General features: G+C 64.2%; 44 protein-coding genes, 1 rRNA gene and 2 pseudogenes. 17 read left to right on the top strand and 30 right to left on the bottom strand.

Annotated features, from left to right (window positions below):
* Positions 1-735: ribosomal RNA gene (locus IH615_RS00235) — 16S ribosomal RNA — on the bottom strand; the annotation flags it as partial.
* 727 nt (positions 736-1462) lie between these two features.
* Positions 1463-2062, bottom strand: a complete 600-nt coding sequence (locus IH615_RS00230; RefSeq protein WP_291358892.1) for a TetR/AcrR family transcriptional regulator — start codon at positions 2060-2062, stop codon at positions 1463-1465.
* An 85-nt stretch (positions 2063-2147) separates the two neighbouring features.
* Between IH615_RS00230 and IH615_RS00225 the strand changes: the two genes are divergently transcribed.
* Entirely contained in the window at positions 2148-2774 is a 627-nt protein-coding gene (locus IH615_RS00225; RefSeq protein WP_291358891.1) for a DUF2306 domain-containing protein, read from the top strand.
* Between the two features lie 182 nt (positions 2775-2956).
* Positions 2957-4930, top strand: coding sequence for a M23 family metallopeptidase (locus tag IH615_RS00220; protein WP_291358890.1), 1974 nt, complete (start codon positions 2957-2959; stop codon positions 4928-4930).
* On the opposite strand, the gene IH615_RS00215 is transcribed toward IH615_RS00220, so the two are convergent.
* The 8 genes from IH615_RS00215 to IH615_RS00180 form a co-directional block, all read right to left on the bottom strand.
* A complete protein-coding gene (locus IH615_RS00215; protein WP_291358889.1) occupies positions 4927-6399 on the bottom strand; it encodes an MFS transporter in 1473 nt (490 codons plus the stop codon). The two genes, IH615_RS00220 and IH615_RS00215, sit on opposite strands and share 4 nt — an antisense overlap.
* Positions 6400-6429: 30 nt before the next feature.
* Positions 6430-6768 carry a VOC family protein gene (locus IH615_RS00210; RefSeq protein WP_291358887.1) on the bottom strand — a complete coding sequence of 113 codons (339 nt, stop codon included), beginning with the start codon at positions 6766-6768 and terminating at the stop codon, positions 6430-6432.
* A 111-nt stretch (positions 6769-6879) separates the two neighbouring features.
* Positions 6880-9495 carry an ATP-dependent chaperone ClpB gene (gene clpB / locus IH615_RS00205; protein ID WP_291358886.1) on the bottom strand — a complete coding sequence of 872 codons (2616 nt, stop codon included), beginning with the start codon at positions 9493-9495 and terminating at the stop codon, positions 6880-6882.
* Between the two features lie 370 nt (positions 9496-9865).
* Complete coding sequence (locus IH615_RS00200; RefSeq protein ID WP_291358884.1) at positions 9866-10624, bottom strand: DUF4167 domain-containing protein; 759 nt, start codon at positions 10622-10624, stop codon at positions 9866-9868.
* Positions 10625-10963: 339 nt separating this feature from the next.
* A complete protein-coding gene (gene prmC / locus IH615_RS00195) occupies positions 10964-11812 on the bottom strand; it encodes a peptide chain release factor N(5)-glutamine methyltransferase (RefSeq protein WP_366484650.1) in 849 nt (282 codons plus the stop codon).
* Between the two features lie 23 nt (positions 11813-11835).
* A complete protein-coding gene (gene prfA, locus IH615_RS00190) occupies positions 11836-12912 on the bottom strand; it encodes a peptide chain release factor 1 (protein WP_291358881.1) in 1077 nt (358 codons plus the stop codon).
* Positions 12913-13112: 200 nt separating this feature from the next.
* The gene (gene ptsP, locus IH615_RS00185) at positions 13113-15380 is read right to left on the bottom strand and encodes a phosphoenolpyruvate--protein phosphotransferase (protein ID WP_291358880.1); all 2268 of its coding nucleotides are present in this window, start codon (positions 15378-15380) and stop codon (positions 13113-13115) included.
* Positions 15381-15450: 70 nt separating this feature from the next.
* Positions 15451-16716, bottom strand: coding sequence for an aspartate kinase (locus tag IH615_RS00180; RefSeq protein ID WP_291358878.1), 1266 nt, complete (start codon positions 16714-16716; stop codon positions 15451-15453).
* Between the two features lie 180 nt (positions 16717-16896).
* On the opposite strand from IH615_RS00180, the gene IH615_RS00175 reads away from it, so the two are divergent.
* The 4 genes from IH615_RS00175 (at position 16897) to ilvD (ending at position 20526) form a co-directional block, all read left to right on the top strand.
* Positions 16897-17232 (top strand): GYD domain-containing protein, encoded by a 336-nt coding sequence (locus IH615_RS00175; protein WP_291358876.1) that lies wholly within the window; start codon positions 16897-16899, stop codon positions 17230-17232.
* Between the two features lie 83 nt (positions 17233-17315).
* Positions 17316-18056, top strand: coding sequence for a bifunctional 2-polyprenyl-6-hydroxyphenol methylase/3-demethylubiquinol 3-O-methyltransferase UbiG (gene ubiG / locus IH615_RS00170; protein WP_291358875.1), 741 nt, complete (start codon positions 17316-17318; stop codon positions 18054-18056).
* 60 nt (positions 18057-18116) lie between these two features.
* On the top strand, positions 18117-18557 hold the full coding sequence (locus IH615_RS00165) for a hypothetical protein (RefSeq protein WP_291358873.1): 441 nt from the start codon (positions 18117-18119) through the stop codon (positions 18555-18557).
* A 115-nt stretch (positions 18558-18672) separates the two neighbouring features.
* Positions 18673-20526 (top strand): dihydroxy-acid dehydratase, encoded by a 1854-nt coding sequence (ilvD, locus tag IH615_RS00160; RefSeq protein WP_291358872.1) that lies wholly within the window; start codon positions 18673-18675, stop codon positions 20524-20526.
* A 223-nt stretch (positions 20527-20749) separates the two neighbouring features.
* On the opposite strand, the gene IH615_RS00155 is transcribed toward ilvD, so the two are convergent.
* The 6 genes from IH615_RS00155 to IH615_RS00130 form a co-directional block, all read right to left on the bottom strand.
* Positions 20750-21619 (bottom strand): aldo/keto reductase, encoded by an 870-nt coding sequence (locus tag IH615_RS00155; RefSeq protein WP_291358871.1) that lies wholly within the window; start codon positions 21617-21619, stop codon positions 20750-20752.
* A 108-nt stretch (positions 21620-21727) separates the two neighbouring features.
* On the bottom strand, positions 21728-22081 hold the full coding sequence (locus IH615_RS00150; protein ID WP_291358869.1) for an MmcQ/YjbR family DNA-binding protein: 354 nt from the start codon (positions 22079-22081) through the stop codon (positions 21728-21730).
* 8 nt (positions 22082-22089) lie between these two features.
* Positions 22090-22515, bottom strand: coding sequence for a DUF1178 family protein (locus IH615_RS00145; RefSeq protein ID WP_291358867.1), 426 nt, complete (start codon positions 22513-22515; stop codon positions 22090-22092).
* 62 nt (positions 22516-22577) lie between these two features.
* On the bottom strand, positions 22578-23408 hold the full coding sequence (locus IH615_RS00140) for a carbon-nitrogen hydrolase family protein (protein ID WP_291358865.1): 831 nt from the start codon (positions 23406-23408) through the stop codon (positions 22578-22580).
* Positions 23409-23522: 114 nt separating this feature from the next.
* A complete protein-coding gene (gene grxC, locus IH615_RS00135; protein ID WP_291358863.1) occupies positions 23523-23777 on the bottom strand; it encodes a glutaredoxin 3 in 255 nt (84 codons plus the stop codon).
* 35 nt (positions 23778-23812) lie between these two features.
* Entirely contained in the window at positions 23813-24559 is a 747-nt protein-coding gene (locus IH615_RS00130) for a ComF family protein (RefSeq protein ID WP_291358861.1), read from the bottom strand.
* Positions 24560-24651: 92 nt separating this feature from the next.
* Here IH615_RS00130 and IH615_RS00125 point away from each other — a divergent pair, with 92 nt between their 5' ends.
* Positions 24652-25482 (top strand): methyltransferase domain-containing protein, encoded by an 831-nt coding sequence (locus IH615_RS00125; protein ID WP_291358859.1) that lies wholly within the window; start codon positions 24652-24654, stop codon positions 25480-25482.
* Position 25483: 1 nt separating this feature from the next.
* A complete protein-coding gene (locus IH615_RS00120; RefSeq protein ID WP_291358858.1) occupies positions 25484-26023 on the top strand; it encodes an AAA family ATPase in 540 nt (179 codons plus the stop codon).
* 95 nt (positions 26024-26118) lie between these two features.
* Here IH615_RS00120 and IH615_RS00115 read toward each other — a convergent pair whose 3' ends face one another.
* The 6 genes from IH615_RS00115 to IH615_RS00090 all read right to left on the bottom strand — a co-directional run bounded on the left by IH615_RS00115 (position 26119) and on the right by IH615_RS00090 (position 32208).
* Positions 26119-26694 carry a CarD family transcriptional regulator gene (locus IH615_RS00115; RefSeq protein WP_291358856.1) on the bottom strand — a complete coding sequence of 192 codons (576 nt, stop codon included), beginning with the start codon at positions 26692-26694 and terminating at the stop codon, positions 26119-26121.
* Positions 26695-27089: 395 nt separating this feature from the next.
* Positions 27090-27428, bottom strand: coding sequence for a ferredoxin FdxA (fdxA, locus tag IH615_RS00110; protein ID WP_291358854.1), 339 nt, complete (start codon positions 27426-27428; stop codon positions 27090-27092).
* A 126-nt stretch (positions 27429-27554) separates the two neighbouring features.
* Complete coding sequence (locus IH615_RS00105) at positions 27555-28049, bottom strand: GNAT family N-acetyltransferase (protein ID WP_291358853.1); 495 nt, start codon at positions 28047-28049, stop codon at positions 27555-27557.
* 12 nt (positions 28050-28061) lie between these two features.
* Entirely contained in the window at positions 28062-28763 is a 702-nt protein-coding gene (locus IH615_RS00100; RefSeq protein ID WP_291358852.1) for a DUF2270 domain-containing protein, read from the bottom strand.
* Between the two features lie 10 nt (positions 28764-28773).
* Entirely contained in the window at positions 28774-29181 is a 408-nt protein-coding gene (locus IH615_RS00095) for an RNA-binding S4 domain-containing protein (protein WP_291358850.1), read from the bottom strand.
* Positions 29182-29184: 3 nt separating this feature from the next.
* Entirely contained in the window at positions 29185-32208 is a 3024-nt protein-coding gene (locus tag IH615_RS00090) for a helicase-related protein (RefSeq protein ID WP_291358849.1), read from the bottom strand.
* Between the two features lie 494 nt (positions 32209-32702).
* Between IH615_RS00090 and IH615_RS00085 the strand changes: the two genes are divergently transcribed.
* A complete protein-coding gene (locus IH615_RS00085; protein ID WP_291358848.1) occupies positions 32703-33032 on the top strand; it encodes a nuclear transport factor 2 family protein in 330 nt (109 codons plus the stop codon).
* 378 nt (positions 33033-33410) lie between these two features.
* Here IH615_RS00085 and IH615_RS00080 read toward each other — a convergent pair whose 3' ends face one another.
* Positions 33411-34193: a DUF3108 domain-containing protein gene (locus IH615_RS00080; protein WP_291358847.1), complete on the bottom strand. Its 783-nt coding sequence runs from the start codon at positions 34191-34193 to the stop codon at positions 33411-33413.
* Positions 34194-34413: 220 nt separating this feature from the next.
* On the opposite strand from IH615_RS00080, the gene rpmB reads away from it, so the two are divergent.
* The gene (rpmB, locus tag IH615_RS00075) at positions 34414-34698 is read left to right on the top strand and encodes a 50S ribosomal protein L28 (RefSeq protein WP_291358845.1); all 285 of its coding nucleotides are present in this window, start codon (positions 34414-34416) and stop codon (positions 34696-34698) included.
* 269 nt (positions 34699-34967) lie between these two features.
* Positions 34968-35654 carry a queuosine precursor transporter gene (locus IH615_RS00070; RefSeq protein ID WP_291358844.1) on the top strand — a complete coding sequence of 229 codons (687 nt, stop codon included), beginning with the start codon at positions 34968-34970 and terminating at the stop codon, positions 35652-35654.
* A 60-nt stretch (positions 35655-35714) separates the two neighbouring features.
* Here IH615_RS00070 and IH615_RS00065 read toward each other — a convergent pair whose 3' ends face one another.
* From IH615_RS00065 to IH615_RS00045, 5 genes are all read right to left on the bottom strand, one after another.
* Positions 35715-36104: a VOC family protein gene (locus IH615_RS00065; RefSeq protein WP_291358843.1), complete on the bottom strand. Its 390-nt coding sequence runs from the start codon at positions 36102-36104 to the stop codon at positions 35715-35717.
* A gap of 70 nt (positions 36105-36174) precedes the next feature.
* Positions 36175-37167, bottom strand: a complete 993-nt coding sequence (locus IH615_RS00060; RefSeq protein ID WP_291358842.1) for an esterase-like activity of phytase family protein — start codon at positions 37165-37167, stop codon at positions 36175-36177.
* A complete protein-coding gene (cobT, locus tag IH615_RS00055; RefSeq protein WP_291358840.1) occupies positions 37164-39053 on the bottom strand; it encodes a cobaltochelatase subunit CobT in 1890 nt (629 codons plus the stop codon). Before cobT ends, IH615_RS00060 begins: the two co-directional genes overlap by 4 nt.
* A 134-nt stretch (positions 39054-39187) precedes the next feature.
* Positions 39188-40171: a cobaltochelatase subunit CobS gene (gene cobS / locus IH615_RS00050; protein WP_291358839.1), complete on the bottom strand. Its 984-nt coding sequence runs from the start codon at positions 40169-40171 to the stop codon at positions 39188-39190.
* A gap of 110 nt (positions 40172-40281) precedes the next feature.
* Positions 40282-40908 carry a DnaJ domain-containing protein gene (locus tag IH615_RS00045; RefSeq protein ID WP_291358838.1) on the bottom strand — a complete coding sequence of 209 codons (627 nt, stop codon included), beginning with the start codon at positions 40906-40908 and terminating at the stop codon, positions 40282-40284.
* Between the two features lie 39 nt (positions 40909-40947).
* Between IH615_RS00045 and IH615_RS00040 the strand changes: the two genes are divergently transcribed.
* Positions 40948-41238: a BolA family protein gene (locus IH615_RS00040; RefSeq protein WP_291358836.1), complete on the top strand. Its 291-nt coding sequence runs from the start codon at positions 40948-40950 to the stop codon at positions 41236-41238.
* Here the strand turns inward: IH615_RS00040 and aroB are convergent.
* Together aroB and IH615_RS00030 are read right to left on the bottom strand one after the other, a co-directional pair.
* The gene (aroB, locus tag IH615_RS00035) at positions 41235-42347 is read right to left on the bottom strand and encodes a 3-dehydroquinate synthase (protein WP_291358834.1); all 1113 of its coding nucleotides are present in this window, start codon (positions 42345-42347) and stop codon (positions 41235-41237) included. The genes IH615_RS00040 and aroB overlap by 4 nt on opposite strands.
* Before the next feature lie 6 nt (positions 42348-42353).
* Positions 42354-42938, bottom strand: a complete 585-nt coding sequence (locus IH615_RS00030) for a shikimate kinase (protein ID WP_291358832.1) — start codon at positions 42936-42938, stop codon at positions 42354-42356.
* A 212-nt stretch (positions 42939-43150) separates the two neighbouring features.
* Here IH615_RS00030 and IH615_RS00025 point away from each other — a divergent pair.
* From IH615_RS00025 to IH615_RS00005, 5 genes and pseudogenes are all read left to right on the top strand, one after another.
* Positions 43151-43273: pseudogene (locus tag IH615_RS00025) on the top strand (histidine kinase); the annotation flags it as partial.
* 119 nt (positions 43274-43392) lie between these two features.
* The gene (xerD, locus tag IH615_RS00020; protein WP_291358830.1) at positions 43393-44301 is read left to right on the top strand and encodes a site-specific tyrosine recombinase XerD; all 909 of its coding nucleotides are present in this window, start codon (positions 43393-43395) and stop codon (positions 44299-44301) included.
* 236 nt (positions 44302-44537) lie between these two features.
* On the top strand, positions 44538-45491 hold the full coding sequence (locus IH615_RS00015) for an acetyl-CoA carboxylase carboxyltransferase subunit alpha (RefSeq protein WP_291358829.1): 954 nt from the start codon (positions 44538-44540) through the stop codon (positions 45489-45491).
* A gap of 460 nt (positions 45492-45951) precedes the next feature.
* Positions 45952-46500, top strand: a pseudogene (locus IH615_RS00010) (murein L,D-transpeptidase family protein); the annotation flags it as partial.
* A gap of 367 nt (positions 46501-46867) precedes the next feature.
* The coding region (locus IH615_RS00005; RefSeq protein WP_291358827.1) for a hypothetical protein at positions 46868-47174 on the top strand (307 nt) is incomplete at its 3' end.

Genomic DNA, 47174 nt, shown 5'->3' with positions numbered 1-47174 from the left:
TATCTAATCCTGTTTGCTCCCCACGCTTTCGCACCTCAGCGTCAGTATCGAGCCAGTGAGCCGCCTTCGCCACTGGTGTTCCTCCGAATATCTACGAATTTCACCTCTACACTCGGAATTCCACTCACCTCTCTCGACCTCTAGACTGCCAGTATCGAGGGCAGTTCCGGGGTTGAGCCCCGGGATTTCACTCCCGACTTAACAATCCGCCTACGCGCGCTTTACGCCCAGTAATTCCGAACAACGCTAGCCCCCTTCGTATTACCGCGGCTGCTGGCACGAAGTTAGCCGGGGCTTTTTCTGCGGGTACCGTCATTATCTTCCCCGCTAAAAGAGCTTTACAACCCTAAGGCCTTCATCACTCACGCGGCATGGCTGGATCAGGCTTGCGCCCATTGTCCAATATTCCCCACTGCTGCCTCCCGTAGGAGTCTGGGCCGTGTCTCAGTCCCAGTGTGGCTGATCATCCTCTCAGACCAGCTAAAGATCGTCGCCTTGGTAGGCCATTACCCCACCAACTAGCTAATCTTACGCGGGCTCATCTAATTCCGATAAATCTTTCCCCCGTAGGGCGTATACGGTATTAGCACAAGTTTCCCTGTGTTGTTCCGTAGAACTAGGTAGATTCCCACGCGTTACTCACCCGTCTGCCACTCTCCTTGCGGAGCGTTCGACTTGCATGTGTTAAGCCTGCCGCCAGCGTTCGTTCTGAGCCAGGATCAAACTCTCAAGTTTGAAATCTGACATGGTCGCTGAATGCACGTTTGCATGATTGACGAGAACTCACACTGCTCTCAGCTAACCTAAGTCAGCGAGAACAATCTGTTTTCTCTTAGAAAACGTGCACCCATCGAAAGTCTTTTTAACTTCCACCGGAATTGCTTCCAGCTTCAGTTCGCAAGAACCTCGCCGTCCACGTTTCTCTTTCTTCTATCTTCACAATTTCAAAGAGCTGACCTCACTGCCCTCGCGGGCTAGGACGTCATTGGAAGCATCGGCTTCCACATTCTTTCAGGGAACAGGAGTTTCTGTCCGGTTGCCCGGCAGATCGTCTGCCCTTTCAGAAAACGCTGAACAGTGGGAGCGAAGTTCGCTCGACGTCGTCAACGTGGCGGGTTGTAGTCGAGACCGTCTGGCCTGTCAACACCCAATTTTCAACTTTCGGTTGGTACCGAATTTCGAAAACTTGAAGGTTTCAATTGCTTGAAGCCTTCAATCTGAACTCGCTAATTTCTTAGTGATTTCAGAGGCTTGCTGCTCGTTCGGGCCGTTTCCGGCGCCGCGGTCTGCAGCGATGAGCCGGGTTATAGGGGCGGCTCATTTTCCTGTAAACCCCCCAAAACGACAAAAACGTCATTTTCTGATTTTGGTGGATTTGACCGTGTGGAAAACTCGACTGAACCACCAGTGATTTCGGGGGTTTGCGGCCGCTGGAGCCAATATGGGATCTTTCGCAGTCTTTTCAATGGCTGGGCTGATTGTGCTCTCCAGGCGGCAGAGCATCCTCCACCAGTTGCTCCAGTTTGATCGGAGCGAGGCGATCCTGCAGCATTCCCTGGTTCGCCAGCATCACTATGCCATGCAGTGACGCCCACACTCCGAGCGCCATTCGTTGTGCGCTCTCCGGGTCCGGGGCCTCGATCGCCGCCACCAGCAACCCGAAGCTGGCGCTCGCCGTGGCCTGTAGCGCCACGCCATCGCGCGCCTGCGGCAACAGGTGAGATGCGAACATCGCTTTGTAGAGACCGGGATGGTCGAGCCCGAAGCGCAGATAGGCCTGCGCCATCCGCGATAACGCCTCCCGCCCCTTGGCCCGCCTGGGCGCCGCCTTGAGTGCGGCGGCGAACATGGTGAAGCCCTCCGTCACCACTTCGGTCAGCAGCGCATCCCGATCAGCGAAATGACGGTAGGGCGCCGGCTGGGAAACCCCCAATGCCTTGGCGATCGCCGAAAGGCTCAGCGTCTCGATGCCGCCGCGCTCGACCTCGAGCATCGCCGCATCGACCAGCGCCCGGCGCAGATCCCCGTGATGATAGGTATTGCCGGGTCTGGTTGCGGACATGATCGACTCTCTTGGAAGGCTGGCGGCTTGACTCGATGTTATACCCAATGACAATGTGATAGATAATAACATAGGAGATCGGGTGATGTCGTCCTTGTGGTCGCTGCTCCGGCGCGTGCCGTGGAGCCTGTGGGCAGTGTTAAGCGTGGGCGTCGCGCTCTTCTCCTATCGCTACGTCGTCGGGATCGGACCTTTCCCTGAGGAGATCACCGGCAACCTGTTCGCCTTCCCCTGGCTGTCGATCCACGCTGCGGCGGCCTCGACCGCTTTGCTGGTCGCGCCGCTCCAGTTCATCGCCCGCCTGCGCAAACGCTTCCCGCGCATCCACCGCATCACTGGTCGTCTCTATGTCGTGGCCTGCGTGATTGGCGGCCTGACCGGCCTGCCACTCGCCTGGGGCGCCACCGCCGGCCCGATCGCTACCGCCGGTTTCGGCATTCTTGCCATCCTCTGGCTTTGGACCACCATGGTCGCCTGGCGGCTAGCCGTTGACGGTCGCTTTGCCGAACATCGCCGCTGGATGATCCGGTCGATCGCCCTCACGGCCGCCGGCGTCATGCTCCGCGTCTATCTGGGCATCATGCTGACGCTGCCTGTCGAGTTCTACGAAGGCTACCGCGTCATAGCTTTCCTCTGCTGGGTGCCCAACATCCTGCTCGCCGAACTCTACCTGCGCCGTGGCCAGCGAGTATCGGCGCCTGCTGCCGCCTGATCCGGCGTCGCGGCCTGCTGGCCGCGCGGCGGCCACTCGCAGTTTCGCCGCATTTATTTTGGATCAGCAGGGGTGATTGATATAGACTCCGCGCACGCATGTGAGCGCGCTCGCGTATCGTGCGGGTGAAACCGGCTTCAGACCGGAATGGGGACCGCCGTGACACATCAAAGGATGGGGCGTTGAACGCAGCGCAAAGAAACCGTCATGCCGCGCTGCTCAAGGCCACCGGCTTCGAGGACGGCCCGGCCCTGACGGTGCAGTCGACCGACGGCGAAATACCCCATGGGCGCGAGCTGAGCTTTGCCTGGCTGACCGGCACTGTCATGACCGGTCTCACCAGCGTGCTGCTGATGGGCGCGGCGCTCTATGTATCCTTCCAGGGGCAGGACACCTTCTCCACTGCCTATGAAGCGCTGCAGTTGTCTCGCCCTGAAACCGAGGCGCTGACCCCGACCGATCTTTCGGCCAAGTCGTCCCGCCTGCGTCCCGTTACCGCCACCCGCTCAGATCTCCAGATCATCGAAGCCTCGATCCGCGAAACGGTCGACGGCCGCGACATGATCCGCAACCAGCCCTTCATGCGCATCAGCGCTACTCTCGCCACCGCGCCGACCTCGCTGTCCGAAGGAATCCCCGATTATGATCCGGTGGCCATTCTCAATGCCACCCAGCCCATCGCGGCCACCGCCAATCTGGACGTCAACACCGATGTCTATGGCGCCGAGGTCGAGGGCGAAGTAGCGGTCAAGCTCGCTGCCATGCCGATGACCTTCGTGCCGCCGCGGGCCATTTCCGACCAGTCGGCGGCCGAGTATGTGCGCAGCGTCGTCGAGGCCACCTTCTTCAGTGACGATGCCGCCCCACCCACCCTGGCCTATGCGGCGCTTGCGCCATCGGTGACCGAACTCGGCCTGCTGCCGGGCGCCGGCCCGCTCGGCGGCATTGTCGAGAATGTCACCGTCGTGCCGCAGACCACCCAGGCCGCCGATGCAGCGCTTGGGCGCGCCGAGCGCATTCTCACAATCAAGGAGCGGACCTCCCTCGACGAGGCCCTGCGCCGCAACGGCTTTACCGATGCGATGACCGCAGCCATCGAGGGCACGCTGGAAAACGTCTTTCCATCGACCGAACTGCCGGCGGGGGCGCGCCTGCGCATCCTGTTCGGCCCTTCGCGCACATCCAACACGCTCATCCCCTACCGGTTGAGCATTTACCTGCATGACGATGGCAGCGACCTCGATGTCCACCGTGCCACCGTGGCGCTGACCGACAAGGGGCAATATGTGCTCGGCCTCGCCCCGGCCGAGATCGAGTTCCCCGAGGAAGACACCGAAGAAGTCAACGTCGCCAACCTGCCCAGCGTCTATCGCTCCATCTGGGAAACCGGTCGCAAGCACGACCTGGATGACGCCACCATCGAACGCATCATCGGCATGTTTGCCTATGACGTGGACATGACCAAGAAGATCCAGGCCGGCGATTCCATCGAGATCCTCGAGACCGCGCCCGACGCCGAGGGCCGTGCCGAACTGCTCTATGTGGCGCTCACCCTGGGCTCGACCACGCGCCAGCTCTACCGCTTCGGCACCGAGGACGGCGTCGTCGATTTCTATGATCCTGATGGCGAAACCGGCAAGCGCTTCCTGACGCGGCGGCCGCTCGAGGGCGGCGGCACGCTGCGCTCGCGCTTCGGCTATCGCATCCATCCCATCTTCAAGACGCGGCGCCTGCATACTGGCGTCGACCTCGCCGCCCGTTCGGGCACACCGATCTATGCGGCCGGCGACGGCGTCATCAAATATTACAAGTGGGCCTCCGGCTACGGCAACAAGGTCGAGATCGAGCACGTCAACGGCTACGAGACCGCCTATGGCCACATGTCGCGCTATGTCGATGGCCTCGAACCGGGCAGCCGTGTCCGCCAGGGCCAGATCATCGGCTATGTCGGCTCCACCGGCCAGTCGACCGGCCCTCACCTGCATTTCGAGATCAAGATCAACGGCAACCTGGTCGATCCGCTGAGCGTCAAGCTGCCCAAGGACAATGTCCTGCCCCAGCAATATGAAGCCCAGTTCCAACAGACCATGGCCCAGATCAATGACCTGATGACGCGCGAACCCGCGCCTGTGACGGTCGCCCAGGCCAACCCCTAGAAGCCCTTGCGCTCGAGGGTCAGCCAGGCGACCACCGCCGACACCACGCTCAGCGCCGCCGTGACATAGGCGACGGTCGCGAAGGCGGCATTGGTGGCGGCCAGCCGCAGGGCCTCTTCCTCGGCACTCAACCCTTCGCTGGCCATGCCGAAAAAGACCGGCAGTTCCGCCGCCGACCCCAATGCCGCCTCGAAGACCGGGGCGATGATGGCGCCGAGCAAAGCCACCGCCATCAACCCCGCCACGCGGGCCACCGCATTGTTAACGCCCGATGCCACGCCCGTATCGCCATCCTCGACCGAAGTCATCACCGCCGTCGACAGCGGCGACACCACCAGGCCCATGCCCAGCCCCAGCAGCACCATGCAGGGCAGCACCGCCAGCCACACCGCGTGCATCGGCGCTGTCAGGCCCAGCCCGGCAAAGGCGCCCGCCACGATGAGCGATCCCAGCGTGATCAGCGGCCCGGGCCCGAACCGGTCGGCCCATTGGCCACTGAACGAGGACAGGACCGTCAGCGCTATGCCCAGCGGCAGCAGGGCAAGCGACACGGTCGCCGGAGATTCTCCCCAGCCACCGATCATGGTCATGGGCAGGAAGAACATGATGCCACCCAGCGCAAAATAGAGCGCGAAGGTCAGCCCGTTCGCGCCCGAAAAGCCGACATTGCCAAACAGGCGCAGCGGCAGCATTGGCGCCGCGCTGCGCGCCTCCCACAACAGGAATGCCGCTGCCAGCACCAGGCCAGCGCCGCACCAGACAATAGTATGCGACAGGGGCGGCGCGCTTTCGCTGCCATCGCCCGTCAAGCCATAGGCAATCAGCATCAGCGCGAGCGTTGCCAAGACAGCGCCCGCGACGTCGAGCCGGCGCCCCGCCTCCGGCCGGTCCGGCGCCACGCGGAACCACAGCAGCGCCAGCGCCAGCAGGCCCAGCGGCAGGTTGATGGCGAAGACCAGCCGCCAGCTCCACTCGCCCAGGGCCGTCAGCATGAAGCCGCCGATAACCGGCCCCGCGATCGTGGTGAGCGAGGACGCTGCCGCCCAGATGCCGATGGCCCGTCCCCGCTCCTCGCGCGGATAGGCCTTGGCGATGATGGCGAGGCTCCCCGGCACCATGAAGGCGGCCCCAGTCCCCTGCACTGCCCGCGCAATAACAAGCACCAGCGGCGTCGGCGCCAGGGCGCAGATGATCGAGGCGGCAACGAACAGGGCAATGCCCAGGCCAAAGGTATTGCGCAGCCCGAACCGGTCGCCGGCCGCTCCACCCAACAGGATCAGCGACGACATCAGCAGCAGGTAGCCATTGCTCACCCATTGCGCATCGGCCAGCGTCGCGCCCAGATCGGCCCGAATGGCCGGGACGGCGATCGAGATCACCGAACCATCGATGAAGCCCATGCTGGAGGCCAGGATGGCGGCCACCAGGACAAAGCGGCGGCTCTGCGGCGCGGTGATATCCTGGGTCATGTTTCGTCCGGTGCTGATTCCCGCCCCAGCCTATTCCGTCGCCACATACACCGCCATCTCATTGCCGCCCGGCTCGCGGAAATGGAACCGCCGCCCGCCCGGAAAGTCGAACTGCGCCCGGGTGACAATGCCGCCGGCCGCGGTCACGCGGCGTTCCGCATCGTCGAGATTGTCCGTCCGCACCACGGCCATGGTTGCCGCGACGCGCCCCTCGGCCTGGTCCACGCCACCATCGATGCCGGCACCAGTAATGCCGTCATAGTCCGGGCCATAGCTGACAATACCCCAGCCGAAGGCCGCCTGGAAAAAGGCGCTGCTCACCGCCCGGTTGCTGGACGGAAACTCGATATAGTCGATCCTGTCGGTCATGCTCACCGCTCCAAATGTTCTGCTTTTGTTCTAAAACAGCCCAACGCTGGAGGCAATAGAGCCGACAAAAAAGGCCGGTCCAAGGACCGGCCTCTAGCTTTGGCAAGCGGACTAGGCTGCCGCGTCGGTCTCCGCCGCGCCATCGGGCAGCAGCACGATGCCATCGTCATTGGCATCGACCACTACGCGGGAGCCGTCGCTGACCCGGCCGGCGAGGATCTCCTCGGCAAGGCCATCCTGCACCGACCGCTGGATCACCCGCTTGAGCGGCCGCGCTCCATAGGCCGGGTCATAGCCCTCATTGGCCAGCCACTCGCGCGCCCGTGGCGTCAGCTCAAGGCTGATGTCGCGATCCCGCAGCAGCTGCGTCAGCCGCCCGAACTGGATATCGACGATATTGCCCATATGCTCGCGGCCCAGCCGGTGGAACAGCAGGATCTCGTCGATCCGGTTGAGGAATTCCGGCCGGAACGCCGCCTTGACCATGTCGAGCACCTTGCCCCGCACCAGCTCCACCGATTCCCCGTCCTTGAGGTCGACGAGATATTCGGCGCCCAGGTTGGAGGTGAGGATGATCACCGTATTGCGGAAGTCGACCGTGCGACCCTGCCCGTCCGTCAGCCGCCCGTCATCGAGCACCTGCAGCAGGACATTGAAGACATCGGGATGGGCCTTCTCGATCTCGTCGAACAGCACCACCTGATAGGGCCGGCGCCGCACCGCCTCGGTCAGCACGCCACCTTCGTCATAGCCGACATAGCCGGGAGGCGCGCCGATCAGGCGGGCCACCGAGTGCTTCTCCATGAACTCGCTCATGTCGAGCCGGACCATGGCGGTCTCGTCATCGAACAGGAACTGCGCCAGGCTCTTGGTCAGCTCGGTCTTGCCGACGCCAGTGGGTCCGAGGAACATGAACGAGCCGATGGGCCGGTTCGGATCCTGCAGGCCCGCCCGCGAACGGCGCACCGCCTTGGCCACGGCCGCCACCGCCTCGGCCTGCCCAATCACGCGGGCACCCAGCGAGGTCTCCATATGCAGCAGCTTCTCGCGCTCGCCTTCCAGCATGCGATCGACAGGAATCCCGGTCCAGCGGCTGACGACGCCGGCAATGTCGCTGGCATCGACGGTTTCCTTGGCCATCACAGGATCGGGCTTGCCGTCGCCATTGGCATCGTCGGCCGCCTTTAGGCGCTTTTCGAGTTCGGGAATGACGCCATAGGCCAGCTCGCCCGCCTTGGCCAGGTCACCCTGGCGCTGCGCGATCTCGAGCTGCGAACGGGCCGCATCGAGTTCTTCCTTGACCTTCTGGCTGCCCTGCAGCCGTTCCTTTTCGGCCAGCCACTTGGACGACAGGGCCTGCGCCTGCTCTTCGAGGTCGGCCAGCTCGGTCTCGAGCCGGCCCAGGCGGGTCTTTGACCCTTCGTCTTCCTCCTTGCGCAGCGCCTCGCGCTCGATCTTGAGCTGCATGATGCGGCGATCGAGTTCGTCGAGGGCCTCGGGCTTGCTGTCGACCGCCATGCGCAACCGCGCCGCCGCCTCGTCCATCAGGTCGATTGCCTTATCAGGCAGGAAGCGGTCGGTAATGTAGCGGTTGGAAAGCGTTGCCGCGCTCACCAGCGCCGAATCGGAAATCCGGATGCCGTGATGCAGCTCGTACTTTTCCTTCAAACCCCGCAGGATCGAAATCGTGTCTTCCACGGTCGGCTCATCGACAAAGACCGGCTGGAAGCGACGGGCCAGGGCCGCGTCCTTCTCGACATGCTTGCGGTATTCGTCGAGCGTCGTCGCGCCAACGCAATGGAGTTCGCCCCGCGCCAGCGCCGGCTTGAGCAGGTTGGACGCATCCATGGCGCCATCCGCCTTGCCGGCCCCGACCAGCGTATGCATCTCGTCGATGAACAGGATGATCTTGCCCTCGGCCGCAGTGACCTCCGACAGCACGGACTTGAGCCGCTCCTCGAACTCGCCGCGATATTTGGCGCCGGCAATCAGCGAGCCCATGTCGAGCGACAGGAGGCTCTTGTTCTTGAGCGATTCGGGCACGTCGCCATTGACGATACGGATGGCGAGACCCTCGGCGATGGCCGTCTTGCCCACGCCGGGCTCGCCGATCAGCACCGGATTGTTCTTGGTGCGGCGGCTCAGCACCTGGATGGTGCGGCGGATTTCCTCGTCCCGGCCGATCACCGGATCGAGCTTGCCCTCGCGCACATCGGCCGTCAGGTCGCGCGCATATTTCTTGAGCGCGTCATAGCTGTTCTCGGCCGTCGCCGTATCGGCGCTGCGACCCTTGCGGATCGCCTCGATGGCCTGGTTCAGCGCCTGCGGCGTCACCCCGGCCGACGACAGGATCTTGCCCGCGTCCGTATCCTTTTCGACCACCAGCGCAAGCAGCAGCCGCTCCACCGTGACATAGGAATCGCCCGCCTTCTGCGCGGCGCTTTCGGCCGTGTCGAAGACCCGCGCCAATTCGCGGCTGAGATAGAGTTGAGAGCCATCGCCCGATACCGAGGGGATCTTTGCCAGGCCGGCCTCGACCGCAGCCCGCGCGCCCTTGGGGTCGCCTCCGGCGCGTTCGATCAGCCCATTGGCCATGCCCTGGTCGTCGTCAAGCAGCACCTTGAGCAGATGGATGGGCGCGAACTGCTGGTGGCCCTTGCCCAAAGCGGTGGTCTGGGCGCTCTGGATGAAACCGCGGGCCCGCTCGGTATATTTCTCGATGTTCATTCAACTCTCCTTGTCTCGCCCGCATGCCGGCCCCGAAGGCACCTGACACACGTCGGAAGCGTCGCTGATGAAACGCCCGCACCGGCAGTTTGACAGCATCGGGTCTTGCCCCGCTTGCTTCTCGTCAAATGACCGGCTTGATTTCGGCACTGCTCCATCACGAGGAGATATATGGGGAGGGTTTCGGCGCAGAAAAGAGGCCCCCGCCACGACATGCGAGAGCCGGGTCGGCTCCTCGGGGGCACGATCGCCTTCCGGCCACAAGGCGGCACCTCCCCTTTATGGAAGAGATTGGGCGGTGGTGGGGCCACTTGCGCTGAGGTGCTCTGAAACAAAAAGGCCGGACACTTCTGTCCGGCCTTTTTCGATCTCATTCGGCGGGGGTCGTTCCACCCGCCGTCAGGAATGCCGGCAATTCGCCGACATCGGGCTGCTCGGCCCCGGCAAGGTCATCGCCACCCGCCGGACGGCGGCGGCGCGGACGACGCTCGCGTGGCTTGCGGGCTTCGCCTTCGGCCTCAGCCGGCTGTTCGCTTGCCGTGCTTGCGGCAACTTCAGTGACGACAGGCTGCGCCTGCTCGCTGGCGATCACGGGCTGCTGGCCCTCGCCCTCGGGGCGGAAGCGCTCGCGGCGTGGGCGGTCCCGGCGATCGCCGCGCTGCGGACGATCACCATCCTGGCCATCTCCGCGCGGCGGGCGCTGTTCACCTTGGCTCTGGCGCGGCTGCTCGCCCTCGCCCTGCGGCTCGTCACCATCCTGCTGCACATATTGCTGCTGCGGTTGCGGCTGCGGCGACGAAAAGCGCGAGTTCATCTCGGGCATGTCGTCATCATAATCGGCATCATCCGCCCCGTCGGGCCGCTGGCCATTCTGGGCCTGCTGGGCGCTCGAGACGATACGGAAATAGTGTTCGGCATGCTGCAGGTAATTCTCTGCCATCACCGAATCGCCGGATGACTGCGCATCGCGCGCCAGCTGGAGATATTTCTCGGCGATATGGGACGCGTTACCGCGCACCTTCACATCCGGTCCATTGCTCTCGAAATTGCGGGACAACGGATTGACGTGTTTGCGTCCGCCGTTCCGGCTCCGCTGCCGGTTCTTGTTATTCTGACTATTGGGTCTCATCTGGTCGCTTTATCTAACTCTAGAAAAATAAGCGTCACACTGCTGGCGGACCGGCCTCGTGCCTGGTCTGGCCAACCCGGAAGAAGCCCACTGGCTTCAGCATCCGGCTCTATCTGGCTTCATGAAGACCGAAACCGTCGGACGGCGCTCCGAACCTATCCCGCGTCGTTCCAGCCTCTGCCGGAACCGCGCTGCGCTTCGCAGCAGCCAGGGATGTGTCGGGTGGCTAGTCGCCGTGGCGCTCATGATGCGCCGTTGACAGCACGGTCAAACTATAACGTTCGCGGCCTCTTTGCCAGCACTAATTGCGGGCTTCACCCATCCGGGCGACTGATCGCCCTAGATATGGTGCGCACCCACCACACGATCAAGCCCGTTGAGATCACGATGCACGGCAACATCCTCGAACCCTGCTTCGAGAAAGAGCGCACTGACGGCGGCCCCCTGGTCATGCCCGATCTCGACCAGCACCCACCCGCCGGGCTTCAGCCAATTGGCAGATTCGGCCGCGATCACCCGATAAGGCGCCAACCCGTCCGGCCCGCCATCCAGCGCCAGGCGCGGATCGAAATCCTTGACCTCCGGTGCGAGCGTCTCGACCACGGCAGTGGTGATGTAGGGCGGGTTGGAGACGATGAGATCGAACCTGCCTTCTTCACCTCTCCCTTCGGGGGAGGTGAAGAGCGGCCCAAACCACGATCCCTGCAAAAACGCGATCCGCCCGCTCAAGCCATGCCGGTCGGCATTCTTCCGCGCCGCCTCCAGCGCCAGCGCGCTCAAATCCACCGCCACCGCGTGGGCGTCGGGCTGGTTGGCCAAAACAGCAATTGGAATGCACCCGGTCCCCGTCCCCAGGTCGAGCATCTGCCCGCCCGCCGGCAATGCCCCCAGCGCCAGGTCCACCAGCAATTCGGTTTCGGGCCGCGGCTCGAGCGTCGCCGCATTCAGCGTGAAGGCGAGCCCGTAGAACTCCCGTTCACCGATGATTCGCGCCACCGATTCCCCGGTCATCCGCCGCTGCAGCAACCCGGCCACCCGGGTCGCCGCTTCGCTGTCCACCAGCTCATTCTCGCGCGTCGCCAGCTCCAGCGCGCCCAGGCCCAGTGCGTGTCCGGTCAGCAGCTTGGCGTCGAGCGCCGCACTCTCAAAACCCAGCCGGCCAAGCACATCGCGCCAGCCACGCCACAGCGCGCCGATCGTGGGCGCTGTGCTCAGTTGACCGTCTCCATCGCCGCCAATTGCTCGGCCTGGCTGGTGGTGATCAGCGCCTCGATCAATTCGTCCAGCGCTTCGCCCGTCATCACCTTGTCGAGCTTGTAAAGCGTCAGGTTGATCCGGTGATCGGTCACGCGCCCCTGCGGGAAATTATAGGTGCGGATGCGCTCGGACCGGTCGCCCGAACCCACCTGCCCCTTGCGCTCGGCCGAGCGGGCGCTGTCGCGCTCCTCGCGCTGCATCTCGTAGAGCCGCGAGCGCAGCACGACCATCGCCTGCGCCCGGTTCTGGTGCTGCGACTTCATCGCCGAGGTCACCACCAGGCCCGAGGGCAGGTGGGTGATGCGCACCGCCGAATCGGTGGTGTTGGCGTGCTGTCCGCCCGCGCCCGAAGCCCGCATCGTGTCGATGCGGATATCCTCGGGACGAATCTCGATGTCGATGTCTTCCACTTCCGGCAGCACGGCCACCGTGGCCGCCGAGGTATGGATGCGCCCCGACCCCTCGGTCGCCGGCACACGCTGCACGCGATGCACGCCGCTCTCGAACTTCATCCGCGCATAGACGCCTTTGCCGCTGACATTGGCGATGATTTCCTTGAAGCCCCCCATTTCGCCGGGGCTTTCCTCCATCACCGTCACTTTCCAGCCATGGCCGGCGGCATAGCGCTCATACATGCGGAACAGATCGCCCGCGAACAGGGCGGCCTCGTCGCCGCCGGTACCGCCACGGATTTCAAGGATGATCGACTTCTCATCCGCCTCATCCTTGGGCAACAGCAGGATGCGGATCGACTGGAACAGCGTCTCGATCTTCTCGTCGAGCTCGGCAATCTCCGCCTCGGCCATTTCGGCCATGTCCTTGTCGCCGCTCTTGAGCAGCGCCTCGGCCTCCGCCCGGTCGCTCAGCGCCTTGTTATAGGCGCGGATTTCGCCGACGATGGGCGCCAGCTCGGCATGTTCCTTGGAAAACTTGACGAACTCGTCCGGCCCCGCCCCACCCGAAAGCGCCGCCTCGACATACTGAAACCGCGTCTCGAGCGCGTCGAGCTTGTCCTGGGGAAGAGATGCCATGGTCGGGTCTTTCGAATGCAGAAGAGGACGCTTTAGGGACAAGGCGGACCAAGAGCAATACTCGATGTCCTCCAGTCTCCAGGCGTCACCCTCGGGCTTGACCCGAGGGCTCTATAGTTTTGGGACGATCGTCAAGTGCCGGACCCTCGGGTCAGGCCCGAGGGTGACCATCGAGTTTCGGGCCACCCAAGTGGGAATCCCTAAACCGGCAGGTTCTGCTTCTCGATCCACTCCTGCAGCAACTGGCGGATGCTGACCCCATCCGCCCCGTCGCTCAGCGCCGCCCCCACCGATAGCTGGATCGGCTTGAGATCGAGATTGAGCACCAGCTCCTTGATCGGCCCGATCGAGGCCGGGCCCATGCTGAGCCGCGTCATGCCGATGGCCATCAGCGCCAGGGCCTCAAGCGGTTTCCCGGCCAGCTCGCCGCACATGGTGATCGGAATATTGTAGCGCCGCGCCGCATCCACCACCATGCGGATGGCCCGCAGTCGCGGCATGCCGATCGGGTCGTAGTTCTTGGCCACCCGCGGATTGGCGCGGTCAGACGCGGTGAGGAACTGCACCAGGTCATTGGAGCCGATGGAGACGAAGTCCGCCTCGGGCAGCAGCTGGTCGAGCTCGAACAGCAGCGATGGCACTTCCACCATCACGCCCAGTTCCAGCCGGCTCGGAATAGGCTTGCCCTGGCGCTTGAGCCGGTCGACTTCCTTCTGCACCACCAGCTTGGTCCGGGTGAATTCGAAGGTCTCGGTGACCATCGGCACCAGGATCTTGAGCGGCCGCCCATCCGCCGCCAGCAGCAGCGCCCTGATCTGCGTGCGCAGCAGGCCCGGCCGCTCCAGCCCCAGGCGGATCGAGCGAAAACCCATGGCCGGGTTCTCCTCGGCCATCGAGCGCTGATAGGGCAGCACCTTGTCGCCGCCGATGTCGAGCAGGCGGAACACCACCGGCCGCTCGCCGGCAATGGCCATCGCCTCGGCATAAAGCTCCTGCTGCTCATGCAGGCGCGGCAGCTTGCTGGCGATCATGAACTGCAATTCGGTGCGGAACAGCCCGACGCCGGCCGCGCCGGTATCGTCGAGCATGGGCAGGTCGGCCACCAGCCCCGAATTGTGCAGCAGCGTGATCTGCGTGCCGTCCTTGGTAATGCTCGGCTTGTCCTTGAGCGCCGCATAATGCGCCCGCCGCTTGGCAGAAACCTTGACCTTGTCGATATAGGCCTGCTCGATATCGGGCGTCGGCCGCAGGTGCACGATCCCGGCCGGACCATCGAGGATGATGTCGTCACCGCTCTCGCACATCGAGACGATCGACTGCGCCTGGCCCACCGCCACCATGCCCAGCGAGCGGGCGACGATGGCCACATGCGCGGTCGCGCCGCCCTCCTCGAGCACCACGCCGCGCAGCTTCTTGCGGTCATATTCGAGCAATTCCGCCGGCCCCATATTGCGGGCCACCAGGATCGCGTTGTCGGGCAATGCCTTGCTCGCCAGGGCCTGCCCGTCTCCGGTCAACACCCGCAGCAGTCGGTTGGCCAGGTCGTCCAGGTCATGCAGCCGGTCGCGGATATAGGGATCGGTCTGGCGCAGCATGCGGGCGCGGGTGTCGTTCTGCACCCGCTCCACCGCCGCTTCGGCCGACAGGCCATTGTCGATCGCCTCGGTCAGCCGGTGCACCCAGCCCCGGTCGTTGGCGAACATGCGATAGGTTTCGAGAATCTCGCGGTGATCGCTGCCGCCAGCCATGTCGCCATGGTCGAGCATGGCGTCGATCGAGACGCGCATCTTCTCCAGCGCCGCCTCGAGCCGCACCTTTTCGGCTTCGGTATCCTCGGCGATGAAGTTGGAGACCACCACGCGCGGGTCATGCAGCACCACCGTGCCCAGCGCGATGCCGTCGGTAAAACTCACGCCGGTAAACATGCGGGGACGCCTGAGATCGATATCGGACCCCGGCTTGATCAGATTGTCGAAATCCGAGGTCGCGATCATCTCGGCCAGGATTGTGGCCGTAGTCAGCATGGCCTCGATCTCGTCGTCGCCATAATGCCGCCGCTCGGCATTCTGCACCACGAGCACGCCCAGCGTCTGGCCAGCCCGCAGCACAGGCACGCCCAGAAAGGCGTTATAGCGCTCTTCGCCGGTTTCCGGGCGATAGGCAAAGGCCGGATGGCTGGGCGCGTCGTCGAGCGACAGCGGCTCGGCTTCGGCGGCGATGAGGCCCACCAGCCCCTCGCCCAGCCGCAGCGTCGTCATATGCACCGATTCGGCCGCGAGGCCCTTGCTGGCAAACAGCTCCAGCGCGCCGTCGTCGCGCAGCACGTAAAACGAGCACACATCGGCCCGCATATTGGCGGCGATCAGGCCCACGATCTTGTCGAGCCGCGCCTGCGAAGCCAGCGGCTCCGCCATGGTCTCGCGCAATTGCCGCAGCAGCACCCGTGGGCCGCCTATGGTCATGGCCATCTACCCCAACAGACGGCCCGCAAAGCCGCCCCCCTTCACCGGACGCGGCTCACTCCTCTCCGAAAAGAGCTTATGCGTCCTTCTTGTCCAACCCGTAATAAGTATGGAGGGCGCGAACCGCAAGCTCAGCATATTGCTCATCGATCAACACCGAGGTCTTGATTTCCGAGGTGGTGATCAGCTGGATGTTGATGCCCTTGTCGGCCAGCGCCTTGAACATCGAGGATGCAACGCCCGCATGGCTGCGCATGCCCACGCCCACCACCGAGACCTTGGCCCCGCCCTTGGAGCCGGAGAGCCGGCCATATTCGATCTTGTCGCCGGCATTTTGCAGCGTCTTGATCGCCCTGTCATATTCGCTGTCCGGCACCGTGAAGGTGATGTCGGTGGTCGCCCCGTCGTCGGCGATATTCTGCACGATCATGTCCACGATGATGCCCTGGTCGGCCAGCGTGCCGAAAATGGCGGCGGCCACGCCCGGATTGTCCTTGACGTCGCGCAGGGTGATCTTGGCTTCCGCCTTGGCGAGCGTCACGCCCGAAACGATCTGCTTTTCCATGATCTCATCCTCATCGCAAACCAGCGTGCCGGGAACCCCCGGCGTCCCATCGGGCGCCACCTGCGGCGCGTCCGGATCGTCGAACGTGGACCGCACCAGCAGCCGCACCTTATAGGCCATCGCCATCTCGACCGAGCGGATCATCAGCACCTTGGCCCCAAGCGACGCCATTTCCAGCATTTCCTCGAAGGAAATCTTGGTGAGGCGCTGCGCCTTGGGCACGATGCGCGGATCGGTCGTATAGACGCCATCGACATCGGTATAGATATCGCAGCGATCGGCCTGGATCGCCGCCGCCACCGCTACCGCCGACGTATCCGAGCCGCCCCGGCCCAGCGTCGTGATCCGGCCATGCGGGGAAATGCCCTGGAAGCCGGTAATGACCGGCACCCAGCCATCCTTCATCCGCTTGTCGAGTTCGGTCGGATCGATCTCGATGATGCGCGCCGCGCCATGGGCATCATCGGTCTTGATCGGCACCTGCCAGCCGGCGAACGACCGGGACTGAATGCCCATCTCGCTGAGCACGATGGCCATCAGCCCCGCCGTCACCTGCTCGCCCGAGGCAACCACGGCGTCATATTCGCGCGCATCATGCAGCGGGCTGGCTTCATTGACCCAGCCGACCAGCTCATTGGTCTTGCCGCTCATGGCCGAAACGACGACCGCCACTTCATGGCCGGCATCGACCTCGCGCTTCACATGGCGCGCGGCCTGGCGGATGCGTTCAACGGTTGCAACCGAAGTGCCACCGAACTTGACGACGATACGGGCCAATTTCTTCCCCGAACTCCTGCCGAACCCGGCGGTACGCTTATCTCGGCGCTGCCATGCCACAAAGGCGCCCCGCAATCAAGGGAAGGACAGGCTGGTCGTCGGAAAAGACTGGCATTCGCGGCTGCCTAGGCGCTTACTGAGGCGCTTGGGGGCTGCACTCGCAAAGGGAGGATGCAACCAATGACCATGTACCTCACCCGCTTCAACTACACGCCCGAGACATGGGCGCGCATGATCGAACACCCAGAGGACCGTCGCGACGCGGCTCGCACCTATATCGAGTCGGTGGGCGGCAAGCTGCATGGCTTCTGGTACGCCTTCGGCGAGCGCGACGGGCTCACCCTGTGGGAGGCGCCGGACAACAAGGCCATGGCTGCCGTCGCCCTGGCGATTGGTTCTGGCGGTGCGCTCAGTCGCTGCGAGACCACCGTGCTGCTCACCATAGAAGAGACGATGGCAGCGCTCGACACCGCCAAATCCATCCGCTACCGCCCGCCGGCGGCCGCCTCGAGCTAGGCCGGACAATTCGCCGCGACAACCGCGGCGGCAACAATGCTAGACATGCAAGCCGCTGCGACGCCGTCCGAACGGAGCTTGCCATGACTGCCACCACCATCAACGATGCCGAAATCGCCAAGTTCACCGCGATGGCCGAGGAATGGTGGGACCCCAGGGGCAAGTTCAAGCCCCTGCACAAGTTCAATCCGGTGCGCCTGACCTACATCCGCGAGCACCTGCTGAGCCATTTCGGGCGCGACGGATCAGCCATGCGGCCCTTCGAGGGCCTCACCATCCTCGATGTCGGCTGCGGCGGCGGCCTGCTCTGCGAACCCCTGGCCCGCCTCGGCGCCACGGTTACCGGCATCGATGCGGCCGAGCGCAACATCGCCATCGCGCGTCTTCATGCCGAAAAATCGGGGCTCGCCATCGACTATCGCGCCACCACGAGCGAGGCCCTCGCCGCCGCCGGCGAAAAATACGACATGGTGCTCAACATGGAAGTGGTCGAGCATGTCGACAATGTGCCGCTCTACATGAAGAGCTGCGCCGATCTGGTAAAGCCCGGCGGCCTGGCGCTGACGGCAACGCTCAACCGCACCTTGCGGGCCCGGGCGCTGGCGGTCTTTGCCGCCGAAAACATCCTGCGCTGGCTGCCCAGGGGCACCCATGACTGGAACAAGTTCCTCACCCCCGACGAGATCAAGACGCTGCTGACCCGCAACGGCCTCCGGGTCATCGGGGAAACCGGCGTGGTCTTCCATCCCCTGGCCGACGAGTGGCGCAAATCGCGGGACATGGCCATCAACTACATGATCATGGCCGAACGCCCCGCCCTCTGATTCCCCGATACGACGGGCAGGCGATACGCTAGGTTCGCGGCGTCAAATCCTGGAGCCACCATGCGCCTGACCGCCCTTGCCGTCGCCTTCGCCCTGACCCTGATCGCTGCCCCCGCCTTCGCCCAGAGCGAGGAAGACGTCATGGCGCAGATCGAGACCATTCACGGCGACTCGGCCGGCTTCGGCGAAGCCTTTGGGCTCTTGCAGGATGCCTTCCTCTTCGGCGACCCCACCACCATTGCCGATCTGGGCGCCTATCCGCTCACCGTCTCGGCCAATGGCGAAGTCTACGACATCCTCGAGCCGCAGGACCTGGTCGACAATTTCGATACCCTGCTGACCCAGGAGACCATCGATGGCCTCTCCAGCCAGGATTTCGACGACCTGATCGTCACCAGCGAAGGCGTCGGCTTTGCCAATGGCGCGCTGTGGATGAGCAATATCTGCATCGACGACAGCTGCAGCGAGACCTATTGGGCCATCATTTCCATCAATAACTGACCGCGCCACTCTAACCGTACCCGCGGGTACGGTTTTGATTGATCCCGTTCTGGAATGGGTCTAAGAAAGCTCAACCGCGCCTTCCTGAAGCGCAACGAGTTCCGAGGACATCGCCATGCCAGCCTATCGTTCCCGCACCACCACCCATGGCCGCAACATGGCTGGCGCCCGCGGCCTCTGGCGCGCCACCGGCATGAAGGACGGCGATTTCGGCAAGCCCATCATCGCGGTGGTCAACAGCTTCACGCAGTTCGTGCCCGGCCACGTCCACCTCAAGGATCTCGGCCAACTGGTCGCCCGCGAAATCGAGGCTGCGGGCGGCGTGGCCAAGGAATTCAACACCATCGCGGTCGATGACGGTATCGCCATGGGTCATGACGGCATGCTCTATTCGCTACCATCGCGCGACCTGATCGCCGACTCGGTCGAATACATGGTCAACGCCCACTGCGCCGACGCCATGGTCTGCATTTCCAACTGCGACAAGATCACCCCCGGCATGCTGAACGCCGCCATGCGCATCAACATCCCCGTGGTCTTCGTCTCCGGCGGACCCATGGAAGCCGGCAAGGCCATGCTCAAGGGCAAGCTGCAGGCCCTCGACCTGGTTGACGCCATGGTGATGGCCGCCGACGACCACTATACCGACGAGGAAGTCCAGGCCGTCGAGGAAGCTGCCTGCCCCACCTGCGGCTCCTGCTCGGGCATGTTCACCGCCAATTCGATGAATTGCCTGACCGAGGCGCTCGGCCTGAGCCTCCCCGGCAATGGCTCGACGCTCGCCACCCATTCGGATCGCAAGCGCCTGTTCCAGGAAGCCGGCCACCTCATCGTCGACCTCGCCAAGCGCTGGTACGAGCAGGACGATGCCTCCGTGCTGCCGCGCTCCATCGCCACCAAGGCCGCCTTCGAAAACGCCATGTCGCTCGATATCGCCATGGGCGGCTCGACCAATACCGTGCTGCATATCCTGGCCGCCGCCCATGAAGGCGGCATCGACTTCACCATGGACGATATCGACAGGCTGAGCCGCCGCGTGCCCGTTCTCTCCAAGGTCGCCCCGGCCAAGTCCGACGTCCACATGGAAGACGTGCACCGCGCCGGCGGCATCTTCGCCATTCTCGGCCAGCTCGACCGCGCCGGCCTGATCAACCGCAGCGAACCGACGGTTCATGCCGCCACCATGGGCGATGCCCTGGACAAGTGGGACATCTCCCGCACCAATTCGGAAAGCGTGCGCAACTTCTACATGGCCGCCCCCGGCGGCGTGCGCACCACGCAGGCCTTCTCGCAGTCCAATCGCTGGGCTGAACTCGATCTCGATCGCCAGAACGGCGTCATCCGCTCGGCCGAAAACCCCTTCTCCAAGGATGGGGGCCTCGCCGTGCTCAAGGGTAATATCGCCATCGATGGCTGCATCGTGAAGACCGCCGGCGTCGATGAATCCATTCTCAAATTCACCGGCCCTGCCCGCGTCTTCGAAAGCCAGGACGATACCGTCCGGGCGATCCTCTCCAACCAGATCAAGGAAGGCGATGTCCTCGTCATCCGCTATGAAGGCCCGCGCGGCGGCCCCGGCATGCAGGAAATGCTCTATCCGACGAGCTATCTGAAGTCGAAGGGCCTCGGCAAAGCCTGTGCCCTGCTGACCGACGGCCGTTTCTCGGGCGGCACCTCGGGCCTCTCCATCGGCCACGTCTCGCCCGAAGCGGCCGAGGGCGGCACGATCGGCCTCGTCCGCGAAGGCGACATGATCGAAATCGACATCCCCAACCGGTCAATCACCCTATTGGTCAGCGATGACGAACTGGTGCAGCGCCGGCATGACCAGGATCAGCTCGGCTGGAAACCCGCCCATCCCCGCAAGCGCAACGTCACCACCGCCCTAAAATCCTATGCGGCCTTCGCAACCTCCGCCGCCCGCGGCGCGGTACGCGACACCCAGGCGATCGACAAGCTCTGGAACTGAGCGTTTTCGGCCGGCAAGAGTACTGCCACCTACCTTCCCCTGAAACGGGGGAGGTCAGGTGGGGGTACTCCGATCTCTCGGTCACTCTCACGACAAACACGTGACAAGCCCCACGTCCGGTGCTACATGCCCGCCCAGCCACCTGACGGTCTGCCAAGGCTGTCTTCTGGTCAGGTTCGATAGCGGGGATTCCACCCTCCCTATCGAACCGACCCAAAACCCCTCACCCCTTCCGGCCGATCCGATCCAGCGTGGCGAAATCGTCATCGCTGAGCGTGATGGCGGCCGCTGCCACATTCTCTTCCAGATGCTTGACCTTGCCGGTGCCCGGAATGGGCAGCATCACCGGCGAGCGCTTCAAAAGCCACGCCAGCGCGATCTGGCTGGGCGAGGCATTGTGCTTTTCGGTGATGGCGCGGGCCTCGGCATGCCCCTTGACCAGGTCGCCGCCCGCCAGCGGGAACCACGGGATGAAGCCTATGCCGTTCGCCTCGCAATAGTCGAGCACGTCCTCGCTCTGCCGGTTGGCGAAGTTGTAGAGATTCTGCACCGTCGTGACCGGGAAGTATTTTTGCGCCTCCTTGATATCGGCGACGCTCACCTGGCTGAGGCCGGCATGGCGGATGATCCCGTCCTCCTTGAGCTGCGCGATCGCCTCGAACTGCGCCACGCGCGAGGTCTGGCCGTCGATGCGATGCAACTGCCACAGGTCGAGCACGTCCAGCTTGAGGCGGCGGAGGCTGAGCAGGGCGCCCTGGCGCAGGAATTCCGGGCGCCCCACCTGGTGCCACTCGTCCGGTCCGGTGCGGGTGAGCCCGCTCTTGGTAGCAATGATGGTGCCCTTGGAATACGGCGCCAACACCTCGCCAATCAGCTCCTCGCTGATATAGGGGCCATAGCTTTCCGCCGTGTCGACGAAGTCGACATTGAGCTCGGGCAGGCGGCGTAGCGTCGCCTTGGCCTCTTCGGGGTCTTCCGGCGGGCCCCAGATGCCTCGTCCGGTGATGCGCATGGCGCCAAAGCCCAGCCTGACGACCTTGAGGTCGCCGCCAATGGCAAACGTGCCCGAAAGGGCTGCGTCGAGTGTCGTCATGGTGATGTCTCCGTATTGAGAGCAGGCAACGAACCGCAAGACCGGTTTTCCTATGAGCCTGCGGCTGGAAACCCCGCGCCGGGAGTGGCGCCGGGAAAGTCAAAATGGTCAGGTAATACCAAGTTCGGTGCGGAGCTTCCTGGTCAGTCCCGCCGCGATCAGCCCATGTGACCGACCGACATAGGCAATAAGATCGTCGTGGCTCAGTGGCGCATCCTGCTGCACCGCCACCCACTGTCGCTTGGCAAAATGGGCCGCCTGGCTCACGCCACCCAGCGCCGTCAGAATATCAAAACTGCCTTCGCCGCATTTGAAGACCAGCCTCAGCGGGTCATGGTCCGACAACAGGCAAAATACCTTCCCGCCCACCTTGGCGACCCTTGCGTCCCATTGGTCCACGAGAGTTACGCCCGGCAGCGCGCTCAACAGCCTATCGAAATCACTCCGATCAAACAGGCCCAAGATGCGTCTCAGTTGTGTTCTTCGGGCAGGTCGGGCAGCGGCATGAACTCCACGCCTTCTTCGGCCAGGGCGAGAACCTCGTCCCGCGTGGCTTCGCCATAGATGCCGCGCGCTTCCACTTCCTCGAAATGAATCTTGCGCGCTTCATCGGCGAACCTGTCGCCGACATAATCGGCTTCGCTGATCACCTTCTGCCGATAGGCCCGCAGCAATTCGCGAAACTTGAGCGCATCCGGATGGCTCGAACTCAGCGACACCTTCTCACTGTCCGTGCGCGCCACGGCCGGCGCCATCGGCGCCTTCTCGATGGCACCATCGCCACAGACCGCACAGGTCACGATGCCCCGCGCCTGCTGTTCGTCGAACGCGGCGGCGTTCTTGAACCAGGCGTCGTAGCGATGACCTTTGGAGCAATGCAGGGAATACTGGATCACGGTGAGCTGGTCTCATGAGCCCGTGCGGCTCGGTTGGTTACAACAACATATAGGCCGGCTGGCTAGGGCTGCAACGGCTCGGGCATCGCAAAGTTTCGCGCATTGGCCAGAGCAGGGATGCGTTGGCGCACGTCCGCGACATGGTCTGCGGAAATCTCGGCCACCAGCACGCCAGGCGCGTCATGCGCCAGTTCGGCAATGACCCGGCCCCAGGGGTCGATGATGATGGAATGCCCATAGGTCGCCCGGCCATTGGCATGCTGCCCGCCCTGCGCCGCCGCGATCACATAGGACCCGGTCTCGATGGCACGCGCCCGCAGCAGCACATGCCAATGCGCCTGCCCGGTCGGCACGGTGAAGGCGGCCGGCACCGCCATCAGGCTCGCGCCGGCATTGGCCAGCGCATTGTAGAGCTTGGGAAAGCGCATGTCGTAGCAGATCGACATGCCCAGCGTGAATTCGCCCAGGTCAGCCGTCACCGCCCGCTCGCCCCCGGCATAAGTGGCGCTTTCGCGATAGGCATTGAGCCCGGCAATATCGGCGTCGAACAGGTGGATCTTGTCATAGGTGGCGACCTGCCGCCCATCCGGCCCGAACAGCACCGAGCGATTGGCAAAGCGCCCATCGGGCAACGGCACCGCCAGCGAACCGATATGGACAAATATGCCGTGCTGCTTTGCCAGCTCGCCCACCCGGGCCAGCTGCGGATGCCCCTCGAACGGCGCGGCGACGCTGGCCAGCTGTTCGCGGTTTTCCGGAAAGATCATCGTCACTTCCGGCGTCAGCACATAGCGTGCGCCGGCCGCTGCCGCCTCGGTCAGCATGGGTTCGAGCGCGGCAAGATTGGCCTCGGGATCGAGCCCCGACTGCATCTGGATGGCAGCGATTTTCATGACGCCTGGGCCTCTCGGGGCACGACCTCGTGGTTCGACAGGCTCACCATGAGGTCTACTGGGATTTCAGAGTAGACCTCATCCTGAGCCTGTCGAAGGACGAGGTCGTGGCAATCAGGCCTGCAGCAGCGGATCGAGCGCGCCGCGGCGGTCGAGCGCCGCCATGTCGTCATAGCCGCCGACATGGGCATCATCGATGAAGATCTGCGGCACGGTGCGCCGGCCATGGGCGCGCTCGGTCATGGCCTCGCGCAGGCTCGGGTCCAGCACCGTGATCTCGGTATAGTCGGCACCCTTGTCGGCCAGCAGCGCCTTGGCGGCATGGCAATAGGGGCAGGTCGGGGTAGTGTAGATTTCTATTCTGGCCATCACGCTTTCTCCAACGGAGACAAGGGGTTTGTCCTTTATATGGGTAAGTCCGCGCCAATGACAACGCGGGCGAAAGTCACGACATCGACAGCATCGATCCCCGATCTGCGCAGGCTCCTCGTCACCGCCTTGACCGTGGCGCCGGTGGTATAGACGTCATCGATCAGCACCACCCGCCGGCCGCCCGTCCTGATGAGCGCATCCGGATGCACCGCAAACGCACCGGCCACATTGCGCTGCCGTCCGTCGCCGCTGAGGCCGACCTGCTGCCGCGTCCTGCGGATGCGCTGTACCAGGGTGGGATCGACCTTGAGCCCGGTCAGCCTGCCGATCTGGTGTGCCAGTTCTGCCGATTGGTTATAGCGCCGCTCCCGCTGCCGCGCCCGATGCAGCGGCACCGGCACCAGCACGGGCGCGTCGGCCCAGAGTTCATGCCCCGCGCCGGCCATCAGCCGGGCACAGAACCGCGCCAGTTCCGGCCGGTCGCCATATTTGAGCCGCGACACGATGGTGGAGGCGACCTCGCCATAGATCACCGCCGCGCGCGCCCGGCCGAATGGCGGCGGATCGGCCAGTGCCTCGGCCGACAGCGTGTCCGGTCCCAGCGACACCGCGAAGGGCAGGCCAAGCACCGGGCAAAGCGGCGCGGTGATGGGCCGCAAGGCCTTGAAACAGTCAGGGCAGAGCGTGTCCGCCGTTGCGGTCGGCGCGTCGCAATTGAGGCAGACCGGCGGATAGGCGAGATCCAGCAAGGCGCCGCCCAGCCGCTGTGCGCCACACACGGCCCGCTGCCGCCACCACCCGGTTTTGACAAGCCCCTCGTCACTCTCCATAAGGCCATAGTGCCACGTCGCTATCAGGCCGCAAGACCATCATGACCCAGCCGCCCGCCATTTTCGACACCGCGCTGATCGCCCGCCACCTGGCGCGTCGGCCGCAGGCGAGTGATTTTGTCACCGACCTGGTGCTTGTTGATCTCGAGGACCGGCTCGCCGCCCTGATCCGCGAATTCCCCAAGGCCGCCATTATCGGCCCCGACCTCGAGAGGCTCCCCCAGTTCGGCCAGACCGCCAGCGCCCGCTTCGCCTTCGAACGACATGCGGCATTCCTCGGCACCGATGACGTGCCGGCGCTCGAGGGGGACGACTACAATCTCATCGTTTCCATCCTCCATCTGCAGGCGGTCAACGATGTGCCCGGCTATCTTGCCCGCCTGCGCGCTCGCCTGGCGCCCGATGGCCTGCTGCTGATCGCCGCCCTGGGCGGGGAGACACTGACCGAGTTGCGCGAGGCCTTCCTCGCCGCCGATGCGCTGGTCTTTGGCGGCGTTTCCGCGCGCGTCGCCCCCATGATCCAGGTCCGCGATGCCGGCGCCCTGCTGCAACGCGCCGGGCTGGCTCTGCCAGTGGCCGATGTCGAAACCCACACTGTGCGCTATTCGAGCCCTTTCGCGCTGATGGCCGAACTCAAGGCGCTGGGCGCCGCCAATCCCTTGGTCGATCGATCGCGCCGACTGGCCAGCCCCGCTCTGCTGACAGCCGCGGCCAATGCCTATCTGGCCCAGGACTCCGATGCCGATGGCCGCATCCGCGCGACGCTGGAAATCGTCTGGCTCTCCGGCTGGGTGCCGCACGAAAGCCAGCAGCAGCCGCTCAAGCCCGGCAGCGCCACCACGCGCCTGGGCGATGTGTTGGGGAAGGCCTGAAATGCTCGATGAGTTCGCCGGCCACGTGCTCGTGCTGTCGGGCTCCCCTGGCTCGGGCAAGACCACGACGGCGGAACGGCTGGCGCATCTGCCCGGCATAGCCAAGGTGCATCTGCATTCCGACGACTTCTGGGGCTACATCAAGCATGGACTTATCCCGCCATGGCTGCCCGAGTCGGATGCACAGAACCGCATGATCGCCCAGATTGCGGCCAGCGTGGCCGGGCAATATGCGCTGCACCACTACTTCGTGACGCTTGACGGTGTTGTCCGCCCATGGTGGCTACCTGCCTTCGCTGCGCTGGGCGTGCCGCTGCATTATGTGGTGTTGCGCACCTCGGTCGAGGAGGCCGTGGCCCGCTGCCAGGCGAGGGGCGGCGACAGCCTCACCGATCCCGCGGTCGTTGCCGACCTGCATGGCCAGTTTGCCGATCTCGGCGCGTTCGAAAGGCACAGAGTGCCGGTCGATGGCCTCGACCGCGACAGCACCCTCACCGCAGTCATTGCAGCGCTCAAGACCGGCTCCTACCGGCTCGCCTGAGCCGAGCTGCCAGTCAGCCAGCGTTAGCCTCGGCCCTACAAACAAAAAGGCCGGTGTTGCCACCGGCCTTTCCAATAGTTTCGAAGCAACCCGTCTTAGGCGGCAGCTTCCTCGTCGCTTTCCGGCTCGGCCGCAGCGTCCTTGGTCCGCTTGGGCGACTTGGCCAGGTTCTTTTCGATCAGCTGCACGGCTTCGGTCAGCGTCAGCTTGTTGACGGCGCCGATTTCGCGGCTCATGCGGTCCATCGCCTGCTCGAACAGCTGGCGTTCCGAATAGGACTGCTCCGGCTGCTCATCGGAGCGATAGAGATCGCGCACGACTTCCGAGATGGCGATCAGATCGCCCGAATTGATCTTGGCTTCGTATTCCTGGGCGCGGCGCGACCACATGGTGCGCTTGACGCGGGCGCGACCGGTCACCGTGGCCAGCGCCTGGGTGACCATGTCTTCCTCGGCCAGCTTGCGCATGCCGACGGACTTGATCTTGGCGACGGGAACGCGCAGGGTCAGCTTGTCCTGTTCGAAGCTGATGACGAACAACTCAAGGGTCAGGCCGGCGACTTCCTGTTCTTCGATCGAGACGATCACACCGACGCCATGCGCCGGATAGACGACATACTCGCCGGTCTTGAACCCGAGCCGTGTCTGTACCTTCTTGGCTACCATATTCATGGAACTCCTTGTTGACGCCCCAATGGACAGTTCCTGGCGGGGAGGACCGTCCATTCCTACTCTTCGTGACTGGCGTCCAAACGGAACGCCGCGCGCAGCAAAACCCCAAGGCCATCCGGTTCCGCTTTCCCGGAGGTCAAGTCATCTAACGATGTTGTCAAAAAAATCGTGCCTTAAGGCACGGGCTGGGTGACGGGCTCAACTGCATTATTTGGCACTATAGCACAAAAATTCAGCAGAATCAAAAGCTACGAATCAGGCGCGGATTCGCGCTCGCCGCAATGGGGCGAGGGTGTGGTGACGGGCATTATTCGATGGGCGCGAGGGGCGCCACACCCACTATGCGGCACCTTCCGCTTGATGGGGAAGGGTGTCGACTGAAACTCAGCGACTAATCAGTCGCCCTCGCCGGGCGCCTCGGAGAAATACTTGGCCAGCTTGCCCTCTTCGCCGTCCTTCTCCTTGGCCTCGGGCAGCGGCTCGCGGCGCTCGGTCAGGTTTGGCCACATCGAGGCAAATTTCGTATTGAGCGCCAGCCATTCGTCGAGCCCCGACTCGGTGTCCGGCTTGATGGCTTCGGCCGGACATTCGGGCTCGCAAACGCCGCAGTCGATACACTCATCGGGGTGGATCACCAGCATGTTCTCGCCCTCGTAGAAGCAGTCCACGGGGCACACTTCCACGCAGTCGGTGTATTTGCAGGCGATGCAATTGTCGGTGACGATATAGGTCATATCGGGCGGCAGTCCGGCAGGGGTCTCAACGGTCCGGTGCTAAACCGTTTTCGGCGGCGGGGCAAGGCTGTGGAGGCGCACCTTTTGGCGCAGGCAGCGGCCACAGGGGAACGCTGTTCCCCTGGGTCACGGGGAATGGCGAAACACCACGTCCTCAGGGTCCTGGCGCGCCGCCATTTCATCGCGCACTGCCCCAAGCCGCTCCGCCACCGCAATGGATCGGGCATTGGCCGGGTCACAATAGCTGACCAATGTCGGCAGCCCACGCTCGGCAAACGCCCAGTCGCGCAGCGCCCGCGCCGCCTCGAGCGCATAGCCCCTGCCCTCGTGCCCCTCGTAGAGCAACCAGCCCAGTTCCTTCTCGGGGAACAGCGGTCCGTGATTGATCCCGACCTGCCCGACACAGTCGCCGGTTTCCCGCAGGTCGATCATCAGCGCGCCATGGCCGAACAGCTCCCAGCAGGCGATGTCGTGGCAGAACAGGCCCCAGGCCGCGAAGCTGTTGTAGGGCCCGCCCATATAGCGCGAGCGCGACGAGGCCCACAGTGTCTCATAGGCGGGAAAATCGGCAAAAACCGGCGGGCGCAGGATCAGGCGCTCGGTCGTCAGGGTCGGGATCATCGCCCGACCTGCTCACACATGCACTTCATCGCCGCCCCGATCCTTGCCCTTGAGCGAAGCTACCGCCAGGCCGAGGTAGAACGCCATCACCAGCGTCACCACCAGCCATCCTGGCATCGGCCCGATGGCGGCATGGCTGATGGCCATTTCGAGCGGCCGGCCCGGATCGAGAGCCGCACCGTCCTGCAGATCTGGCGACGCAATCTTGAGCACCCAGGCCAATAGCAGGATGAGGAACATCCAGATGTAGTTGCGGCGCAGGCGCCGCCGCAACGCCCGTTCGAAGGTGATGCGAAATGTCGGATGCCGCAGGTCCTGCGCCAGCATCAGCAGCCACGGCTCGACACCGCCCTTTGTCTCGGGCCCGAACAACTGGCCGAAATAGTGCCGCTCGAACTGGCGGATGCGCAGGCGATAGACATCGTAGAACCGATAGCGGCGGGCTTCCACGCAGAGCAGGAGCAGCACGATCAGCATGGCAAAGAGGGGCAGCCCGTGATGGGCGGCAGGCGTCGACAGCGACACCGACAGCAGCGCCGCCACCACCGTGATCGCCCAGTTGCTGGTCATGTCCAGCCGGGACCGCCATGCATTCATCCGGCCCATTTCGGCCCGGTAGTAATGGATCATTGCATTGGTGGCCTCGGCCGAATTGGCCGGCAGGGCCGCCTGGGCGACGGTAGGCGGCAAGCCCCCAGCTTCCGGTTTGCTCATGCTGGCTGGCTCACTCGTCATCTTCGGCCCTCAGCCGGTCGGTGTCCCGCCGCTCTTTCTTGGTCGGACGCCCTGCCCCGTCTCCTCGTGGCGCGATAGCCGCCTCGTAGGGCGACAGCTCCGCCTTGGGCAGAGTCGGCGGTGACAGGTCCTCGTAGAGCCCCTGTGCCTCCGTCGCGGGACCCCGCCGGCTCCCGCAATCAAGAATGCGCCAGACCACGATTCGGCCATGCAGGCTCATCGTCAGCACATCGCCCGCCCCGACCTTGAGGTCGGAGCGGTCTGTACGTTCGGAATTGACCCTGATGGCCCCGGTCTCGATGACCTTCTGCGCCAGCGTGCGCGATTTGAGCGCGCGCGAGAAGAACAGGAACTTGTCGAGCCGCTCCTTGCGGACGGGTTCGACTGTCCCTGCCAATCCCTACTCTGCCTTGCGGTCGCGCAGGGCCGCCAGCTTGGCGAAGGGGCTGTCCGGATCGAACGCCTTTTCCTTGCGCGGTTCCTCGCGTGGCCGCTCGAACCTGGCCTTCTCGCCCTTCTGGTCATCGGGCCGGCGGTTGTCGTTGCGGCCCTTGCCGTCGAATTTGGGCTTGGGCGGATTGAGGTGGCGGGCCTTGGACAGGTCCTGCACCTCGCCTTCGGGACGGCGCGGCGCCGCCGGGCGGTGATTGCGCTCGGGACGCGGCGCACGGGCCTGCTGGCCCTCGCCTTCGGGGCGGCGGCGATTCTCGTGCCGCTTGTTGTCAGGGCGCTTGCCCGCCGGCGACCAGACTTCGTCATATTCGGGCTCAGCCGCCGCGGCCGGAGCCGACTCGGCGGTTTCGGGCGTCGCTTCCACCACTGTCGTGGCCGGAATATCGACCTCGACCGAGGGCGCCACGTCGGCCGTAACCGCCTCGACTGGCGCTTCTTCGACCGCGTCGGTGCTGGCCGGGTTCTCCGACAGAACCTCTTCGAGCGCCGGTGCCTCGGCCGTCGCCTCGGCGGCAACGGCAGGCGCCGCGACCTTGAGCGTGCGCTTGACGCGATAGCCGAGCGAATTGAGGATCGAGGCAAAATCCTCGCCCGAGCAGCCCAGCAGCGAAGTCATTTCCACGGTGACGCGAAAGCCATTGCCTTCTGCCGCGCCGGCTGGAAGTTCACCAGCATAGGGACGCCCGGCATCCAGCGCGATCAGCGGACGGATGATATCGGCCAGGCGCTCAAGAATGTCGACGCGCACGGCGCGGCGGCCCGCCACCTTGAAGCCGGCAATCTCATAGAGCCGCGTATCGACTTCGGGATCCACCACGAAGCTGGTGCGGCCGCTGAGAACGATATGAGGAATATCGGTGACGCCGGCTTGCCGAACGCCGCCATGCTTGAGCGCGAACAGGATCAGTGCCAATTCGCGCGGCGCGGGCTTGAGCGAAAGCGGCAGGTAGATGTGGTAGGCGCCGAACTTGATGCCCAGCTTGCGCATCTTGCCGCGCACATCCTGGTCCAGGTTCTTGACGTCTTCGGCCACCTGGCTGCGCGGGATCAGCCCCAGATGCTCATGGAGCTGGTAGGCAATGCCGCGGGCCGCGCCTTCGAGGTCGGCCGGCGCTTCCAGCGACATGACGCTTTCGAGCACCGTGTTGATATGGTGGCGCAGCCAGAGGTTGAGCCGCTCCTGCACCCGTTCGAAATCGGTCCCGGTCAGCGTTTCGTCTGCCAGCATCAGGATGCGCGGACGATAGAGCGCATCGCCCTCGATCAGCTCGGCGACGATATCGCCCTTCCAGCGCAGCCGCCCGTCGGTGGCCAGCACGAACTCTTCGTTCGGGGCCCCGGCCAGTCGGTCGGCGCGGTTATGAATTTCCGGCGCCACCACCTGATCGGCTGCAGCGCGCAACCCCTTGATGTCGGCGTCGCCATCATTGCGCGCCAGGGTGAAGCGGAAGCCTTCGAGCGTGCCGATGAGATGGCCTTCCAGCCGCACTTCGCCACGTTCATTGATCTCGGGAGATGCCATACGTTTGTCTTTCAGATGACGCAGCAGGACGCTGGTGCGCCGGTCGACGAACCTCTGGGTGAGCCGCTCGTGCAGCGCGTCACTCAGGCGATCCTCAATGTCTCGGGTCTTTTCGCGCCAATGTGAAGGGTCTGCAAGCCAGTTTTTGCGATTGGCGACAAAGGTCCAGGTACGGATCTGCTTGATCCGGTTGCTCAGCGTGTCGATATCGCCGCTCGCATTGTCGCAAAAGCGCACCTGCTCGGCAATCCAGTCCTCGTTGACCTTGCCGCGCTTGACTAAGTCCGAGTAAATCCGCGTGACGATTTCGCCGTGATTGGCAGGCGAAATCCCCTGGTAATCCGGGATTTGGCAGCATTCCCACAGCAGCCGCGCCCCATCTAGGCCCCGCGCGAGCTGCCCGGCCTCGTTGCGCGCCACGAATTCAAGCGCATGCTGGTCGGTCGCCACAGGCACCCGCGTCAGGCTGCGATGCTCCGGCGCCATTTCCAGACTATCCCGCAAGGCGTTGATCGAGCTGAAATCGAGCTGGTTGTTGCGCCATTGCAGCACTTTTACCGGCTCGAAGTCGTGCGTTTCGAGCGCCACGACCATTTCCTCGTCAAATCCCTCGGTGCCGCCGGTGACCCCGAACGTGCCGTTGCGGGCATGGCGACCCGCCCGCCCGGCGATCTGGCCGAGCTCTGCCGCCGTCAGCGGGCGGCTCGTATGGCCATCGAATTTGCTGTCATCGGCAAAGGCGACGTGATGGATATCGAGGTTGAGCCCCATGCCGATCGCATCGGTGGCGACGAGAAAATCCACGTCGCCATTCTGGTAGAGCTCGACCTGGGCATTGCGCGTGCGGGGCGAGAGCGCCCCCATGACCACCGCCGCGCCGCCGCGCTCGCGCCGGATCAGCTCGGCAATCGCATAGACCTGCCGCGCCGAGAAGGCGACGATGGCCGAGCGGGTCGGCTGGCGCGAGATCTTCTTGGAACCCGAATAGGTGAGCTGGGAAAAGCGCGGCCGGTCGACGATATCGGCATGTGGCAGCAACCGGCGGATCACCGGCGCCATGGTGGCCGAGCCCAGCAAGAGGGTTTCGCTGCTGCCGCGCGCATTGAGAATGCGATCGGTGAATACATGGCCGCGGTCGAAATCGACAGCCACCTGGATTTCGTCGATCGCCACGCAATCGACGCGGATCTCCATGGGCATGGCTTCCACCGTGCAGACCCAGAATCGCGGCTTGGCCGGAACGATGCGCTCTTCGCCCGTCACCAGCGCCACCGCGCCCTCGCCCACCCGCTCGACGCAGCGCTGATAGACTTCGCGCGCCAATAGCCGCAACGGCAGGCCGATCATCCCGGAGGGATGAGCCAGCATGCGCTCGATGGCAAAATAGGTCTTGCCGGTATTGGTGGGGCCAAGAATCGCCTTGACCGACTGCGGGGGCGCGAAAGTCATTGCCGGCAATGTAGGGACTCAAATCGGACGTTGCGAGTGTCACAACGCATGGTCCCGAGAAAGGACAGCATTACGACCATTTTGTCACGAGCGTTAAGCAAAGGAACACAGCAAGAACGAATCGGCACCGAATCGGCGCGCCGAGGTGAATCCTGCTTCGTTCACCCCACTATCTGGTAGTACCGCCGACCCAATACTACCACGCCGAACCGCAATAGGCCGGACACGGTTCCAGAGCCGAGAAAACCGTTCAGCTTTGTTGACAAGCCGTTAATTTCGCGCCGAGGCAGCGCCTTCGTGACTGAAAGGTAAAGACCTGACCGGCAAAGAATTTGTCCGTTCATCCCTGCTTGGGCAGCTTCGCTGGCCTTCCGGGCACCAGATTGAGGAAATAGGGCATTGACCGTGCCGGACTGGCACAGCGGCTGCTGACAGGTTCCGTCAGGGGCGGGGAGCCAGAACCACCACCTCCCTGACCATATCCGGATTCACTCATGTCCCAGTTTGACCCCTCCGCCCTGCCCGCCCCGCTGGCCGACTATTTTGCCGCCGGCGACCGCCGCGCCATTGTCGGCCTCTTTGCCCCCGACGCCCGCGTCCGCGACGAGGGCGAAGACCATGTCGGCACCGCGGCCATCGCCGTGTGGCTCGACCGCGTCGAAACCCGCTACCAGCCGCGCTACGCCATCCAGGACGCCCAAACCTCCGGCGACCAGACGTTGGTGACCTTCACTGTCTCCGGCACCTTCCCCGGAAGCCCCGCCACGCTGCGCCAGCAATTCGTCCTCGCCGACAGCAGGATCGCCAGCCTCGCCACGCTCTAGCCTGTCCCGTTCCGGCACGGCGCAGGCCTCTTCCCTTCGCTCCCGTTCACATCCGGTCCAAAACCGGAACGAACAGGGAGCGAATCGAGCGAGTGGCGGGAATGCGGCTTTGTTCACCGCAAGGGCTGGGGGTCTGCAGCCCCTGCACACACAAGAGGCCCGCGCCGGGCCCCCGGCCGCACCGAAAGGGTCGAGAACCGCTTCATCTCCATTGCCAAAGGATGAAGATCGGCCGCTTCGGGCTGAACATGAACGGCGCATTGCCGCGAATTTTCCCTGCAAATGCAGCGCGTTAACACAAAACACCCGCAATGCGGGCGCTCTGGCGGGCAAAATTGAGGAAAAACCCGTTGACCGTCCCAGAGCGGGACTTGGAGTCTAAAAACTCATCCGGGTCAGCACCATCGACAGATCGCCCATATTGGTGCCGAGCAGCACCCGATAGGGGATGAAATAGCCCGTCTCGCCCAGCGGCGCATACCAGATGACGATGCGGTCGCTATCGGCTAGGTAGGTGGTGATCTCTGAACTGGTGAAATGGCCGGAAATCGGGTCGTAATCCACCGTGCACAGCACGACGGGTCCCTGATAGCCGGTGCGCGGCGAGGTCGCCTCGTCGTCGCCCGCATAGCTCATGGCAATGTTGAAGCGCTCGACCCCGGTAAACACCTTTGCCTGGCGCTGGCAGAGGCTCTTGTCCAGCCCCTCGCCCTTGAGCACGAAGGCCGAAAGGAAATCGCCCACCCCGGTCAGGTGGCGGCGCTCGAGCGGCACGCGATCATAATTGTCGATGATCGGCGGCTCGACCTTGAAGGCAGAGACGTCGCGCCCGGCAAAGGCCACATCGACCGTAAAAGTCTCGCCATTGGCGCGCGTTTCAAGGTCGAATTCCTCGGCCAGCAGCGACGCGCCCGAGGAACGGCCGACCGAACTGGCCTTGGCCGTGCCGCTGGCGACCAGCGTGCCCAGGCCCGCGACATTGGCCGAGAGATCAAGCGTATAGCGGCTGCCCGTATCCTCGAGGTCCACGGTCATGGCCGCGACATTGATGCCGCCCAGCGTCAGCACATAGCTGGCCGATGCATCGACCTGGGCGGCGCCGGCCGGTTGGCTCAGGATCAGGGCCAGCGCGGCCATTAAAGCAAGACGGGGCTGGTTCAAGACGGTTCGTTCTCTGCAAGGGGGCGGCTGCGAATCAGCGCTTTGGCTAAAACTGCCTGCGCGATTCGGCCCATGCAAGGCGCTCGCGGGCGTTTGAGGGTGCTTTGCCTTGACGGCAGCCCCCGTTTTCTCTAAGGAACCGCCAGATTTCACAACAATCGAGGCCCGTCGCGGACTTCTCCGCCACGCAGGACCTTTACACAAAGTAGGATATCTCCCAATGGCACGTCGCTGTGAACTGACTGGCAAGGGCGTAATGGTTGGCAACAACGTTTCGCACGCCCTCAACCGCACCCGCCGCCGGTTTCTCCCCAATCTGCTCAACGTCACGCTGATCTCGGACGCGCTCAACCGCCCGGTCAAGCTGCGCATCTGTGCTGCAGCCCTGCGTACCGTCGAGCACCGCGGTGGCCTCGATGCCTTCCTGCTCAAGCAGGCCGATGCCGATCTGTCGCCGCTGGCCGCCGGCATCAAGAAGGAAATTCGCGCCGCCCTCGCTGCGTAATTTCTGACTGAACGAATTTTGAACCGCGTGGGGTCATGCTCCGCGCGGTTTGTTTTTGGGGCCGCGTCCATTCACGCGGTGCTGCCACAACCACTGCACGTCACCCTCGGGCTTGACCCGAGGGCTCTGTACTTGCGAAGCGTGCGGTAAGTGAAGTGTCCTCGGGTCAAGCCCGAGGATGACGATCGAAGGTGGGATGGCTATCCCGCCCAACTGAAAAATGCGCCCCGGTCTTATGCCGGACCGCGCTCACATAGAGGTGCATTCTGATGCTAGCTCGTCTCCTGGCGGCCATTGCCGCCATGGTCGTGGTCGTTGCCGCGTCCAATATCCTGGTGCTCTACCCGCTGAACGTCCAGCTGGGCTCGGTCAATCTGGCCGACCTGCTCACCTGGGGCGCCTTCACCTTCCCCTTCGCCTTCCTCGTCACCGACCTGACCAACCGCTATGATGGCGCCCGCAAGGCCCGCCTTGTGGTGCTGGTGGGCTTCCTGGTCGGCCTGGGCCTGTCCTTCTACCTCAGCTACTATCCGCTGCCCTGGAATGCTGGCGGCGACCCGGCCACCACCCAGCGCATTGCGCTGGCCTCGGCCACCGCCTTCCTCATTGGTCAGCTACTCGATATCGCCGTCTTCTCGCGGCTGCGCGCCAGCAAGGCCTGGTTCCTGCCGCCGCTGGCCGGTTCGCTCTTCGGCTCGATCATCGATACCACCATCTTCTTCACCGTCGCCTTTGCCCCGGCCTTGGCGGGCATCGATGCCCTGTTCGGCATGGCCGACAACTCGCTGGGTTTCCCTGCGCCCTGGCTCGGCATCGGCCCCGAAGTGCCGCTCTGGACCTCGCTGGCCTCGGGCGATTTCCTGATCAAGTTCCTCGCTGCTTTGCTGCTGCTGGCACCCTACCGGGTGCTGATGGGGCGCATCATGCCGCTGCCGGCGATCGGCGCGCGGGCATAGCACGACGCTTCCCTTCTCCCCTTGAGGGAGAAGGGGCCTGCGCCGATTCCCCGTCGCCGCCTAGGCAGAAGCGGGCGGCACGAATGGATTGCCTGGCGCCGGCTCGAGGATGGAAAACACATTGCCCTCCGGGTCCTTGAACGTCACAAGGTGGCCGACACCCTCTATGGCAACCTTGGGAACCACGATGGTGCCGCCCGCCCTGACGATCCGTTCGCCATAGGCGTCGGCAGAGGGAACTTCGATGGTCGGCGTCACCGATTGCCAGGCCTGCTCGCGCTTGGCAATGCCGCCCCCGACGGCGGCCTCGCCATCTCCTCCGGTACCCAGCAGCCAATAGGGCACCGGCCCGTCGAGCTTGGTGACCTTCCAGTCGAACACGTCATGATAGAACCGGGCGGCGCGCTCCGGATCATCGGCAGCGATATCGAAATGAACGATGGCGGGCATGATCTCGTCTCCCAGAAGACTCCATCATGGACCTCTGGCCGGGCGGAGGCTTGACGCCGATCAAGTGCCCTCAGTCAGGAAAGGCGAACTCCAGCAGCAAGGTCCGCTGCCAGTCGTTGAAGTTATTGTCCGAGCCGATGAGAATGCGCAATTCGCCATCGGGCGCGGTGTGCACGGCCAGCGATTCCATATTGTCGATGGTCCCACCCGTGGCCGACAGCAGCAGTTCCCCCGCCATCACATTGCCCGGGCGCACCTCAGCCGCTGGCACAAGGCGCAGGTTCATCACGAAATTCAGCATTGAGACCCCCCGCTCGAGCACCAACAGGTCGCCATTGGGCAGGAAGGCGCAGTCAGTGGGGCTCACCACCGGACTGTCCTGGTAGCCGATCGGTCCCTTGTCGTTCTGGCCCAGCAGCCAGCCGCGATGATTGCCATCGGCATCGAGCGCTTCCTCGGCCAGCAACAGCGTCGAGCCGGCAATCGGGGACGCCGCAGGCGCAACGCATAGCGATTCCAGCGTCTCGTTGGTCCTGAGGTCGCTGAGCCAGTCGGGAATGGTCACTTCGCGCGCTGGCCCACCCGGCAGGGCATCGGTGAGCGTGAAGTCGGCCACCCGCGTCAAATGCTCGAAGCCCACGCGCACCGCCACGGCAACGCCGTCGCGATAGATCGTATCAACGCTTTCGGCGTCGCGGGCATATTGGCGCGGCAGCACATCGCCCTTGGAATTGCGGATCGGCTCCACGCGCGTGCCGATAAAGCCGAACAGGCGCCCGGCATCGTCATAAGCCAGCCGCCCGCTGACGAAATTTCCGCGATCGCTGACAAACAGGGCCTGCTGGTCTGGTCCGGCCATGGTGAGGCTCGATAGCCCGCCAAAGGTGTCGTCCTGGCTGACCAGCGCGATGCCGCCGCGAAAGATCAGGCTGCCGGCCGGCTGATCGACCTGGCTATCCCCGAACTGGGTGACCAGGCTCGCGCTCACCGTCACCTCGACAGCACCGGCGGGAAGGCTCCCCGCCAATGCCGCTGCGACGATGGCCGCCCGGCCCCAGCTCATCCCCGGCCCCGCCGCCGCGACTGAACCGGCATTTCCTCGTCGAACAGCGCCGCCAGCTCGTCTGTGAGCGCGCCGGCCAGTTCCTCGGCATCGAGCAAGGTCACTGCCCGCTTGTAGTAGCGCGTCACATCATGACCGATGCCGACCGCCACCAGCTGGATGGGCGAACGCGTTTCGATATCCTCGATTACCTGCCGCAGATGGGCCTCGAGATAATTGCCGGCATTGACCGATTGCGTGCTGTCATCCACCGGCGCGCCATCGGAAATCACCATCAGGATGCGGCGGGCCTCCGGGCGGGCCATCAACCGCTTGCGCGCCCATTCGAGCGCCTCGCCGTCGATATTCTCCTTGAGCAGGCCCTCGCGCATCATCAGGCCAAGATTGCGCCGCGCATGGCGCCATGGCTCGTCGGCGGCCTTGTAGATGATGTGGCGGACATCGTTGACGCGGCCCGGATTGGGCGGGCGGCCAGCCTCGAGCCAGGCTTCGCGCGACTTGCCGCCCTTCCAGGCGCGGGTGGTAAAGCCCAGGATCTCGACCTTGACGCCGCAGCGCTCCAGCGTCCGCGCAAGAATATCGCCGCAGATCGCCGCAATGGTGATCGGCCGGCCGCGCATCGAGCCCGAATTGTCGATCAGCAGCGTCACGATCGTGTCGCGGAAATCGGTGTCGTTCTCGACCTTGAAGCTCAGCGCCTGCATCGGATCGGTCACCACGCGGGTGAGCCGCGCCGTATCGAGCAGGCCTTCCTCAAGGTCGAACTGCCAGCTGCGATTCTGCTTGGCCATCAGCCGCCGCTGCAGCTTGTTGGCCAGCCGCGCCACCGCACCGGCCAGGTTCTCGAGCTGCTTGTCCAGCAGGCTCCGCAACTGGTCCAGCTCGTCGGGCGGGCAGAGGTCGGCCGCCTTGACGATCTCGTCGAACTTTGACGTGAACACCTTGTACTGGAACTGGTTGGTCAGCCGCTCGCCGCCATCCTTGGCCGGCGGGGGCATGGGCGCGTCTTCGCCCGCTTCAGCGGCCGCGTCCTCGTCGGTATCGGCCATGTCCGATTCCATGCCGTCGACATCGCCGGTCTCTTCCGACTCGCCGGCCTGCTCGTCCTGCTCGCTGTCCTGGCTGTCGTTCTCGCCTTCGCCCTGCTCGGGCGACTTGTCCGAGCTGTCGCCGCCTTCGGGCTCCTGCTCGTCACCCTCTTCCTCGTCCGAGGAATCGGCGTCGTCCAGCTCGCTTTCGGGCACGAGGTTGAGGTCGCGCAGCAGCATCTTGGCCGCCTTGGAAAACTCTTCCTGGTTTTCGTAGCGCTCCAGCAGGCTATCGAGCGACTTGCCGCCCTTGTCCTCGATTTCCTTGCGCCACAGATCCACCAGCGCATGGCCCGAAGGCGGCACGGCGACGCCGGCCAGCTTCTCGCGCAGCAACAGGCCCAGGGCCTCCGCTATCGGCGCGTCGCCCTTGTTGTCGACCTCGGCGAAATTGGCACGGAACAGCCGGTCTTCCAGCATCTCGCCGATATTGCCCACCATGCCGGGCATGCGCACGCAGCCCAAAGCCTCGACCCGGGCCTGCTCCAGCGCATCGAACGCGGCCCGGGCCACCGGGTCCATTGGCGAGCGCTTGCGATGGGTCTCGGGATCGTGGCTGGCCAGCCGCATGGCCATGGCATCGCCCTGCCCGCGGGCAATGGCGATATCGCGCCGCGTCGGCAGCCGCGGCAGGTTGGCTAGCCGCGCCTTGTCCGAGGTCAGCAATGGCCGATCGGAGGTGAAGGTCACTTCCAGATCCGGCCTGGCGCCAATCGCGCGCACCGTCGCCCCCATGGCGGATTTGAACACCTGGGTCTGGTCGGGCTTGTTGGCTTTGCTGCGCGGTGGAGTGGCCATGTCAAAAATCCATGGTGCGGACGCGACGCGCACCCCTTTTCACCGCGTCATTCCCGCGAAGGCGGGAATCTCTGTTTGCCAGGCGATCCAAAACGGAGATTCCCGCCTTCGCGGGAATGACCCTGTGAATGCTGCTAAGCCGTTACGGCCAGATTGGCGGACGACTCGGGCAGATCTTCGCCAAACACGCGCTGGTAGAACTCGGCCACGACAGGGCGTTCCAGTTCGTCGCATTTGTTGAGGAAGGTCAGCCGGAAGGCAAAGCCGATATCGCCGCCGAAAATCTGGGTATTCTCGGCCCAGGTGATCACGGTACGCGGGCTCATCACGGTCGAAAGGTCGCCATTGATGAAGGCCGAGCGCGTGAGATCGGCCAGCCGCACCATGTTGGAGATGATCTTCTTGCCCTTCTCGGTCTCGGCATAGGCCTTGTTCTTGGCCAGCACGATGCCGACTTCCTTGTCATGCGGCAGGTAGTTCAGCGTCGTCACCAGGCTCCAGCGGTCCATCTGGCCCTGGTTGATCTGCTGGGTGCCGTGATAGAGCCCCGACGTATCGCCCAGGCCGATCGTGTTGGTGGTCGAGAACAGCCGGAAGGCCGGGTGGGGCACGATGACGCGGTTCTGGTCGAGCAGCGTCAGCCGACCCGCCACTTCCAGCACGCGCTGGATCACGAACATCACGTCCGGGCGGCCGGCATCATATTCGTCGAACACCAGAGCGACATTGTTCTGCACCGCCCAGGGCAAAATACCGTCGCGGAATTCGGTGACCTGCTTGCCATCCTTGAGCACGATCGCGTCCTTGCCGACCAGATCGATACGCGACACATGGCTGTCCAGATTGACGCGCACCAGCGGCCAGTTGAGGCGCGCCGCCACCTGCTCGATATGGGTCGATTTACCCGTGCCGTGATAGCCCTGCACCATGACGCGACGGTTGAAGGCAAAGCCCGCCAGGATCGCCAGCGTGGTGTTGCGATCGAACAGATAGTCGGGATCAACAGGGGGAACGTGGCTATTGGCTTCCTTGTAGCCCATCACCTTCATGTCCGTGTCGATGCCGAACAGCTCCCGTGCCGAATATTCGGTGTCGGGCAGATTGGTGTACTCAGTCATGGCAGTGCTCTTGGCGGAAAAAATTCGAGGCGGGAGGGCATTAGAAGTCGCGGGCTCTATAGCAGCATTGTGACACCGGCGGTAGGCACTTGGACGAGAAGCTGGCTTGCCTACTTCGCCACGAAACCCGTCTTCTTGAGATGGCTATACGCCGCGATGATGGTGCGCAGGCGCTCTTCGCTGGCCTTGTCGCCGCCATTGGCGTCGGGATGGTGGATCTTGACCAGGGTCTTGTAGGCCCGCTTGATCTCGTCCGATTTGGCCTGGCCGACAATGCCCAGCGTTTCGAGCGCCCGCCGATCCTGCTCGTGCAGCGGCTTGACCCGCTCGGCCGCCGGCTTCTGCGATTGGCGGTGGCGGAAGCGGGCAAAGACGCCGAACGGATCGCCGAACCGGTCGCCGGGACGAAGGCCGGCCGTCGCCTGGCGGGAGGTGCGCGTGCCGGGATTGCCGGTGGCAAAGCTCGAGCGACTCTCGGCCTTGGGCGGCGCATGCAGCGCCTCCTCCAGTTCGTCCTTCTCCATGCCGGCGAAGAAATTGAACGCCGTATTGTAGTGGCGGACATGCTCAAGGCAGAAATGGTGATACTGGCCCTCGCTGCGATGGCCCTTGGGGGCGCGGTACTCGCCGGCCAGCGTGCACCCTTCCCAGTCGCAGGCGTGCTCGACCGGCGCCGGTTTTTCTTCCCGGCGAGGTTTGATGCGAATGGTGTCGAAGAGCTTGGATTGCAGTTTCATTGCGCCTAGTTACGTGCCTGAACCATAGAAAGCCCCGCCATGAGTGCCAAAGACACCATCCAAGCCAAGCTCGCCGCTAAATTCGCCCCCGCTTTCCTCGATGTGATCGATGAATCGAACAAGCATCATGGCCATGCCGGCTGGCGGGAGGGTGGTGAAACCCATTTTCGTGTCAGAATCGCGACCCGTCAATTTGACGGGATGAGCCGCGTGGCGCAACACCGCGCCGTCATGGACGTTCTGGACGCCGAACTCAAGGACCGAGTGCACGCTCTTGCCATCGAGGTGCTGCCGGTCGATGGGCCCTATGAATTGCCGGACCGCGTCTAGCCCCGCATCTCATCCAGAAACGCCGCCACCGCAGCGCCATCGACATTGCTCTCGATGAACGCCTTGCCGATGCCCCGCGTCAGGATGAAGGTCAGCGAGCCGCGCGAGACCTTCTTGTCCTGCGCGATGGCGGCCATCAGCGCGTCGGTCGAACCGAGCGTTCCGGGAATATCACCCAATTTGGTGGGCAGGCCCGATTTCTGCAAGTGGGCGACGATGCGGCCAGTATCCTGGCTGGAGGCCAGCCCCTGCCGCGCCGAAAAGCCATGCGCCAGCACCATGCCGATGGCAACGCCCTCGCCATGCAGCAGCCGGTCGGAATAGCCGGTATCCTTTTCCAGCGCATGCCCGAAGGTGTGGCCAAGATTGAGCAGGGCGCGGACGCCAAGTTCCTTCTCGTCCTCGATCACCACCCGCGCCTTGTGGGCACAGCAGCGGGCAATCGCCTCGCCCCGCGCCGGGCCACCGGCAAAGATTTCCGCCTGGTGCTCTTCGAGCCAGAAGAAGAACGCCTCGTCGTCGATCAGCCCGTATTTGACCACTTCGGCATAGCCGGCGGCGAACTGCCGCGGCGCCAGCGTATCAAGCGTCGACAGGTCCGCCAGCACCAGCTTGGGCTGGTGGAAGGCGCCGATCAGGTTCTTGCCATGGGGTGAATTGATGCCGGTCTTGCCGCCGACAGAGCTATCGACCTGCGCCAGAAGCGAGGTCGGCATCTGCACAAAATCCATGCCGCGCCGGGCAATCGAGGCGGCAAATCCCGCCAGGTCCCCAATCACCCCGCCGCCCAGCGCGATCACCAGGTCGCCGCGCTCCAGCCGGGCGGCGAGAATGCCCTCGACCGCTTGGCCGAGAAAGCTCCAGGACTTGGTGCTCTCCCCCGCCGGCAGCACGATCTCGGTATGGCCGAGCCCAGCCGCATCGAGCGAGGCCGCGAGCCGCGGCAACTGTGCCTTGGCCACTGCCTCGTCGGTGATGATGCCATAGCGCCTTCCGGGAAAGCGCTCGGCCAGAATGGCGCCGGCCTCGTCGAGCAGGTGCGGCCCGATCAGGATGTCATAGGCGCGATCGCCGAGGGCGACGTGAACCGTGTGGGCAATATCGGGCATATGGGGTCAGTCCTGACGCTTGAGAAAGCCGAGTACGGCATCGATCACGTGGCCCGCCACCACATCCTGCGGCACGTCGCGCGACATCACAGTGACATCGGCTTCCGCATAGATCGGATAGCGATCCTCGATCAGCTTTTCGAGTGTGGCGCGGGGATTGGCGGTCTTGAGCAGGGGACGATTGCTGCGCCGGGACACCCGCTCGAACAGGATATCCACCTCGGCCTTGAGCCAGACCGAGACTGCCTCGGCCTTGACCAGCGCACGCGTCTCCGCATTGACGAAGGCCCCCCCGCCGGTGGCCAGCACCACGCCTGGCTCCTTGAGCACGCGGGCAATGACGCGGGTCTCCCCCGCGCGGAATTCGGCCTCGCCCCGCTGCTCGAAAATCTCGGGAATGCTCATCTGCGCCGCCTTCTCGATTTCCTCGTCGCTGTCGAGAAAATGGCGGTTGAGCCGGGTGGCGAGGCGACGGCCGACCGTGGTCTTGCCGGCGCCCATCATCCCGACCAGCACCAGCGGCCGGCCGGCGAGCCGCTCGGCAAGTTGTTCGGCGCGGGCCTGCCGCAATGCCGCGTCCGGTCGGTTCAAAAGACGTTCCCCAAGCGTTTTCAGGCGAAGTGGATACCGGTTCGCCGCCCGGAAAACGCGACAAAACAATATTGCCGCTATCAAGCCGTCCGCACCCCGGCTGTCAAGAACTTGCGGACAAGGGCCCGACACCGCACTATGCCTACGGAAACGAAACCTTTTGCAGGCAAATTGCAGGAAATCTGCAAGCAAACCGCCCGCAGGACTGCTGTATGCCCACTCTGATCCGCCTCATCATCACGCTGCTGTTTCTGGCCGGCCTCGTCTATGCCGGCATGTTTGCGCTGGTCGCCTTCGTCGAGCCGACGCCCAAGGAAGTGACCATCCGCATCCCGCAGCGCGACCTGCTGTCCGGCGGCCAGCCGGCTTTGCCCGGCACCCAGGCGCCGGCCGAACAGCCGGCCGCCGACGCTCCGGCGTCCGAGCCGACCACCCCGCCGGAGCCGTTGACAGATTGAGCGGGACACACCTGATCGGCGCCTTCCTCGAAATGATGAGCGCCGAACGCGGCGCCGCCAAGAACACCATCGAGGCCTATCGCCGTGACCTGGCCGATTATGCCGGCTTCGTCGCCGGCCGGCAGTCGAGCCTGCTCACCGTGGACCGTGACATCGTCAATGCCTGGCTCGACCGGCTCAAGCAGGATGGTCTTTCGGCCTCGTCCTCCGCCCGTCGCCTCTCGGCCATCCGCCAGTTCCACAAATTTCTCTGCGCCGACGGCGTGCGGGGCGATGATCCCACCCGCATCGTCGCCAGCCCCAAAAGCCGCCGGGCCCTGCCCAAGGTATTGTCGATATCAGAGGTCGACCGCCTGCTCACAACGGCCGAGGCCGAGGCCAATACCCCGGCCTCGCCGCAGAAGCAGGCCGCTGCCCTGCGCCTCTATGTGCTGCTCGAACTGCTTTATGCCACCGGCCTCCGCGTCAGCGAGCTGGTGAGCCTGCGCCGCTCCGCCGTCATGCGCGATGCCAGTTTCCTCACCGTCGTGGGCAAGGGCAGCAAGGAGCGCGTCGTGCCGGTCAATGACCGCGCACGCGACGCCATCAAGGCCTATCTGCAGACGCTGGAGCCGGGCCTGTTCCTGTTCCCCGCCACCGGGTCGGAAGGTTACCTCAGCCGCCAGGTCTTCGCCCGCGACCTCAAATCCCTGGCGGCACGCGCCGGCATCAGCTCGGCGCGGGTCGCGCCGCACGTCCTGCGCCACGCCTTTGCCAGCCACCTGCTGGCCGGCGGCGCCGACCTGCGCGTGGTCCAGATGCTGCTCGGCCATGCCGATATCTCGACCACCCAGATCTATACCCACGTGCTGGACGAGAAGTTGCGGACCCTGGTCGAAACGCATCACCCGCTGGCTGGTGGGTAGAAAGATCACGATGTCATTCCGGCGAAGGCCGGAATCCATCCTGGGATGATTTGGAAAGACCTCAGGATGGGCCCAGGCCTTCGCCGGGGTGACACCGAGATTGTTCAGACTCTGGAAGGGAAGGGCGAAGAGCCTTGACTTGCCATTGCGCCATCGCCACTTTCCGGCCACTTTAGGGCGCAAGAGCAGCGACCCTTATCCTGGGTCCAAGTCAACGACCCTTAACGGGCAGGTCAATGCAGTCTTATCTCGATTTCGAAAAGCCGGTTGCCGATCTCGAGGGCAAGATTGCCGAGCTCAAGGCAATGGCCGCGACAGACCAGGCCGTCAGCATTGACGAAGAGGTCAACCGGCTCAGTGCCCGCGCCGATGAGGCGCTGGTGGAAATCTACCGCCGCCTGACCCCCTGGCAGAAGACGCAGGTGGCGCGCCATCCACAGCGCCCGCATTTCTCCGACTATGTCGGCAAGCTCATTACCGAATGGACGCCGCTGGCCGGCGACCGCAAATATCGCGAGGACGCGGCCCTGCAGGCCGGCTTCGGTCGCTTCAACGGCCAGTCCGTTGCCATTCTCGGCCAGGAAAAGGGCAGCTCCACCGAAACCCGCCTCAAGCATAATTTCGGCATGGCCAGCCCCGAAGGCTATCGCAAGGCCGTCCGCATCATGGAAATGGCCGATCGCTTCAACATTCCCCTGATCTCCTTCGTCGATACCGCCGGCGCCTATCCCGGCATCGGCGCCGAGGAGCGCGGCCAGGCCGAGGCCATTGCCCGCTCCACCGAGAAATGCCTTGAGCTGGGTGTGCCCAACATCGCCATCGTTATTGGCGAAGGCGGCTCCGGCGGCGCCATCGCCATCGCCGTGGCCAACCGCGTCCTGATGCTCGAAAACGCCATCTACTCCGTGATCTCCCCCGAAGCCGGCGCCTCGATCCTGTTCCGCGACGCCGCCAAGGCGCAGGACATGGCGACGGCCCAGAAGATCACCGCGCAGGACCTGCTCGGTTTCGGCGTCATCGACGGCATCATCCCCGAGCCCGCTGGCGGCGCCCATCGCCATCACGAAACCATCATGGATTCGACCCGCGCAGCGATTTCGGGCTTCCTCGGTGACTTCGCCGGCCGAGGCCGGCTCGAAACCCGCGAACACCGCCGCGAGAAGTTCCTGGCCATCGGCACGACGCTTTAGCGCACTGCCGCCCGCCCGCTCGTAACACCCCTCCATGATCGTCATCACCCGGTTTGTCCGGGTGATCCATCTTTCAGCGCAAGCGGACCCTTGGATTGCCGGGACGAGCCCGGCAATGACGGCAGAACCAAGCGACGGGTACTCACCACACGCTTGCGTGATATTCCCCCGCTTCACGGCAAATTTGCCGCGTGCTAACGCTTCGTTCACCAGCAAAACTCATGCTGCGGTAACCAACGGCCCCTATGGGTCACCGCTCCATTCGTCCACCGGGCCGCCGACCTTGACCGCTCTTCTTCTTCGCAAGTTTTCCTCGGCGCTGATCCTGCTCTGGGTGGCCTTCGGGCTCGTTGCCTGTGGCGGCTTCCTGCCCAAATCGAACGACAACCGGCACAACCAGCCCCTGTCGAGCCTGACCCAGGCGGGCCTGCGCAACATGGGCTCGTCGCCCGGCGAAGCCATGGTCATCCGCATCTTCAAGGAGGAAAAGACCCTCGAAGTGTGGAAGCGTACCAGCGCCGGCCAGTTCAAGATGTTCAAGACCTACGAGATCTGCGCCTTTTCCGGCGATCTCGGCCCCAAGATCAGGGAAGGCGACCGGCAGAGTCCCGAGGGCTTCTATACGATCACGCCCGGCCTGATGAACCCGCGCTCCAACTATTACCTCGCCTTCAATACCGGCTTTCCCAACAAGTTCGATCGCGTCTGGGGCCGCACCGGTTCTGACCTGATGGTGCATGGCGATTGCTCCTCGCGCGGCTGCTACGCCATGACCGACGAGGGCATTGCCGAGATCTATGCCCTGGCCCGCGAGACCTTCAAGGGCGGCAACCAGAGCTTCCAGCTGCAGATTTTCCCCTTCAAGATGACCGCCGCCAAGCTGGCCCAGAAGGCGTCGAGCCCCCATATCGGCTTCTGGAAGGACATCAAAGAGGGCTACGACCTGTTCGAGCTGACCAAGGCGCCACCGGTCTGGGACGTGTGCGAGCGCCAGTACATCTTCAACGCCATCGGCGGCGGCGCACTCAATCCCATGGGTCCCTGCCCCGCCGTGACGCAGATCGCGGGCCTCGCCGAAAAACTCCAGGCCGAAGAGGCCGCCTTTGCCAGTGCCGTCGAGAGCGAAGCCCAGCGTGCCGCCCGCATTGCGGCCGAAGAGGCCGCCCTCAAGGAGCGCAGCGCCGCCATTTCCGGCTTTGTCGGGGGCCTGGGCAGCATCTTTGGCGGCGGCAAGGATGCCGATATCGTGCCAGTCATCTCGGGCAAGCCGGCCCCCAGGCCTCTGCCGCCGTTGCAGCGCTAGGCGACCGCCACCATATCTGGGCCGCATTCTGCGCCGATCTGAACGCGGCAGCGCCAGCCACGGAGACTTTGCCTTGGAAGAGACGGGATCGGTCGATGTCCAGGGTGAGCGACGGCCCCCGCCGGAAACGGTGCGCCGCCGCATGCCGCTGGCCAATGTGCTGAGCTTCGTGGTTGGTCTGGTCGGCATCGCCGCGATCGCCACCAGCGCCTGGATCTATAGCGATACCCAGCGCGAGATCGTGCGGCTCTCGACCGACATTGCCCAGTTGCGCGTCAGCATGGAACTGTTCGGCCGCCAACAGGGCACGCCATCGGGCACCGACACCTCCACCCTCACCGACCTGGCCAATCGCCTCGCCATTCTCGAGGAAAGCTGGC

Origin of the sequence: Devosia sp. (assembly GCF_014860165.1) — a bacterium.
GTDB lineage: Bacteria > Pseudomonadota > Alphaproteobacteria > Rhizobiales > Devosiaceae > Devosia.
This window is presented reverse-complemented; position numbering and strand designations above follow the sequence as displayed.

What these genes read in the sequence shown, in the direction of transcription:
- IH615_RS00230 (WP_291358892.1), bottom strand. Translation starts at nt 2,062, where the DNA reads ATGTCCGCAACCAGACCCGGCAATACCTATCATCACGGGGATCTGCGC.
- IH615_RS00225 (WP_291358891.1), top strand. Translation starts at nt 2,148, where the DNA reads ATGTCGTCCTTGTGGTCGCTGCTCCGGCGCGTGCCGTGGAGCCTGTGG.
- IH615_RS00215 (WP_291358889.1), bottom strand. Translation starts at nt 6,399, where the DNA reads ATGACCCAGGATATCACCGCGCCGCAGAGCCGCCGCTTTGTCCTGGTG.
- IH615_RS00210 (WP_291358887.1), bottom strand. Translation starts at nt 6,768, where the DNA reads ATGACCGACAGGATCGACTATATCGAGTTTCCGTCCAGCAACCGGGCG.
- clpB (WP_291358886.1), bottom strand. Translation starts at nt 9,495, where the DNA reads ATGAACATCGAGAAATATACCGAGCGGGCCCGCGGTTTCATCCAGAGC.
- IH615_RS00200 (WP_291358884.1), bottom strand. Translation starts at nt 10,624, where the DNA reads ATGAGACCCAATAGTCAGAATAACAAGAACCGGCAGCGGAGCCGGAAC.
- prfA (WP_291358881.1), bottom strand. Translation starts at nt 12,912, where the DNA reads ATGGCATCTCTTCCCCAGGACAAGCTCGACGCGCTCGAGACGCGGTTT.
- ptsP (WP_291358880.1), bottom strand. Translation starts at nt 15,380, where the DNA reads ATGGCCATGACCATAGGCGGCCCACGGGTGCTGCTGCGGCAATTGCGC.
- IH615_RS00175 (WP_291358876.1), top strand. Translation starts at nt 16,897, where the DNA reads ATGACCATGTACCTCACCCGCTTCAACTACACGCCCGAGACATGGGCG.
- ubiG (WP_291358875.1), top strand. Translation starts at nt 17,316, where the DNA reads ATGACTGCCACCACCATCAACGATGCCGAAATCGCCAAGTTCACCGCG.
- IH615_RS00165 (WP_291358873.1), top strand. Translation starts at nt 18,117, where the DNA reads ATGCGCCTGACCGCCCTTGCCGTCGCCTTCGCCCTGACCCTGATCGCT.
- ilvD (WP_291358872.1), top strand. Translation starts at nt 18,673, where the DNA reads ATGCCAGCCTATCGTTCCCGCACCACCACCCATGGCCGCAACATGGCT.
- IH615_RS00155 (WP_291358871.1), bottom strand. Translation starts at nt 21,619, where the DNA reads ATGACGACACTCGACGCAGCCCTTTCGGGCACGTTTGCCATTGGCGGC.
- IH615_RS00140 (WP_291358865.1), bottom strand. Translation starts at nt 23,408, where the DNA reads ATGAAAATCGCTGCCATCCAGATGCAGTCGGGGCTCGATCCCGAGGCC.
- grxC (WP_291358863.1), bottom strand. Translation starts at nt 23,777, where the DNA reads ATGGCCAGAATAGAAATCTACACTACCCCGACCTGCCCCTATTGCCAT.
- IH615_RS00125 (WP_291358859.1), top strand. Translation starts at nt 24,652, where the DNA reads ATGACCCAGCCGCCCGCCATTTTCGACACCGCGCTGATCGCCCGCCAC.
- IH615_RS00120 (WP_291358858.1), top strand. Translation starts at nt 25,484, where the DNA reads ATGCTCGATGAGTTCGCCGGCCACGTGCTCGTGCTGTCGGGCTCCCCT.
- IH615_RS00115 (WP_291358856.1), bottom strand. Translation starts at nt 26,694, where the DNA reads ATGAATATGGTAGCCAAGAAGGTACAGACACGGCTCGGGTTCAAGACC.
- fdxA (WP_291358854.1), bottom strand. Translation starts at nt 27,428, where the DNA reads ATGACCTATATCGTCACCGACAATTGCATCGCCTGCAAATACACCGAC.
- IH615_RS00105 (WP_291358853.1), bottom strand. Translation starts at nt 28,049, where the DNA reads ATGATCCCGACCCTGACGACCGAGCGCCTGATCCTGCGCCCGCCGGTT.
- IH615_RS00100 (WP_291358852.1), bottom strand. Translation starts at nt 28,763, where the DNA reads ATGAGCAAACCGGAAGCTGGGGGCTTGCCGCCTACCGTCGCCCAGGCG.
- IH615_RS00090 (WP_291358849.1), bottom strand. Translation starts at nt 32,208, where the DNA reads ATGACTTTCGCGCCCCCGCAGTCGGTCAAGGCGATTCTTGGCCCCACC.
- IH615_RS00085 (WP_291358848.1), top strand. Translation starts at nt 32,703, where the DNA reads ATGTCCCAGTTTGACCCCTCCGCCCTGCCCGCCCCGCTGGCCGACTAT.
- rpmB (WP_291358845.1), top strand. Translation starts at nt 34,414, where the DNA reads ATGGCACGTCGCTGTGAACTGACTGGCAAGGGCGTAATGGTTGGCAAC.
- IH615_RS00070 (WP_291358844.1), top strand. Translation starts at nt 34,968, where the DNA reads ATGCTAGCTCGTCTCCTGGCGGCCATTGCCGCCATGGTCGTGGTCGTT.
- IH615_RS00065 (WP_291358843.1), bottom strand. Translation starts at nt 36,104, where the DNA reads ATGCCCGCCATCGTTCATTTCGATATCGCTGCCGATGATCCGGAGCGC.
- IH615_RS00060 (WP_291358842.1), bottom strand. Translation starts at nt 37,167, where the DNA reads ATGAGCTGGGGCCGGGCGGCCATCGTCGCAGCGGCATTGGCGGGGAGC.
- cobT (WP_291358840.1), bottom strand. Translation starts at nt 39,053, where the DNA reads ATGGCCACTCCACCGCGCAGCAAAGCCAACAAGCCCGACCAGACCCAG.
- cobS (WP_291358839.1), bottom strand. Translation starts at nt 40,171, where the DNA reads ATGACTGAGTACACCAATCTGCCCGACACCGAATATTCGGCACGGGAG.
- IH615_RS00045 (WP_291358838.1), bottom strand. Translation starts at nt 40,908, where the DNA reads ATGAAACTGCAATCCAAGCTCTTCGACACCATTCGCATCAAACCTCGC.
- IH615_RS00040 (WP_291358836.1), top strand. Translation starts at nt 40,948, where the DNA reads ATGAGTGCCAAAGACACCATCCAAGCCAAGCTCGCCGCTAAATTCGCC.
- aroB (WP_291358834.1), bottom strand. Translation starts at nt 42,347, where the DNA reads ATGCCCGATATTGCCCACACGGTTCACGTCGCCCTCGGCGATCGCGCC.
- IH615_RS00015 (WP_291358829.1), top strand. Translation starts at nt 44,538, where the DNA reads ATGCAGTCTTATCTCGATTTCGAAAAGCCGGTTGCCGATCTCGAGGGC.